This is a genomic window from Enterobacter cloacae complex sp. 394I7, from assembly GCF_057320345.1.
The window spans coordinates 57,672-104,679 of the sequence record NZ_JBXWCR010000011.1; the positions used below are offsets into that span (position 1 = coordinate 57,672).

At 55.0% G+C, this 47,008-nt stretch carries 45 protein-coding genes (1 of these 45 running past the window's edge); 24 read left to right on the forward strand and 21 right to left on the reverse strand.

Annotated elements, in window-relative coordinates:
• Both rhaD and rhaM read left to right on the forward strand, forming a co-directional pair.
• A protein-coding gene (rhaD, locus tag AC2FAP_RS22305) for a rhamnulose-1-phosphate aldolase (RefSeq protein WP_014172220.1) crosses the window boundary here: on the forward strand, positions 1-818 show its 3' portion. Its footprint begins 13 nt before the window's first position; the window shows 818 of its 831 coding nt (coding positions 14-831); the start codon falls outside the window, past its left edge; its stop codon occupies positions 816-818.
• Between the two features lie 27 nt (positions 819-845).
• Complete coding sequence (gene rhaM / locus AC2FAP_RS22310; RefSeq protein ID WP_032679248.1) at positions 846-1,160, forward strand: L-rhamnose mutarotase; 315 nt, start codon at positions 846-848, stop codon at positions 1,158-1,160.
• Positions 1,161-1,196: 36 nt separating this feature from the next.
• Here the strand turns inward: rhaM and AC2FAP_RS22315 are convergent, their stop codons facing one another.
• From AC2FAP_RS22315 to AC2FAP_RS22330, 4 genes are all read right to left on the reverse strand, one after another.
• On the reverse strand, positions 1,197-2,462 hold the full coding sequence (locus AC2FAP_RS22315) for an MFS transporter (protein ID WP_151887096.1): 1,266 nt from the start codon (positions 2,460-2,462) through the stop codon (positions 1,197-1,199).
• Positions 2,463-2,506: 44 nt separating this feature from the next.
• A complete protein-coding gene (locus tag AC2FAP_RS22320; RefSeq protein WP_449541866.1) occupies positions 2,507-4,630 on the reverse strand; it encodes an alpha-galactosidase in 2,124 nt (707 codons plus the stop codon).
• Between the two features lie 104 nt (positions 4,631-4,734).
• Positions 4,735-5,730 carry a substrate-binding domain-containing protein gene (locus tag AC2FAP_RS22325; RefSeq protein ID WP_183516918.1) on the reverse strand — a complete coding sequence of 332 codons (996 nt, stop codon included), beginning with the start codon at positions 5,728-5,730 and terminating at the stop codon, positions 4,735-4,737.
• A 17-nt stretch (positions 5,731-5,747) separates the two neighbouring features.
• On the reverse strand, positions 5,748-6,296 hold the full coding sequence (locus tag AC2FAP_RS22330; protein ID WP_449541867.1) for a helix-turn-helix domain-containing protein: 549 nt from the start codon (positions 6,294-6,296) through the stop codon (positions 5,748-5,750).
• A gap of 104 nt (positions 6,297-6,400) precedes the next feature.
• Here AC2FAP_RS22330 and AC2FAP_RS22335 point away from each other — a divergent pair, with 104 nt between their 5' ends.
• Together AC2FAP_RS22335 and AC2FAP_RS22340 are read left to right on the forward strand one after the other, a co-directional pair.
• Positions 6,401-7,060 carry an AzlC family ABC transporter permease gene (locus tag AC2FAP_RS22335; protein WP_449541868.1) on the forward strand — a complete coding sequence of 220 codons (660 nt, stop codon included), beginning with the start codon at positions 6,401-6,403 and terminating at the stop codon, positions 7,058-7,060.
• Positions 7,060-7,383, forward strand: coding sequence for an AzlD domain-containing protein (locus AC2FAP_RS22340; protein WP_032680064.1), 324 nt, complete (start codon positions 7,060-7,062; stop codon positions 7,381-7,383). The genes AC2FAP_RS22335 and AC2FAP_RS22340 overlap by 1 nt, the downstream gene beginning before the upstream one ends.
• Before the next feature lie 40 nt (positions 7,384-7,423).
• Here AC2FAP_RS22340 and AC2FAP_RS22345 read toward each other — a convergent pair whose 3' ends face one another.
• On the reverse strand, positions 7,424-7,636 hold the full coding sequence (locus tag AC2FAP_RS22345; RefSeq protein WP_020883972.1) for a YdgH/BhsA/McbA family protein: 213 nt from the start codon (positions 7,634-7,636) through the stop codon (positions 7,424-7,426).
• Positions 7,637-7,750: 114 nt separating this feature from the next.
• Positions 7,751-8,587 (reverse strand): formate dehydrogenase accessory sulfurtransferase FdhD, encoded by an 837-nt coding sequence (fdhD, locus tag AC2FAP_RS22350; protein ID WP_333180092.1) that lies wholly within the window; start codon positions 8,585-8,587, stop codon positions 7,751-7,753.
• A 383-nt stretch (positions 8,588-8,970) separates the two neighbouring features.
• Here fdhD and fdnG point away from each other — a divergent pair, with 383 nt between their 5' ends.
• From fdnG to AC2FAP_RS22375, 5 genes are all read left to right on the forward strand, one after another.
• Positions 8,971-12,021: a formate dehydrogenase-N subunit alpha gene (gene fdnG / locus AC2FAP_RS22355; protein ID WP_088202997.1), complete on the forward strand. Its 3,051-nt coding sequence runs from the start codon at positions 8,971-8,973 to the stop codon at positions 12,019-12,021.
• A 12-nt stretch (positions 12,022-12,033) separates the two neighbouring features.
• Positions 12,034-12,936, forward strand: coding sequence for a formate dehydrogenase subunit beta (gene fdxH, locus AC2FAP_RS22360; RefSeq protein WP_014172231.1), 903 nt, complete (start codon positions 12,034-12,036; stop codon positions 12,934-12,936).
• Positions 12,933-13,568, forward strand: coding sequence for a formate dehydrogenase cytochrome b556 subunit (fdoI, locus tag AC2FAP_RS22365; RefSeq protein WP_014172232.1), 636 nt, complete (start codon positions 12,933-12,935; stop codon positions 13,566-13,568). The genes fdxH and fdoI overlap by 4 nt, the downstream gene beginning before the upstream one ends.
• Positions 13,565-14,494 (forward strand): formate dehydrogenase accessory protein FdhE, encoded by a 930-nt coding sequence (gene fdhE / locus AC2FAP_RS22370; RefSeq protein ID WP_040018302.1) that lies wholly within the window; start codon positions 13,565-13,567, stop codon positions 14,492-14,494. The genes fdoI and fdhE overlap by 4 nt, the downstream gene beginning before the upstream one ends.
• Positions 14,495-14,759: 265 nt before the next feature.
• On the forward strand, positions 14,760-15,674 hold the full coding sequence (locus tag AC2FAP_RS22375; protein WP_047742331.1) for an alpha/beta hydrolase: 915 nt from the start codon (positions 14,760-14,762) through the stop codon (positions 15,672-15,674).
• 28 nt (positions 15,675-15,702) lie between these two features.
• On the opposite strand, the gene fabY is transcribed toward AC2FAP_RS22375, so the two are convergent.
• From fabY to AC2FAP_RS22405, 6 genes are all read right to left on the reverse strand, one after another.
• On the reverse strand, positions 15,703-16,644 hold the full coding sequence (fabY, locus tag AC2FAP_RS22380) for a fatty acid biosynthesis protein FabY (RefSeq protein ID WP_020883976.1): 942 nt from the start codon (positions 16,642-16,644) through the stop codon (positions 15,703-15,705).
• A gap of 44 nt (positions 16,645-16,688) precedes the next feature.
• A complete protein-coding gene (gene dtd / locus AC2FAP_RS22385) occupies positions 16,689-17,126 on the reverse strand; it encodes a D-aminoacyl-tRNA deacylase (RefSeq protein WP_020883977.1) in 438 nt (145 codons plus the stop codon).
• Entirely contained in the window at positions 17,123-18,004 is an 882-nt protein-coding gene (locus AC2FAP_RS22390; protein ID WP_014172237.1) for a virulence factor BrkB family protein, read from the reverse strand. The genes dtd and AC2FAP_RS22390 overlap by 4 nt, the downstream gene beginning before the upstream one ends.
• Positions 17,998-18,597 (reverse strand): glucose-1-phosphatase, encoded by a 600-nt coding sequence (yihX, locus tag AC2FAP_RS22395; RefSeq protein WP_014172238.1) that lies wholly within the window; start codon positions 18,595-18,597, stop codon positions 17,998-18,000. Before yihX ends, AC2FAP_RS22390 begins: the two co-directional genes overlap by 7 nt.
• 122 nt (positions 18,598-18,719) lie before the next feature.
• Complete coding sequence (locus AC2FAP_RS22400; RefSeq protein ID WP_032679260.1) at positions 18,720-19,520, reverse strand: DeoR/GlpR family DNA-binding transcription regulator; 801 nt, start codon at positions 19,518-19,520, stop codon at positions 18,720-18,722.
• Positions 19,521-19,554: 34 nt separating this feature from the next.
• The gene (locus AC2FAP_RS22405) at positions 19,555-20,451 is read right to left on the reverse strand and encodes a sugar kinase (protein WP_041162915.1); all 897 of its coding nucleotides are present in this window, start codon (positions 20,449-20,451) and stop codon (positions 19,555-19,557) included.
• A gap of 155 nt (positions 20,452-20,606) precedes the next feature.
• Here AC2FAP_RS22405 and yihU point away from each other — a divergent pair, with 155 nt between their 5' ends.
• The 7 genes from yihU (at position 20,607) to ompL (ending at position 29,344) form a co-directional block, all read left to right on the forward strand.
• Positions 20,607-21,497: a sulfolactaldehyde 3-reductase gene (gene yihU / locus AC2FAP_RS22410; protein ID WP_068795451.1), complete on the forward strand. Its 891-nt coding sequence runs from the start codon at positions 20,607-20,609 to the stop codon at positions 21,495-21,497.
• Positions 21,498-21,514: 17 nt separating this feature from the next.
• A complete protein-coding gene (yihT, locus tag AC2FAP_RS22415; RefSeq protein WP_214580922.1) occupies positions 21,515-22,390 on the forward strand; it encodes a sulfofructosephosphate aldolase in 876 nt (291 codons plus the stop codon).
• A gap of 14 nt (positions 22,391-22,404) precedes the next feature.
• Positions 22,405-23,646, forward strand: coding sequence for a sulfoquinovose isomerase (gene yihS, locus AC2FAP_RS22420; RefSeq protein WP_014172243.1), 1,242 nt, complete (start codon positions 22,405-22,407; stop codon positions 23,644-23,646).
• A gap of 16 nt (positions 23,647-23,662) precedes the next feature.
• The gene (locus AC2FAP_RS22425) at positions 23,663-25,687 is read left to right on the forward strand and encodes an alpha-glucosidase (protein ID WP_449541869.1); all 2,025 of its coding nucleotides are present in this window, start codon (positions 23,663-23,665) and stop codon (positions 25,685-25,687) included.
• A gap of 45 nt (positions 25,688-25,732) precedes the next feature.
• Positions 25,733-27,115: an MFS transporter gene (locus tag AC2FAP_RS22430; RefSeq protein ID WP_014172245.1), complete on the forward strand. Its 1,383-nt coding sequence runs from the start codon at positions 25,733-25,735 to the stop codon at positions 27,113-27,115.
• 43 nt (positions 27,116-27,158) lie between these two features.
• Positions 27,159-28,583 carry an MFS transporter gene (locus tag AC2FAP_RS22435; RefSeq protein WP_020883983.1) on the forward strand — a complete coding sequence of 475 codons (1,425 nt, stop codon included), beginning with the start codon at positions 27,159-27,161 and terminating at the stop codon, positions 28,581-28,583.
• A gap of 74 nt (positions 28,584-28,657) precedes the next feature.
• Complete coding sequence (ompL, locus tag AC2FAP_RS22440; protein WP_020883984.1) at positions 28,658-29,344, forward strand: porin OmpL; 687 nt, start codon at positions 28,658-28,660, stop codon at positions 29,342-29,344.
• 83 nt (positions 29,345-29,427) lie between these two features.
• Here ompL and typA read toward each other — a convergent pair whose 3' ends face one another.
• Complete coding sequence (gene typA, locus AC2FAP_RS22445; RefSeq protein WP_014172248.1) at positions 29,428-31,251, reverse strand: ribosome-dependent GTPase TypA; 1,824 nt, start codon at positions 31,249-31,251, stop codon at positions 29,428-29,430.
• 387 nt (positions 31,252-31,638) lie between these two features.
• Between typA and glnA the strand changes: the two genes are divergently transcribed.
• The 4 genes from glnA (at position 31,639) to AC2FAP_RS22465 (ending at position 35,928) form a co-directional block, all read left to right on the forward strand.
• Positions 31,639-33,048 (forward strand): glutamate--ammonia ligase, encoded by a 1,410-nt coding sequence (gene glnA, locus AC2FAP_RS22450; protein WP_014172249.1) that lies wholly within the window; start codon positions 31,639-31,641, stop codon positions 33,046-33,048.
• Positions 33,049-33,233: 185 nt separating this feature from the next.
• Positions 33,234-34,283 (forward strand): nitrogen regulation protein NR(II), encoded by a 1,050-nt coding sequence (gene glnL, locus AC2FAP_RS22455; RefSeq protein ID WP_014172250.1) that lies wholly within the window; start codon positions 33,234-33,236, stop codon positions 34,281-34,283.
• 11 nt (positions 34,284-34,294) lie between these two features.
• Complete coding sequence (gene glnG / locus AC2FAP_RS22460) at positions 34,295-35,707, forward strand: nitrogen regulation protein NR(I) (protein ID WP_020883985.1); 1,413 nt, start codon at positions 34,295-34,297, stop codon at positions 35,705-35,707.
• A gap of 110 nt (positions 35,708-35,817) precedes the next feature.
• Positions 35,818-35,928 carry a YshB family small membrane protein gene (locus tag AC2FAP_RS22465; protein ID WP_032670298.1) on the forward strand — a complete coding sequence of 37 codons (111 nt, stop codon included), beginning with the start codon at positions 35,818-35,820 and terminating at the stop codon, positions 35,926-35,928.
• 64 nt (positions 35,929-35,992) lie between these two features.
• Here the strand turns inward: AC2FAP_RS22465 and hemN are convergent, their stop codons facing one another.
• Together hemN and yihI are read right to left on the reverse strand one after the other, a co-directional pair.
• Positions 35,993-37,366: an oxygen-independent coproporphyrinogen III oxidase gene (gene hemN, locus AC2FAP_RS22470; protein WP_041162917.1), complete on the reverse strand. Its 1,374-nt coding sequence runs from the start codon at positions 37,364-37,366 to the stop codon at positions 35,993-35,995.
• Between the two features lie 188 nt (positions 37,367-37,554).
• On the reverse strand, positions 37,555-38,070 hold the full coding sequence (gene yihI, locus AC2FAP_RS22475; RefSeq protein ID WP_014172254.1) for a Der GTPase-activating protein YihI: 516 nt from the start codon (positions 38,068-38,070) through the stop codon (positions 37,555-37,557).
• Positions 38,071-38,648: 578 nt separating this feature from the next.
• Between yihI and yihA the strand changes: the two genes are divergently transcribed.
• Positions 38,649-39,278: a ribosome biogenesis GTP-binding protein YihA/YsxC gene (gene yihA / locus AC2FAP_RS22480; RefSeq protein WP_014172255.1), complete on the forward strand. Its 630-nt coding sequence runs from the start codon at positions 38,649-38,651 to the stop codon at positions 39,276-39,278.
• A gap of 98 nt (positions 39,279-39,376) precedes the next feature.
• Here the strand turns inward: yihA and spfP are convergent, their stop codons facing one another.
• The 3 genes from spfP to AC2FAP_RS22495 form a co-directional block, all read right to left on the reverse strand.
• Positions 39,377-39,424, reverse strand: coding sequence for a small protein SpfP (gene spfP / locus AC2FAP_RS22485; RefSeq protein ID WP_071892919.1), 48 nt, complete (start codon positions 39,422-39,424; stop codon positions 39,377-39,379).
• A 166-nt stretch (positions 39,425-39,590) separates the two neighbouring features.
• Positions 39,591-42,383 carry a DNA polymerase I gene (gene polA / locus AC2FAP_RS22490; protein WP_449541870.1) on the reverse strand — a complete coding sequence of 931 codons (2,793 nt, stop codon included), beginning with the start codon at positions 42,381-42,383 and terminating at the stop codon, positions 39,591-39,593.
• A gap of 322 nt (positions 42,384-42,705) precedes the next feature.
• Positions 42,706-42,984 (reverse strand): hypothetical protein, encoded by a 279-nt coding sequence (locus AC2FAP_RS22495; protein WP_226864116.1) that lies wholly within the window; start codon positions 42,982-42,984, stop codon positions 42,706-42,708.
• On the opposite strand from AC2FAP_RS22495, the gene AC2FAP_RS22500 reads away from it, so the two are divergent.
• Positions 42,881-43,732 (forward strand): acyltransferase, encoded by an 852-nt coding sequence (locus AC2FAP_RS22500; RefSeq protein ID WP_239457154.1) that lies wholly within the window; start codon positions 42,881-42,883, stop codon positions 43,730-43,732. The two genes, AC2FAP_RS22495 and AC2FAP_RS22500, sit on opposite strands and share 104 nt — an antisense overlap.
• Positions 43,733-43,756: 24 nt before the next feature.
• On the opposite strand, the gene dsbA is transcribed toward AC2FAP_RS22500, so the two are convergent.
• The 3 genes from dsbA to AC2FAP_RS22515 all read right to left on the reverse strand — a co-directional run bounded on the left by dsbA (position 43,757) and on the right by AC2FAP_RS22515 (position 45,739).
• Positions 43,757-44,380, reverse strand: a complete 624-nt coding sequence (gene dsbA, locus AC2FAP_RS22505) for a thiol:disulfide interchange protein DsbA (protein ID WP_020883990.1) — start codon at positions 44,378-44,380, stop codon at positions 43,757-43,759.
• A 27-nt stretch (positions 44,381-44,407) separates the two neighbouring features.
• Complete coding sequence (locus AC2FAP_RS22510) at positions 44,408-45,394, reverse strand: serine/threonine protein kinase (RefSeq protein WP_020883991.1); 987 nt, start codon at positions 45,392-45,394, stop codon at positions 44,408-44,410.
• A gap of 75 nt (positions 45,395-45,469) precedes the next feature.
• The gene (locus AC2FAP_RS22515) at positions 45,470-45,739 is read right to left on the reverse strand and encodes a YihD family protein (RefSeq protein ID WP_010436801.1); all 270 of its coding nucleotides are present in this window, start codon (positions 45,737-45,739) and stop codon (positions 45,470-45,472) included.
• A 68-nt stretch (positions 45,740-45,807) separates the two neighbouring features.
• Between AC2FAP_RS22515 and mobA the strand changes: the two genes are divergently transcribed.
• Positions 45,808-46,392 (forward strand): molybdenum cofactor guanylyltransferase MobA, encoded by a 585-nt coding sequence (gene mobA, locus AC2FAP_RS22520; protein ID WP_032679272.1) that lies wholly within the window; start codon positions 45,808-45,810, stop codon positions 46,390-46,392.
• The gene (gene mobB / locus AC2FAP_RS22525) at positions 46,389-46,892 is read left to right on the forward strand and encodes a molybdopterin-guanine dinucleotide biosynthesis protein MobB (protein ID WP_193163633.1); all 504 of its coding nucleotides are present in this window, start codon (positions 46,389-46,391) and stop codon (positions 46,890-46,892) included. Before mobA ends, mobB begins: the two co-directional genes overlap by 4 nt.
• The last annotated feature ends 116 nt before the right edge of the window (positions 46,893-47,008 follow it).

A 47,008-nucleotide genomic window follows, 5' to 3' on the forward strand; every position in this document is an offset into this window, starting at 1 on the left:
CTAACGCCTGGTTCGTCCAGGGCATGATTAAAGCCACCTCCGACGCCTGGCTAAAAGGCTGGGACGAGCGCAACGGCGGTAACCTGACGCTGCGCCTGGATGATGCCGACATTGAACCGTTCGCCGCCGAGTTCCATCAGAAGCCGCGCTATATCGCCCTGAGCCAGCCAATGCCGCAGCTCGCCAGTACGCCGTTTATCGTCACCGGTTCCGGTAAATTCTTCCGTAACGTTCAGCTCGACCCGCAGGCCAACCTTGGGGTGGTGAGAGTGGACAGTGACGGCGCAGGCTATCACATCCTCTGGGGGCTGACGGACGATGCAGTGCCCACGTCTGAACTCCCGGCGCACTTCCTCTCTCACTGTGAGCGTATCAAGGCAACCCACGGCAAAGACCGGGTGATCATGCACTGTCACGCCACTAACCTGATAGCCCTGACCTACGTGCTGGAAAACAGTAGCGATTACCTCACGCGGAAGCTGTGGGAAGGCAGCACCGAATGTCTGGTGGTCTTCCCCGACGGGGTCGGCATTCTGCCGTGGATGGTGCCGGGTACCGACGAAATCGGCCAGGCCACCGCCATCGAAATGCAGTCCCACTCCCTGGTGCTGTGGCCGTTCCACGGGGTATTCGGCAGCGGGCCGACGCTCGACGAAACGTTTGGTCTGATTGATACCGCCGAGAAGTCCGCCGAGGTGCTGGTGAAGGTCCTGTCGATGGGCGGCATGAAGCAGACCATCACCCGGGAAGAGCTGATAGCACTCGGTAAACGCTTTGGCGTCACGCCGATGCAGTCGGCACTGGATTTGTACCCATAGCGGCCCGCGAAAGCGGCTGGAGGCATGATGATCCGCAAAGCATTTGTGATGCAGGTGAACCCTGACGCGCACGACGAGTACGCGCGTCGCCATAACCCCATCTGGCCAGAGCTGGAGGCGGTACTAAAAGACCACGGTGCGCACCACTACGCTATCTATCTCGATGAGGCGCGTAACCTGCTGTTTGCGAGCGTTGAAATTGAATCGGAAGCGCGCTGGAACGCGGTGGCAAAGACCGACGTTTGTCAGCGCTGGTGGAAATACATGGGTGAGGTAATGCCCTCGAACCCCGACAACAGCCCGGTGAGTGCCGAACTAAAAGCGGTGTTTTACCTGCCCTAAGCGTTAACGCTGCCGCATCCGCGGCAGCGTCCTGCGTTAGTTTGCCTCCACCGCAGCGCGCCGCGCCGCAATCTCCTGCTTACTGCTCAGCGTAAAGGCCGAGATCACCGTAATTGCCAGTACAAAACAGCCCAGCATCAGGTAGGTCTCCTGGAAACCGATCCGGTCATACATATTCCCGGCGAAAGCAGAGAGGAAAATCGCCGCCGACTGTTTGGAAAACTGGAAGCCAATCAGATAGATAGTGGCCGACAGACGGGTATCGAACACGCCGGTGATGTATTTGAACGCCCCCACCAGCAGGAACGGAACCTCCAGCGCGTGCAGCATCTTCAGGGCAATGACCTCCACCGCGGTGGTGGCGAACGACGAGCCGATAATGCGCGTCGCCATAATCAGCCCGGCAATCAGCAGCGTATTCTTCGCGCCGATACGGTTGATGATCCACGGCGAGCAGAACATGATGATCGCGTTGCAAATTTCCCCCGCCGTGGTGGCAAAACCAAAGGCTCGCGTTCCCTCCTGCGGCGTTGCGAAGAAGGTTTTAAAGAAGGTGGCAAACTGCTGGTCAAAAACGTCATACACGCAGGCCACACCGATGACGTACAGAATGAACATCCACATTCTGCGCTGACGGAACAGGTTAAAGACCGTCCTGGCGGTGATCTGCGGCTGGTTGGCCCCCAGCGCATTCATCACCTGCGCAGTCTGGTTTGGCTTCGGTTTCGCAACCACCAGCAACAGCATCAGCAGCAGCGCAGCCGCTGATCCCATCCAGAAGACATACGACGGGTCGATGCCAAACAGAATACCGCCCGTTGAAGCGCACAGCCCCCAGCCGAGACAGCCGAACATGCGCGCCTTGCCGTATTCAAACACGCTGTTACGGCTCACGCGTTCGATGTAGGCCTCAATCGCGCCTGAACCTGCGGAGAAGACAAAACCGATGTACAGACCGCCGCTCAGCGCCCCCAGCCAGATACTGGTTTTCAGCAGTGGCGCAAAGACATACAGGAAGAACGGCGCGAACAGAAACAGCAGCACAGTGATAATCCACAGCAGGTGTTTTTTCAGCCCCAGCTTATCCGAAATGACCCCAAGCACGGGCTGGAAGGCGATGGCCGAAAGCGAGATACAGGAGAATACGATCCCGGTATGGGTTTTGTTCAGGCCAATGACATCCGACAGCCAGATCGGCAGAAACGGAAAGCAGGTGGCCATAATGAAGAAGTAGAGAAAGAAGAACAGCCCGAAGATCCAGAAGTTAGGGTTGTCTTTGTGGGTACAGGTTGTTGTGTTCATTATTTTTATCCTCAACGGAGGGCCAGTCTCCCGGCCCATCACCCTTACACGCGTTCAACGCCAATCAGAATGGCGGTTTCCGGGTCCAGAATCGGCAGTGCGATCCCCGCCTGCATCAGCCACTCACCGCTGGCCGTCTGGGACGTTTCCATCCACGCCGGTAGCTTGCGCATGGTGTGCCCGCCCTCACCGGTGAGTCGAATGTTGGGGTGGTCGAGCAGCGTGATGCGGTACTGCGCCTGCGCGTCGAGCCCCGGCATGCGCAGCGGCATCATGAGCGTGTAATCCGGCATGGCCAGTTGGCTGACCATAAACAACCCCTGCGTTTTGTCTTCGCTCACTATACCCTGTGCCAGCGTGCTGGCATCCGGCATATCCACGCGCCACTGGGTACCGTGATGGATGACTTCCCGCCACTGCTTGTGCAGCGCGGCGTAATGGCGATAGCCTTCACGCTCCTGAGCATCGACGGTGAGCGGATCAAGCTCCAGTCCCATGTGGCCAAACAGTGCCGTCAGGCCGCGGAAAGCAATGCTGTGCTGGCGGAAGGTGGCGTGACATTTATGATGACCGATATGCGCGCCCATCACTTCCGGCGGGAAGAAGTAGCTCATGCCACGCTGGATGGTATTGCGCTCCAGCGCGTCGTTGTTGTCAGAGGCCCAGAAGCGGTGACTGCGGGTCAGGACTTCATAATCGATTCGCCCGCCGCCCGAGGAGCAGGACTCAAATTCGATGTGCGGGAAACGCTCGCCCAGCACGTCTAACAGACGATAAAACTGCCGCGTCTGCGCATCCGCGGCGGCTTTGCCGTGGTGCCCGGGCTGTACCAGTTCGCGGTTCATATCCCACTTAACGTAGTCGATGGCATGTTCGCCCAGCAGCCAGCTCATGCGCTCGACCAGATAATCAAAAGCCTGCGGAATATTCAGATTGAGCACCAGTTGATGACGGCCCGTTGCCTGGGTGTAGCCCGGCAGCGCCAGCACCCAGTCGGGATGGGCACGATACAGATCCGAGTCCGGGTTAATCATCTCCGGCTCAATCCAGATACCAAATTCCATGCCGCGCTTTTTCACATGGTTAATCACCGGCGTCAGCCCGTCCGGGTATTTTTTCTCGTCCAGGTACCAGTCACCCAGCGCCGCGTGGTCATCGTTACGGCCTTTGAACCAGCCGTCGTCGATGATAAAACGCTCCACGCCCAGCGCCGCAGCCTCATCGGCCATGCGCATGATGTACGCCGGGTCATGGCTGAAGTAGATCCCCTCCCAGGTATTGAGATGTACCGGGCGCGGTTTGTTTTCAGGGAAGCGGATAACGTTGTCGCGCAGATACCGGTGGAACGACTGGCTCATGCCGTTCAGACCCCGTGCGGAGTAGCTCGCATACAGGCGTGGTGTCCAGAGCGTTTCCCCCTCTTCAATCGCCATTTCTCCCGGCAGGTAGAGGGCTTCGGCCTGCAGATAGCGGCGTCCGTCGGTTTTGACTTCCGCACGCAGGCGGTGGTTGCCGCTCCAGCCCAGATGCACGCCCCAGACGTCGCCGTGCATTTCGTTAAATGAGGACGTACCGGCGATCAGCGCCGGGAAGTGTTCGTGAGAGGTTCTGCCGCGGCGGTTTTCAATCACAACGCTGTCGTGTTCAAGCTTCACGCGATGCGGCTGGAACTCACGGATCCAGCGTCCGTGGAACGCCATCACGTCCTGCGCGCGTTCGGCGACCGGTAGCGTCACGGCGAAACGATCAACCTGCCACGCCTGCGCCCGCAGGTTAGTTAAACCATGACGCACCACCAGTACCCCGCTTGCATCCAGTACCAGCTCGCTGGTCAGACGTAACCCGGCATGTTCATCTTCCGCCGTTAACGTCAGGGTTTGCCCCTGGTGCTGCACATGGGTGGTTTTAAAGACAGGCGACCCGTCCAGCCCCTGGCGGTGCCCTTCAATACCGGGCGAACCAAACAGACCGTGTCCCAGCTCCGCCATCAGCGTCACCGGGGCGTCAACGTCGAGCCTGCCGTTCGCCACCGGACGAGCCAGACTTACCACATCTTGCGGTGAAAAGTGGTGAAGGTGCGGCCCCCAGTAGAGAATTTCGGCGAACGGGTGCGTGGCGATCACCAGGTCAACCGCCTTACTTTCGAGTCGAAAAATGGAATCGTGCATCAGACCTCTCCTGTCATCGGGATGATCTGAGTGTTGATCCGAAACGTTTCGGATACAAACCAAAACGTTTCGGATCTGTGATCGGCTTTGGAATTTTGCTGTGTTTAGGCCGTCTGGCCCGGGAAGAACTCTGGCTGCCAGAGCACCTGAAGCTGAGCGATATCGTCGCCGTTAATCAACTGACGCACCATGTCAGCGATCTGTTTCCCTACGCCCTGGCGGGTGGACTGAATAACCGCCGCCACTTCAACATCGACAATGCTGTCCTGCGGTAAGCCGTCGTAAACCACCAGCGAAACGGCGTTTTCACCGCAGAGAAGACCCCGCTGCGCCAGCGCCATGGCCGCGCCGTCGCCGTGAGTGTTGCAGTCGGTAATGATGGCCGTGGGGGGCTGCGGCAGGGAGAGAAGTTCATTCGTCGTGGCGTAACCCACGCGGCGCGAAGGCGGCATGGCGCGCAGCCATTCGCTGGATAACCCGGCTTCGCGTAGCGCATCCAGATAACCCTGGCGGCGCTGGGTGATGAAGGCCTGATTGTTGCTTTCACCCAGCAAGGCGATGCGGCGATGCCCCTTTTCAATCAGCCAGCGGGTGGCATTGTACGTGCCGGCATAGTTGTCGAAATCAAACCACGCATAGGGCTGCGGTAGCTGGCTGCGTCCGAGCGCGAGAAAGGGAAAACCGGCGGCCTGAAGCTGTTCCAGCCGCGGGTCATGATCCAGCGTGTGCGCCACAATCAGCGCATCCACGCGACGACTTTGCACCATACGCATATAGCTGTGCTTATCCGCCAGATCGTCATCGGCAATCAGCAGGAGATCGATTTCATGTCGCGCCAGTTCGTGGCTAATTTCGCCGACCATGTCCATAAAGACGCTGTTATTGAGCGGAACAGGATGCACCGGAAAAACCAGACCCACGGCGTCGATTTTGCCCATCTTCAGGCGACGCGCGAAGGTGTTTGGCCGGTAGCCACGGCGCTGAGCCTCCGCTTCGACGCGGGCGCGCGTCTCGCGGGAGACATCGTCATACCCGTTAAGGGCGCGGCTGACGGTGGTAACAGACAGCCCCAGTTCTTTGGCAATGGCTTTAAGCGACATGATTTTCCGTATCTGCGTTAATTTTGTTCAGCCACCAGAAGCGCGTGCGTATCCGGCTCCAGGGCCTTAAAGATATGCGGCTGGTCAGCGGGATAGCAAATGTAATCCCCCGGGCCAAGCTCTTCCGCCGCGTCGATCAGACCAACCAGCGCTCTACCCTGCGTCACAATAATATGCTCCACTGAGCCTGCCGGATGTGGCTGAGAAATGCGGTCGGCACCCGGCTGGGTGAGTAACAGGTAGATGTCACGACGCGCGCCCGGCGGGCACGCCGCCAGCAAAATGGCTTCATAGTTAGCCTGTCCGGCAACCACCTTCGTTCCTTCTCCACGGCGGATCACCTGAGTGATCGGCTGCTGCGGTTCGAGCAAACGGGCAAAAGGAATGTCCAGCGCCACACAGAGTGACCAGAGCGTCTCCAGGCTGGGATTCCCGTTGCCGGACTCCAGCTGCGACAGCGTGGATTTAGCGATCCCGGCACGGCGCGCGATTTCCGCCAGTGAAAGTCCGGTTCGCAGGCGTTCTCGCACCAGACTTTTAGCGATCACGCTGATTGGCTGCGTCATAAAAACGGCCCCTTTGTTCTATAAATCGAACGAATCGTTCGTCTTGAAAAACGGTTCTGATGCGTTCATTATAATGGAAATACGTTCGATATGGCTAAAATTGTATGAAGCATCATCTCTCCACCCTGAAAGGCGACACGATAAAAGCAATCATCCTGGTGTGTCTCGCGGTAGGCGTCGTCGGGATGTCCTATGGCTCGCTGGCAATGGCCTACGGTTTCCCGGTCTGGGTCCCGTTTTTACTCTCTATTACCGTGCTGGCGGGTGCCTCTGAATTTATGTTTATCGGCATTGTGGCAAGCGGCGGTAACCCTCTGGCGGCGGCGGCTGCCGGATTACTGGTTAATGCACGCCATGTACCGTTTGGGGTGACGGTGCGTGAACTGGTGGGTAAACGTGGCCTGAGTTTTCTGGGTTGCCACATTATGAACGACGAAAGCGTGGTGTTCGGGTTGTCGCAAAAAACGCCCGAACAGCGTAAGGCGGCTTACTGGTTATGCGGTTTAGGCGTGGCGATCGTCTGGCCGCTGGGTACATTGCTGGGCACCATGGTCGGCAAACTGTTGCCGAACCTTGAAACCATCGGGCTGGATGCGGTATTCCCGGCGATTTTACTGGCGTTAGTGGTGCCGGCTTTTAAAAATCGCACCACCCTGATCCGCGCCTGCAGCGGTGCTGCATTGTCACTGGCCGCCGTGCCGTTTGCCCCGGTGGGTTTACCGGTTCTGCTCTCTTTACTGGGTCTTGCTGCGAGGAAAAAATAATGGGGAATATGACGGTCTTTATTCTCGGTATCGCCGTGCTTTCCGTGGGAACCTATTTAATGCGTCTCGGTGGGGCAAAACTCGGCAACCGACTGGCGCTGTCAGACCGCTCTCAGGCTCTGCTTTCAGATGCGGCAACGGTTTTGCTGTTTTCCGTCGCGCTGGCGACCACCTTCTATGAAGGTGAGCATTTTGCCGGTATGGCGCGCGTACTGGGCGTGGCGTTTGCAGTGTTTCTGGCATGGCGAAAAATGCCGTTAATTGTGGTGATCGTGGCGGCAGCGGTCGTGACTGCATTGCTGCGTCTGGCGGGTATCCAATAAAAAAAGCGCCCCTGGGGCGCTCTTTCGACGGTGTGGCAGCTTATTTGTTCAGTTCAGCGGTCATGTGTACGCGGTTACCCGTAAACGCCTGGGTAATTTTGTAAGATGACGCGCCCGCTTCCTGAGCCTGTGCAGCAATTTTGGCTTCTGCGCCATCAATGGTAGTGGCGGTTGCGGTCACAGTCTGTGCAGCGAAAGAACCGAAAGATGTAGCCAGAGCGATTACTGCGACAAAAGTTTTGATGCTTTTCATGATATAAACCCTTTCAATTAGTTGTTTGTTTAAGGCACCGTGCCTTGATGAGATAAATAGTAGACCTCATCATGAACAACTAAAAGCGGAAGGATTTGCTATTCTTTTTCAAATTTACTGATTAACTATTAAGCGCTGCGGATGGGTATAAATCGTCGCCCTTCCCGGCTTACAGAACCCCACCAGCGTCAGATTACAGCGCTCCGCCACTTCCACCGCCAGCGTGGTCGCGGCCGATACGGCAAAAAGGATTTCAACGCCGCACATCGCCGATTTTTGCACCATCTCGTAGCTGGCGCGGCTGGAGACCAGTGCCGCCCCCTGCTGCCAGAGGCCGCTTTCACGCGCCCGGCGGCCCATCAGTTTATCCAGCGCCACATGGCGGCCGACATCCTCATGCCCCCCGGCAATATCGCCCGATGGCAGAACCCATGCCGCCGCATGCGTGCATCCGCTCAGCTGGCCGACAGGTTGCACGTCATTCAGATGTTCAAGGGCATGGTCGAGATGGGCCAGATTGAAGGTCTGGGTAAACGGTAGAGGTGCGACAGGCTTACCGATATCATTGAGCTGCTCTACCCCGCAAACCCCGCATCCGGTACGCCCGGCCAGCGCGCGTCGCCGCTCTTTGAGCCCCATAAAACGGCGGCTTGAGAGTTCGATTTGCACTTCAAGGCCGTTGCAGACCTTCACCACATCCATGCCGTAAATTTCTTGCGGGTGCTCAATGATGCCTTCCGAGAGGGAAAAACCAATCGCGAACAGCTCCAGATCTTTCGGCGAGGCCATCATCACCACATGGGAAATACCGTTGTAAACCAGAGCAACGGGCACTTCCTCCGCCAGAAAATCAGGCGTGGTGTGGGTAATGTGGGGCGGTCTGTGTACCGACAGTTCCACGATACCGGCAGGCAGTGGCGACGAGTGGGTAACACGGTTTTGTTTAGACACAGCGGTATTCCTGAACAACCACGGAGGTGAGCCTGCTATTGCATCACAAACCGCAGGCCATACGCATAGTATGGATCAACTTTTCAGCACCCATCCTCATCAAGTTTACCTACTCATTTGGGAGAGGCGCAACCGAGGCGGTGATACAGCCCTTTAACATGCCGGGGCAATAATGTGACTCGTGTCACACTTTATAATCAACACAGTGATAATACGTTCACTTTGTATTAACGCCATTGGAACAGGCGTACCGACATTGTGGTATTCTGATGATATCCCTCGTAGAACTGAGGGATTAACGCAAATTTTTCTCCTTTGCGGTCACCGTTCAACCGCGAAGTCAAAACTACATATGTAAGCAATGTCGAAACAAGGAGTGACCCATGCAGGTCAGCAGAAGGCAGTTCTTTAAGATCTGCGCTGGCGGTATGGCAGGCACCACGGCGGCGGCACTGGGTTTTGCACCCGGTGTAGCGCTGGCGGAGACGCGGCAATATAAACTGCTGCGCACCCGTGAAACCCGTAATACCTGTACGTACTGCTCTGTCGGTTGCGGGCTGTTGATGTATAGCCTCGGCGACGGTGCTAAAAACGCCAAAGCGTCTATCTTCCATATCGAAGGTGACCCGGACCATCCGGTCAACCGCGGCGCGCTGTGCCCGAAAGGTGCCGGCCTGGTTGACTTTATCCACTCCGAAAGCCGCCTCAAATTCCCTGAATATCGTGCGCCAGGTTCCGATAAATGGCAGCAAATCAGCTGGGAAGACGCATTTGACCGTATCGCTAAACTGATTAAAGAAGACCGCGATGCCAACTTTATTGCGAAGAACGCTGAAGGCGTCACCGTCAACCGCTGGCTTTCCACCGGGATGCTGTGTGCCTCTGCTTCCAGTAACGAAACCGGCTATTTAACCCAGAAATTTACGCGTGCACTCGGTATGCTCGCGGTCGACAACCAGGCGCGTGTCTGACACGGACCAACGGTAGCAAGTCTTGCTCCAACATTTGGTCGCGGTGCGATGACCAACCACTGGGTCGACATCAAGAACGCCAACCTTATCGTGGTGATGGGCGGTAACGCCGCTGAAGCGCACCCTGTCGGGTTCCGCTGGGCGATGGAAGCCAAAATCCACAACGGTGCGAAACTGATTGTGATCGATCCCCGCTTTACGCGTACTGCGTCAGTGGCGGATTTCTACACCCCTATTCGTTCAGGTACTGACATCACTTTCCTGTCAGGCGTATTGCTGTACCTGATGACCAACGAAAAATATAACCGCGAATACACCGAAGCCTATACCAACGCCAGCCTGATCGTGCGTGAGGATTACCACTTCGAAGATGGACTGTTCAGCGGTTATGACGCCGAAAAACGCAAATACGACAAGACCAGCTGGAACTATGAGCTGGACGAGAAAGGCTTTGCGAAGCGTGATACGACGCTGCAGCATCCGCGCTGCGTGTGGAACCTGCTGAAAGAGCACGTTTCCCGCTACACGCCGGACGTTGTCGAAAACATCTGTGGTACGCCGAAGGAAGACTTCCTGAAGGTGTGCGAGCTTATCGCCGAAACCAGCGCGAAAGACAAAACGGCGTCGTTCCTCTACGCACTCGGCTGGACCCAACACTCTGTCGGCGCGCAGAACATCCGTACCATGGCGATGGTTCAGCTGCTGCTCGGCAACATGGGGATGGCAGGCGGCGGCGTGAACGCCCTGCGTGGTCACTCCAACATTCAGGGTCTGACCGACCTTGGTCTGCTGTCTCAAAGCCTGCCAGGTTACATGAACCTGCCAAGCGAAAAACAGACCGACCTGCAAACCTACCTCACAGCCAGTACGCCTAAACCGCTGCTCGAAGGTCAGGTGAACTACTGGGGCAACTATCCGAAGTTCTTCGTCTCGATGATGAAAGCCTTCTTCGGTGACAAAGCGACAGCGGAAAACAGCTGGGGCTTTGACTGGCTGCCGAAGTGGGACAAAGGTTACGACGTTCTGCAGTACTTCGAGATGATGCATCAGGGCAAGGTGAATGGCTATCTGTGCCAGGGCTTTAACCCGGTCGCCTCATTCCCGAACAAGAACAAGGTGGTTGAATCGCTGTCGAAACTGAAGTTCCTGGTGACGATTGACCCACTCAACACCGAGACGTCGACCTTCTGGCAGAACCACGGTGAGTCGAATGACGTTGACCCATCGAAGATTCAGACTGAAGTGTTCCGTCTGCCTTCTACCTGCTTCGCGGAAGAGAACGGTTCCATCGTGAACTCTGGCCGCTGGCTGCAGTGGCACTGGAAAGGTGCGGACGCCCCGGGCATCGCCATGAACGACGGCGAGATCCTGGCCGGTATCTTCTTACGCCTGCGTAAGATGTATGCGGCAGAAGGCGGTGCGAACCCGGAACCGGTGCTGAACATGACCTGGAACTACTCGACGCCGGAAAACCCAGCGCCGGAAGAAGTGGCGATGGAGAGCAACGGTAAAGCGCTGGCAGATGTTATCGACCCGGCCACCGGAACGGTGCTGGCGAAGAAAGGCGATCAGCTCAGTACCTTCGCGCACCTGCGTGATGACGGCACGACCGCCAGTGGCTGCTGGATCTTTGCCGGTAGCTGGACGCCGAAAGGTAACCAGATGGCCAACCGCGATAATGCTGACCCGTCAGGACTCGGCAATACGCTGGGCTGGGCCTGGGCATGGCCGCTGAACCGCCGCATTCTCTACAACCGTGCTTCCGCTGACCCGCAGGGTAATCCGTGGGATCCGAAGCGTCAGTTGCTGAAATGGGACGGCGCGAAATGGGGCGGTGTGGATATTCCGGACTACAGTACTGCCCCTCCAGGTAGCGATGTCGGGCCGTTTATCATGCAGCCTGAAGGGATGGGACGCCTGTTTGCTATCGATAAGATGGCGGAGGGGCCATTCCCGGAACACTACGAGCCGTTTGAGACGCCGCTGGGCACCAACCCGCTGCACCCGAACGTGGTCTCTAACCCGGCAGCCCGCATCTTTAAGGGCGATTTCGACGCGCTGGGTAAAAAAGACAAGTTCCCGTATGTGGGCACCACTTACCGTCTGACCGAACACTTCCACTACTGGACCAAGCACGCGCTGCTTAACGCTATCGCGCAGCCGGAACAGTTTGTGGAGATCGGCGAGAAGCTGGCGAACAAGCTCGGCATTGCCCATGGCGATACCGTGAAGGTCTCTTCTAACCGTGGCTACATCAAGGCCAAGGCGGTGGTGACCAAGCGTATTCGCACGCTGAACGTTCACGGTCAGCAGGTGGATACCATCGGTATTCCGATTCACTGGGGTTATGAGGGCGTGGCGAAGAAAGGGTTCATTGCGAACACCCTGACGCCGTTCGTCGGTGATGCGAACACGCAGACGCCGGAGTTTAAGGCCTTCCTCGTGAACGTGGAAAAGGTGTAACGGAGACGACTTATGGCTTATCAATCTCAAGACATTATCCGTCGTTCCGCGACTAACGGTTTCACGCCCGCGCCTCAGGCGCGGGACCACCAGCAGGAAGTGGCGAAGCTTATCGACGTGACCACCTGTATCGGCTGTAAAGCCTGCCAGGTGGCCTGTTCTGAGTGGAACGACCTCCGTGATGAAGTGGGTCACAACGTCGGGGTGTACGACAACCCGGCTGACCTGACCGCCAAGTCCTGGACGGTGATGCGTTTCTCGGAAGTGGAACAGAACGACAAACTGGAATGGCTTATCCGCAAAGATGGCTGTATGCACTGTGCGGATCCGGGCTGCCTGAAGGCATGTCCGTCAGAAGGGGCTATCATTCAGTATGCTAACGGTATCGTCGACTTCCAGTCCGAGCAGTGCATTGGCTGCGGCTACTGCATAGCGGGCTGCCCGTTCGATGTCCCTCGCATGAACCCGGAAGACAACCGCGTCTACAAATGCACGCTGTGCGTAGACCGCGTAAACGTCGGCCAGGAGCCTGCGTGCGTGAAAACCTGTCCGACGGGCGCTATCCACTTTGGTTCCAAAGAGGATATGAAAACGCTGGCGGCTGAACGCGTGGGCGAACTGAAAACCCGTGGCTACGACAACGCAGGCCTGTACGATCCGGCCGGCGTGGGCGGCACGCACGTGATGTATGTGCTGCACCACGCAGACAAGCCGAATCTGTATCACGGCCTGCCGGAGAACCCGGAAATCAGCGCGACCGTGAAGTTCTGGAAAGGCATCTGGAAACCGCTGGCAGCGGTGGGTTTTGCTGCCACCTTCGCAGCGAGCATCTTCCACTATGTCGGTGTCGGTCCGAACCGCGCGGAAGAGGAAGACGACAACCTGCATGAAGAGAAAGACGAGGTGCGCAAATGAAAAAACGTGACACCATCGTGCGCTATACCGCGCCGGAACGCATCAACCACTGGGTCACCGCCTTCTGCTTCATGCTGGCGGCGATAAGCGGGCTGGGGTTCTTCTTCCCCTCCTTCAACTGGCTGATGCAGATCATGGGGACACCACAGCTGGCGCGTATACTGCACCCGTTTGTTGGCGTCATCATGTTCGCGTCGTTCATCATCATGTTTTTCCGATACTGGCACCATAACCTAATCAATCGGGATGATATCTTTTGGGCGAAGAATATTCGTAAGATCGTCGTCAACGAGGAAGTGGGTGATACCGGGCGTTATAACTTCGGCCAGAAGTGCGTATTCTGGGCGGCGATTATCTTCCTGGTCCTGTTGCTGGTGAGCGGCGTGATCATCTGGCGTCCGTATTTTGCGCCTGCTTTCTCAATCCCGGTGATCCGATTCGCGCTGATGCTGCATTCATTTGCCGCAGTGGCGTTAATTGTGGTTATCATGGTGCATATTTACGCCGCCCTTTGGGTGAAAGGCACCATTACCGCGATGGTGGAAGGCTGGGTAACCAGTACGTGGGCGAAGAAACATCACCCGCGCTGGTACCGAGAGGTCCGCCAGAAACAGGAAAAGTCATCTGAATGAGTATTCGCATAATCCCGCAAGATGAGCTGGGTTCGAGCGAGAAACGCACGGCGGAATATATTCCGCCGTTGTTATTCCCCAGACTCAAGAACCTCTATAACCGCCGCGCAGAGCGTCTGCGCGAGCTGGCAGAGAACAACCCACTGGGCGATTTTCTGCGTTTTGCCGCGCTGGTTGCCCATGCGCAGGAAGTGGTGCTGTACGACCACCCGCTGCAAATTGACCTGACCGCGCGCATCAAAGAGGCCAGCGAGCAGGGTAAGCCTCCGCTGGATATCCACGTTCTGCCGCGCGATAAGCACTGGCATACGCTGCTGCACTCCCTGATTGCCGAGCTGAAACCCGAGATGAGCGGTACCGCGCTGGCGGTCATTGAGAATCTGGAAAAAGCCTCCGATCAGGAGCTGGAAGAGATGGCGAGCGCGCTGTTTGCGTCCGATTTCTCCCTGGTCAGCAGCGATAAAGCGCCGTTCATCTGGGCGGCGTTGTCGCTTTACTGGGCGCAAATGGCCAGCCTGATCCCGGGTAAAGCCCGCGCCGAATACGGCGAAGCGCGTCAATTCTGCCCGGTATGCGGCTCAATGCCGGTGTCCAGCATGGTGCAGATCGGTACCACTCAGGGGTTGCGTTATCTGCACTGCAACCTGTGTGAAACCGAGTGGCACGTGGTGCGTATTAAATGCAGCAACTGCGAGCAGACGCGCGATCTCAACTACTGGTCGCTGGAAAATGAAGACGCGGCGGTCAAAGCTGAAAGCTGCGGCGACTGCGGTACCTACCTGAAGATCCTTTATCAGGAAAAAGACCCGAAAGTCGAAGCCGTCGCCGACGATCTCGCCTCGCTGATTCTGGACGCCAAAATGGAGCAAGAGGGCTTTGCTCGCAGCTCTATTAACCCGTTCCTGTTCCCGGGTGAAGGGGAGTAATCCCCACTCACAGTGCCGGGCAACGTTGGTTTGCCCGGCCTGTATCTGGTTGACTGAAACATCCTCGCCTTCCTCTCGCATATCTTCCAGCATCACTGTGCAGGCAAACTACACGTGCATTATTCAGGACTAAAGCCAAATTTAATATCCATGTTTACTTTTGCGAGCCGCTTTCCAGAATCGTTTTCAGCCTCATTTTCCCTGTTTCACTCGACAACAAACTGAGTTATAACACTGTATATTCATACAGATTAAAGGGACCCACATGGCACTCGAAAAAGGGATTGATACGCTGGTTCAGGCGTTCATCGCAGCAGGACGCCCTTCTGCGCGTAGCCAAAGTATTGATGACCGGAGAGCAGGCTATATTGCCAGCACGGCGCTTGCCGGTGAGACAGAAACGCGCGTTGACGTAGAAACGCTGAACCTCGAAGGCATCACATATCGCGTCTTCTCTCCGCCAGATGCTGGTGAAAAGCTGCCGACCGTTATCTACTACCACGGGGGATGCTTTATCAGCGGCGGCTTCGATACTCACGATAATCAACTGCGCCAGTTAGCGTTTTATGGCAACTGCCGCGTCATTGCGATCCAGTACAGACTTGCTCCTGAACATACCTACCCTGCCGCTCATGATGATGCAGAAAGAGGCGCACATCTGATCTGGCAATACGCGGATATGTTTGGCGTGGATAAAAACCGTATCACCCTGTGCGGGGACAGCGCGGGAGGTCATCTGGCACTGGTGACTGCCCTGCGGCTCACGTCTTCCGGACTCTGGCAGCCGGCGCAGCTCATTCTTATCTACCCAATGCTGGATGCCACGGCCTCTTTTGAAAGTTATACCCGTAACGGCGCGGATTACGTCATCACCCGCGATACGCTGCTGAGCGGATATGAGCTCTATCTGGCCAACACGGAACGCCAGCATCCTGAAGCGAGCCCGCTCTGGCGAAAGGATTTTAGCGGCCTGCCTCCCGTGCACATCATTACTGCCGAGTTTGATCCGCTTTGCGACGAAGGTGAAGCGCTATATCAGCGCCTGACTGAGCAAGGCGTCACGTGTACGGCTCAGCGGTGGCTGGGGGTTATCCATGGATTTTTCCAGCTTGGCGGGGTCAGCCCGTCTGCGCGCGATCTTCTGAGGGATATTGCCAGACGGATCGGCGCGGGGAATTAGCCCGGCAATCATGCCGGGACGCCGGAGCCTACTCTTCTTCGTTTCCACCCTCTTCAAACGCGCCAAACGGCTTCGCAGGAAGAACGATGTAGGTACCTTCAAAGACGGCACCCGGCGTTTCATCGCCGAACAGCTCAACGCGCATCTGTACGCGCGCTTTACGCCCGCGCGCCAGGCGGTCGAGATCGCCACCAAGTGCGCCAAGATCGGCAACGGCGCTCGGCTTACCACTGATCGGCGCGCTGTAACGAATATGGGCATCGGCCAGAATAATGGTGCCGCCAAGATGGCGTTCGCGGAGCATCAGCCAGATAAGCCCCCAGCCGGTCAGCGTGGCGAGCGAAAACAGGCTGCCGGCAAACAGGGTGTGATGGGGGTTCTGATTGCCGATTTCCGGCATGGTGGTAATGAATTTTTGCCCGGTGTACTGCTGAATACGCACGCCCATTTTTTCACTCAGGGGGATGTGCTGATACCAGGCCTGCTGGAGCTGTCCACACCAGTCGGCGCGATGGAGAATATCATCCAGCGTAGCGATGGGTTTGATCATCAAAAAGTGACGAATCGGCGTGGTTTGCGGGGCGGTGATTTCACCCTGGTTAACAAAACCGAGTTTGGCGAAGAATTCGACGGCGTCTTCGCGGGCGCTACAGGTGACGCGTTTAACCCCTTCCTGACGGGCGACGGACTCAAGGGTCATCGCCATCAAGGTGCCGAGGCCTTTATCCTGCACGGAAGGATGAACCGCCATAAAGCGGATTGAAGCTTCGTTATCGGCATTGATGTACAAACGCCCGACGGCGACGAGGTTACCCTCTTCGTCCATCACCATCTGGTGATGAGCCATCGCATCCCAGGCGTCGCGCTCAGACCCTTTTGGCTGATGTAATGGCTTGCGTAACATTTCCCAGCGGAACTGGTAATAGGCTTCTAACTCTTCTTCCGTTTGCGGTACTCGAAGGTGATACATAGCTGTACTCTCTCTTGTTACCCGCGGCCACGCCGCCAGTTGGCTCATACCTGGAGCCAGAATGTGACGGGGCCATCGTTCACCAGCGATACCTGCATATCTGCAGCGAATCGTCCGGTTTGCGTATTCATGTCCTGTTGACGACAACGCGCCACAAAGTACTCGTAAAGGGCTTCTGCACGATCCGGTGCGGCACCTTTAGAGAAACCCGGGCGCATGCCGCGCTCGGTATCGGCCGCCAGCGTAAACTGGGAGACCACCAGCACGCTGCCACCCGCCTGCTGAACGTTCAGGTTCATCTTACCTTCCGCATCGCTGAAAATGCGGTAGCCCAGCACGCGCTCGCACAAGCGGTTGGCTTTCTGTTCGTCATCATCCTTTTCGACACCTAACAACACTAAAAGTCCTGGGCCAATTTCACCCGTCACCTCTCCCTCCACGGTGACGCTGGCACGGGTTACGCGCTGTATCAATGCAATCATGGTTGGTCTGCTTCTTGTTGTTTTTCAGCTTCTGCTGCTTTTTTAAGTTCGCGGTATACGCCGAGAGTGACAGTTATTTCGGCACCAAGCAAGACGATACACCAGGTCCAGTAGACCCAGACAAATAAAATGGGGATCACCGCCAGCACGCCGTAAATCAGCTGATAAGACGGGAACATGGTGATGTAAAGGGCAAACCCTTTTTTGCCCAGTTCAAAGAGCAATGCCGCGACCAGCGCGCCCACGACCGCATCGCGGTTAGGCACGCGCGTGGTCGGTACCACGCTGTAAAGCAGCCAGAAAGAGAGCCACGATAAAATCAGCGGGAAGATACGCAACAGGTTATCGATAACGCCGTTGAGATCGCTGGCCCAGCGCAGCGAAAGCAGATACGAACTGATAGCCAGACTCGCTCCGGCCAGCAAGGGCCCCAGCGTTAAGATCATCCAGTACACCGCAAAGGAATAAACCTTGGGCCGCGCCTTTTTACTCCGCCAGATGGCATTCAGCGCGTTATCTATGGCGTACATCAATAACAGCGCCGTGACGATCAGGCCACACGCCCCGACCGCCGTCATTTTGCTGGAGTTAGCGACAAACTGTTCAATGTAGTTCTGTATGACGTCCCCGGTGGCGGGAATAAAATTCGCAAAGACAAAGTGGCGAAGCTGCAGGCTGACATCTGCAAACATTGGAAAAGCGGAAAATAGCGCAAAAATGACGGCCACCAGCGGCACAAGCGAGAGCAGTGACACGTAGGCGAGGTTACCCGCCAGCGTGGTCATGTTGTCCTCATCAATGCGATGCCAGAGCAGTTTCAGCCACGCCCTGAGCGGACGAGTATGATGCGTGGCTTTTTGATGAACGGTTTTTAGCATAACTGCTTCGCAAAATAGTTTGGTATCGTCTCCTTTCCGGTCACCAGAATTGACGTGATACCCAACTGGTTAGCTCCCTCTATATTATCGGCATTGTCGTCGAAAAAGACCGCATCGGCCGCGGTGAATCCTTCCGCCTGCAGAACCGCCTGATAGATACGCGCTTCGGGTTTACGCATCCCCATCTCCTGGGAGAGGTAGATTTTATCGGCCGCCGCCTGCACCTCAGGATACTCGTCAGGCCAGAACGTGGTATGCAGACGGTTAGTATTCGACAGCACCACAACCCGATGCCCCTGCTCGCGGAGTTTATGCATAATGGCGATCACGTCCGGGCGGATCGCGACGAATACTGCCTGCCAGCCATGGGAAAACTGCTCGTAACTTAACGGCACATCCATTTCATGACACAGACGTTCAGCAAATTCTTCATCGCTAATTTCGCCGCGCTCGTGCTGATGGAAGGTCTCGCCCATGGCGAAACTCTGCTTTAACGTCGCCAGCGGGACACGGCTAAAGTCGCTCCATGCGCCCAGCACCCGATTAAAATCGATATCGACGATTACATTTCCTAAGTCAAAGATATAAAGCATTTTTTATCTCCTGCTCGCCGTGGAAAAGTAACTGTAGCGGGAAAGATAAGGTTTGGCTATGCGCCAGATTCAGCTTACAGAAATGAAAGGCCCGAGCCTGAATATCGGGCCATTAAGAAGGGTTAGCCTGCCTGCTGTTCGTCGCCTGAATTCACCTCAACGACTTCTACCTTGCTGGATTTGAGATGATTGTGCAGCGCAGATCCCGGTAGCTCATCGGTGAAGAGCGCGGTTGCCTGCGACACGTTACCAATTTCAACGGCAGCAGAGGCGTGGTATTTCGTATGATCGGCCGCCAGTAAAATATGTCGCGCGTGGGCCATCATGGTTTTCACCACGCTGGCTTCATTAACGTCAAACTCCATCATCGCGCCGTCGTGTTCAATTGCTCCGACGCTGGTCACCAGGTAATCGGCACGGAAGCCTGACACGAACGCCGTCGCTGCAGGCCCGATAATGCCTCCGTTATGCGGACGCAGCGTACCGCCAGGCACCATCACTTCAAAGCGCGGGTTCTTATACAGAATATGCGCCACCCGCAGGCTGTTGGTGATGATGCGCAGATGATTATGGTTGAGCAGTGCCCGGGCAACGTGTTCCACCGTCGTCCCGATAGTAATGAAGATGGTTGAACCATCGGGAATGTAGTCGGCAATCGCTTCGGCAATGGCCCGCTTCTCTTCGGTCAAGGAGACTTCACGTTGCTCAAACGCGGTGTTCACCACGCTGGATGCCCTGCCCGCGCCGCCATGATGACGCGTGATCAGCCCCTGCTCACTCAGCTTGCGGATATCCCGGCGCACGGTTTGCGTTGAGACGTCCAGCAGTTGCGCCAGTTCATCAATGTTCATATAGCCGCGGTCAGCAATCAACGTAAGCAGTTGATCGTGCCGCGGGTTGCCGGTCAGTTCGGTAAGGCTCATGGGCTGTCCTCTGAAAACCATCACGCCCCGCATTTTATACAAAAAGTGACAAAAAAGAGCGGGTTTGATCACAGTCAGGTATACCCGCCCGTCCGCCGGGCCGGGTACATTTCAGTGCCGCAACCGCGCTCGCGAAACGTACCGCGTCTGGTGACGCCCCCTGCTGCGCCAGACTCACCGCCAGCGCGCCGTGAAAGACATCCCCTGCACCTGTGGTATCCACCACGTCGACCGCAAATCCCGGCTGATGACACAGCGCGCCCTGCTCCAGCCAGTAACACCCTTCACGCCCTTGCGTGACGTAGACATGTCCATTTGTGAGCGTTTGTGCTTTTCTCAGCGCGCTTTCCGTGTCGTCCAGCTGGCTTAAACGCCGCAAACCCGGCGCGGAGAAGGCCGCGTGATCGCTTAAGGCGACCAGCTCAGCAATGTCCTGCGGGGTGACATCGGCATCAAGCAGCGTGCTGACGCCCTGCTGGCGGGCAAGGGTGAACGCCTGTTTAGCCCCTTCGTGCCAGCGCACGTCGGCTAATACGATATCCCATTGCGAAAAGTCGATATCCTGCAGCCATGCCGCCGTAGCCGGGAGATCGGGGCTGGGGTAGTTAGCAATGACACGCTCCCCGTGACCATCCACCAGCACGGCCGATTGCGATGAACGGGCTCCTTTCACCATCCGCGTATAGCGCGTGTTTACCCCCAGGGACTCCAGCTCCGCGAGCAGTCTTCTGCCGGTATCGTCATCACCCACCCGGCCAATAAAGTCCACCTCAGCCCCCAGTTTCGCTGCCGCCACCGCCGCAGTCGCCGCAGGACCGCCGCCCACCTCCGTATAGTCTTTTGCGACATATTTGCCACCTTCTTTCGGTAAATCATCGAGATACCAGATGCGATCCAGCACGGTAATGCCGACACAAACGATGCGAGTCATGGTGATTCCTTCTGCGTTTTCTGATGCTCTCATTTTAATTTCACGAAATGTTTAAAAAGTGACCCCTGTCAATTTTTTGACTATAAATTACAAATACGATCAAAAACAGACAACACAAACGCTCAATAATTGACACGATGTGACAGGAGAGAAGCATGTCAGCAATTGCCTTTATCGGGTTAGGACAGATGGGTGCGCCTATGGCAACGAATCTGCTTAAACAGGGCCACCAGCTTCACGTTTTTGATGTAAACCCGCAGGCGATACAGGCTCTGGTGGCGCGTGGAGCCCGGGCTGCAGCCACGCCTGCACAGGCAGTAAAGGAGGCCGAATTTGTCATCACCATGCTGCCAAACGGAGACCTGGTTCGCACAGTATTGTTTGGTGAGCAGGGCGTCTGCGAAGGGTTATCCCGCGAAGCGCTGGTCATTGATATGTCCACCATTCACCCGCTACAGACCGATGCCCTGATCCACGACATGGCTGAACGTGGTTTCAGCATGATGGATGTGCCTGTCGGACGCACATCGGACCATGCCGTCGCCGGAACATTACTCCTTCTGGCTGGCGGCACCGCGCAGCAGGTTGAACGAGCCACGCCGGTGTTGATGGCGATGGGCAATGAACTGATAAACGCAGGTGGGCCAGGCATGGGCATCCGCGTGAAGCTTATTAACAACTACATGAGCATTGCCCTGAACGCGCTGTCCGCTGAAGCCGCCGTGCTGTGTGAAGCCCTCGGCCTCTCTTTCGATGTGGCGCTCAGCGTTATGAGCGGTACGCCAGCAGGCAAAGGCCACTTCACCACCTCATGGCCTAACAAGGTACTCAAAGGCGATCTTACACCGGCCTTTATGATCGACCTCGCGCATAAAGATCTGGGGATCGCGCTGGACGTGGCAAACCAGCTCCACGTCCCGATGCCGCTGGGCGCCGCCTCCCGTGAAGTCTACAACCAGGCGCGGGCCGCCGGACGCGGGCGCGAAGACTGGACAGCCATTCTTGAACAGGTTCGCGCATCCGCCGGGCTGAAAAAAACACACTGATACGAAAGGACTGAGGAATGACGATGTACACCTTGAAAGATATCACCCGACCTTCCGGCGGTTTTGCAATGCTGGCCGTCGACCAGCGCGAAGCGATGCGCCTGATGTTTGCTGCGGCGGGCGCTCCGGTGCCGGTCACCGATCGGCATCTCACCGACTTTAAGGTCAACGCGGCCAAAATTCTGTCGCCGTATGCCTCCGCCATTCTTGTCGATCAGCAGTTTTGCTACCAGCAGATCGTTGAGCAACAGGCCGTTGCCAAAAGCTGCGCGATGATTGTGGCAGCAGACGAATTTATTCCGGGGAACGGGATCCCCGTTGACAGCGTCGTCATCGATAAAAACGTTGATGCCCAGGCGGTCAGGCGCGATGGCGGTAAAGCGCTGAAGCTACTGGTGCTGTGGCGTAGCGACGAAGATCCGCAGCAGCGTCTGGAGATGGTGAAGGCGTTCAATCAGCTGTGCCATAACAATGGACTGCTCAGCATTATTGAGCCGGTAGTCCGCCCGCCGCGTCGCGGCGCGACGTTTAATCGTGAACAGGCCATTATCGACGCGGCAAAAGAGCTGGGAGACAGCGGAGCTGACCTTTACAAAGTGGAGATGCCCCTGTTCGGCAAAGGCTCTCAGCAGGAATTGCTGACTGCCTCGCAAAAACTGAACGAGAACATCGCCATGCCGTGGGTGATCCTCTCATCCGGCGTGGACGATAAGTTGTTCCCAAGGGCGGTGCGTGTTGCGATGCAGGCGGGTGCATCCGGCTTTTTAGCCGGCCGCGCCGTCTGGTCATCAGTGATTGGCCTGCCGGACACGGAACTGATGCTCCGTGATATTTCTGTGCCGAAACTGCAGCGTTTGGGTGAGATCGTCGACGAAATGATGGCTCGCCGTTAAGAAAGGACCCGAACATGAAATGGTTTAACACCCTGAGCCATAACCGCTGGCTTGAACAAGAGACTGACCGCATTCTCGATTTCGGTAAAAACGCCGCCGTGCCGACCGGCTTTGGCTGGCTGGGCAATAACGGTCAGGTGCGCAGCGATATGGGCACGCATCTGTGGATCACCGCCCGTATGCTGCACGTTTATGCCGTGGCGGCAAACATGGGGCGTCCCGGCGCATATGCCCTGGTGGAGCATGGCATCAACGCCCTGAATGGCCCGCTGCGTGACCCGCAATATGGCGGCTGGTACGCCTGTATTAACGATGAAGGCGTTATGGATGCCTCCAAGCAGGGCTATCAGCACTTCTTTGTTTTGCTGGGCGCGGCCAGCGCCGTCACCACCGGCCATCCGCAGGCTCGCAAGTTACTGGACGATGCCATCGAGGTGATTGAGCGTTATTTCTGGAGCGAACAGGAGCAGATGTGCCTGGAATCCTGGGATGAGGCCTTCAGCAAAACCGAAGAGTACCGTGGCGGCAACGCCAATATGCACGCTGTCGAAGCCTTCCTGATTGTGTATGACGTGACGCATGACCGTAAATGGCTCGACCGCGCCCTGCGCATTGCCTCGGTGATCATTCACGACGTGGCACGCAAGGGCGAGTACCGGGTTAATGAGCATTTCGATACGCAATGGAACCCCATCCGCGATTACAACATTGATAACCCCGCTCACCGTTTTCGCGCCTACGGCGGTACGCCAGGCCACTGGATCGAGTGGGGCCGCCTGATGCTGCACCTGCGCGCTGCGCTGGAAGCGCGTTTTGAAACACCCCCCGCATGGCTGCTGGAAGATGCAAAAGGCTTATTCCACGCCACAATCCGCGACGCCTGGGCACCCGATGGTGCCGACGGTTTTGTCTATTCCGTTGGCTGGGATGGTAAGCCCATCGTTCGCGAGCGCGTGCGCTGGCCGATTGTCGAAGCGATGGGAACGGCCTATGCGCTCTATACCGTCACCGGCGAGGCGCAGTACGAAGCCTGGTATCAGAAATGGTGGGATTACTGCATCAAATACCTGATCGACTACGAGAACGGTTCATGGTGGCAGGAGCTGGATATCCATAACGAAGTGACCACCAAAGTCTGGGACGGCAAGCAGGATATTTATCATCTGCTGCATTGCCTGGTGATCCCTCGCTTACCGCTGGCGCCAGGGTTAGCCCCAGCCGTTGCCGCCGGACTACTGGATAGCCAGGCCAAATAATAAAAACGGAGATCTTATGCGTACCCTACACAATATTATTCTTAAAAGCAGTGAACATGGTTTCACCCTGAGCTGGCAGGATCGTCTGATTCTGTCCCACACCGCCGACACCCCTTGCCTGTGGATCGGCGCAGGTGAAGCCGATATCGAGATGTTTCGCGGCAACTTCAGCATCAAAGACAAACTCAACGAAAAAATTGCCCTGACCGAGGCCACCGTCGCGCCGCAAAATGCGGGCTGGGCGATTCGCTTTACCCGGGGTGACGCCGTCAGCGCCACGCTACTCGTGGGTGTGGATGCCGAAGGACGCCTGGAGCTGAAACTCAAAAATGATGCCACCTGCCATAACCGCATCTGGCTGCGGCTGGCAGCCCAGCCCGAGGATCATATCTATGGTTGCGGAGAGCAGTTCTCCTACTTCGACCTGCGCGGCAAGCCGTTCCCGTTGTGGACCAGCGAGCAGGGCGTGGGCCGTAATAAGCAGACCTACGTCACCTGGCAGGCAGACTGCAAAGAGAACGCGGGCGGCGATTACTACTGGACCTTCTTCCCGCAACCCACCTTTGTGAGTACCCAGAAGTACTACTGCCACGTGGATAACAGCTGTTATATGAATTTCGACTTCAGCGCGCCGGCGTTCCATGAGCTGGCCTTCTGGGAAGATAACGCCACGCTGCGCTTCGAATGTGCCCAAACGTATGTCGATCTGCTGGAAAAACTGACCGGGTTACTGGGCCGCCAGCCCGAACTGCCGGACTGGGTTTACGACGGGGTAACGCTGGGCGTTCAGGGCGGCACCGACGTGTGTCAGCAAAAGCTCGACATCATGCGCAACGGCGGTGTGAAGGTGAACGGTATCTGGGCGCAGGACTGGTCCGGCATCCGGATGACCTCCTTTGGCAAACGCGTGATGTGGAACTGGAAGTGGAACAGCGAGCTGTATCCGCAGCTGGATACACGTATCCCGCAGTGGAAGCAGGAGGGCGTGCAGTTCCTCTCCTATATCAACCCTTACGTGGCCAGCGACAGAGACCTCTGTGAAGAGGCGGCGAAACGCGGCTATCTGACCAAAAACGCCGACGGTCAGGACTATCACGTCGAGTTCGGCGAGTTCTATGCGGGCGTTATCGACCTGACGAATCCGGAAGCCTACGACTGGTACAAAGAGGTCATCAAAAAGAACCTGATAGCGCTGGGCTGTGGCGGCTGGATGGCTGATTTTGGTGAATATTTGCCGACTGATACCTTCCTGCACAACGGCGTGAGCGCGGAAATCATGCATAACGCCTGGCCTGCGCTATGGGCGAAATGTAACTACGAGGCGCTGGAAGAGACCGGCAAGCTCGGCGAGATCCTGTTCTTTATGCGCGCGGGTTATACCGGCAGCCAGAAACACTCGGTGATGATGTGGGCCGGCGATCAGAACGTCGACTGGAGCCTGGACGACGGTCTGGCGTCAGTGGTTCCTGCGGCACTCTCACTGGCAATGACCGGGCACGGGCTGCATCACAGCGACATCGGCGGTTATACCACGCTGTTTGAGATGAAACGCAGCAAAGAGCTGCTGCTGCGCTGGTGCGACTTCAGCGCCTTCACACCGATGATGCGTACCCACGAGGGCAACCGCCCTGGCGATAACTGGCAGTTTGATGGCGACGGCGAAACCATCGCCCACTTTGCGCGTATGACGACCGTCTTCACTACCCTGAAGCCCTACATCAAAGCCGCCGTTGCGCAGAATGCGAAAAGCGGCCTGCCGGTGATGCGCCCACTGTTCCTGCATTACGAAAACGATGCGCGCAGCTACACGCTGAAATACCAGTATCTGTTTGGCCGCGATCTGCTGGTGGCACCGGTCCATGAAGAAGGCCATCGTGACTGGACGCTCTATTTGCCTGAGGACACCTGGGTGAATGCCTGGACGGGTGAAACGCATGAGGGCGGTGACATCACCGTTGACGCTCCGCTCGGCAAACCGCCGGTGTTTTATCGCCAGCAAAGCGAATGGGCAGACCTGTTTAGCACCTTACGTCATATCTGATAAGGCTCGCCCGCAGGGAAACCTGCGGGCAGATGGAGAACAATAATGCGTCAACACGCTTCCGATCCGGCAACGCTACGCCTGCCGTTTAAAGAGAAACTCGCCTACGGGATGGGCGATCTCGGCTCTAACATCCTTCTGGATATCGGCACGTTGTATCTGCTGAAGTTCTACACCGACGTTCTTGGCCTGCCTGGTACCTACGGCGGGATCATCTTCCTGATTGCCAAGTTCTTCACCGCCTTCACCGATATGGGCACGGGTATCATGCTCGATTCCCGACGCAAGATCGGTCCTAAGGGCAAATTCCGCCCGTTCGTGCTGTATGCGGCGTTCCCGGTGACGTTACTGGCCATCGCAAACTTTGTCGGCACGCCGTTTGAAATCACCGGCAAAACAGTGATGGCGACCGTGCTGTTCATGCTTTACGGCCTGTTCTTCAGCATGATGAACTGCTCCTACGGTGCGATGGTGCCGGCCATTACCAAAAACCCGGACGAGCGCGCTTCGCTGGCCGCCTGGCGTCAGGGTGGCGCCACGCTTGGCCTGCTGCTCTGTACCGTCGGGTTTGTGCCGGTAATGAACCTGATTGAAGGCAATGACCAGCTTGGGTATATCTTTGCCGCGACCCTCTTCTCGCTGTTCGGACTGTTCTTCATGTGGTGGTGCTATAAAGGCGTGACCGAGCGTTACGTTGAGATGCAGCCCGCCAATCCAGCCCAGAAGCCCGGCCTGCTGCAGTCGTTTCGCGCCATCGCCGGTAACCGACCGTTGTTTATTCTCTGCATCGCCAACCTGTGCACGCTGGGGGCCTTTAACGTCAAGCTCGCCATTCAGGTTTATTACACGCAGTACGTGCTGAACGACCCTATTCTGTTGTCCTACATGGGCTTTTTCAGCATGGGCTGCATTTTTATCGGCGTCTTTATGATGCCCGGCGCGGTGCGTCGCTTCGGCAAGAAAAAGGTCTATATCAGCGGGCTGCTGATTTGGGTGGCAGGCGACCTGCTCAACTACTTCTTTGGCGGTGGTTCGGTGAGCTTTGTGGCGTTCTCCTGTCTGGCCTTCTTCGGCTCAGCCTTCGTGAACAGCCTCAACTGGGCGCTGGTGTCCGATACCGTGGAGTACGGCGAGTGGCGTACCGGCGTGCGATCCGAAGGGACGGTCTATACCGGCTTTACCTTCTTCCGGAAGGTCTCACAGGCGCTGGCCGGCTTCTTCCCCGGCATCATGCTCACGCAAATCGGCTATGTGCCAAACGTGGTGCAATCCGCCGGAACGGTTGAAGGGCTGCGGCAGCTGATATTTATCTACCCCAGTCTGCTGGCCATCATCACCATCGTGGCGATGGGCTGTTTCTACAACCTCAACGAGAAGATGTATGTGCGCATCGTGGAAGAAATTGAACTGCGCAAACGTACAGCATAACTGACTTGAGAGAGCGCCCTGCGGGGCGCTGTGAGGATCGACCATGACACACAAGAGTGATCCGTTAACCCTGAAGCTGAGCCTGCGCGAAAAGTGCGCCTACGGGATGGGCGATTTTGGCTCTAACCTGATGCTCTGTATTGGCACGCTGTATCTGCTGAAGTTTTATACTGATGAACTGGGCATGCCCGCTTTTTATGGCGGCATTATTTTCCTGGTGGCGAAGTTCTTTACCGCATTCACCGACATGCTGACCGGGGTGTTGCTGGATTCGCGGCGTAACATCGGTGCCAGAGGCAAATTCAGGCCGTTTATTCTTTATGCCTCGGTGCCGGTTGCCCTGGTGGCCACGGCGCAGTTTGTGGCCACCGATTTTAGCCTGACGGTGAAAACCGCTATCGCCACCCTGCTCTTCATGATGTTTGGCCTCTGTTATAGCCTGATGAACTGCTCTTACGGCGCGATGGTTCCCGCCATCACTAAAAATCCGAACGAGCGGGCGCAGCTTGCGGCCTGGCGCCAGGGCGGCGCAACGGTTGGGTTATTGCTCTGCACCGTAGGGTTTATGCCAATCCAGGCGCTGTTTGTCAGCCAGCCCTCCCTCGGCTATCTGGTGGCCGCACTGGTGTTCGTCACCGGCGGTCTGTTCTGCATGTGGTGGTGCTACAGCGGTGTGAAAGAGCGCTATGTGGAGGTCACGCCCGATCATCATAAGCCTGGCATCCTGAAATCCTTCTGTGCCATTTTCCGCAACCCGCCGTTGCTGGTGTTGTGTATCGCCAACCTCTGCACCCTCGCCGCGTTTAATATCAAACTGGCGATTCAGGTCTACTACACCCAGTACGTGCTAAACGATCTGCATCTGCTGTCGTGGATGGGTTTTTTCAGTATGGGCTGCATTCTGGTTGGCGTGTTTCTGGTGCCTGGCGCGGTTAAGCGCTTCGGCAAGAAGCCGGTCTACCTTGGCGGGCTGACGCTGTGGGCCGTGGGCGACGTGATGAACTTCCTCTGGGGAACCAGCTCCCTGCTCTTTGTGCTCTTTTCCTGCATGGCCTTTTTCGGTACGGCATTCGTAAACAGCCTCAACTGGGCGCTGGTGCCCGATACCGTGGATTATGGCGAGTGGAAAACAGGCATTCGCGCCGAAGGATCGGTTTATACCGGTTATACCTTCTCGCGCAAAATCTCCGCCGCCCTCGCCGGTTTCCTGCCGGGCATTATGTTGACGCAGATTGGCTACATTCCACACGCCGTGCAGAGTGCGGGCACGCTACTGGGGCTCCGTCAGCTAATTTTTCTCTGGCCGTGCGGCCTGGCGATCGTTGCCGCGATAACCATGGGACTCTTTTATAAACTCAACGAAGCACGCTTCGCCTTTATTATTGAGGAGATTGGAAAACGGAAAAAACAACCCGCAAAACCCCCTGAGTTAACCACCAACAATAAAGCGTCAGCAGTCACTTTATAACAATAAATCCGGCCCTGATTCCCTTCCTGTGTAACAGGAGGGGGGCCTTTCTGTACCTCATACATGGACTGATTATGAAAAGAATCGTTACTGCACTGGTTGTGTCGTCTGTGTCCTGCTCGGCAGTTGCCGGCGCCTATGTCGAAACGCGCGAAGCCTATAATACGGCCTCTGAACTGCACGAAGTGATCCTGCGTGCTGGCTATAACTTCGATAAGGGCGCGGGGCTGATGTTCACTAACGCCTATAACGTGGGCAAATGGGACGAGCTTAAGCACAGCTATAACGAAATTGAAGGGTGGTATCCGCTTTTTAAACCGACCGATAAACTCACCTTTCAGCCTGGCGGTTTACTGAATGACAGCAGCGCCGGGTCCGGAGGCGCTATCTATCTGGATACCAATTATAAATTTCTCGACTGGTTTAATCTGACCTTCCGCTATCGCTATAACCACAACAATTACGATACGCCGGACTACAACGGCCAGATGGATAAAAACGACACTCACGAATTCGCTAACTACTGGAATTTCAAGGTCACGGATGCGTTTTTCTATACCTTTGAACCGCATTTTTTCCAGCGCGTGAACGATTACCACAGCAAAAATGGCAAAGACCATCACTGGGAAATCACCCACAAATTTAGCTATAAAATCGATAAAAACTGGCTGCCCTATCTCGAGCTTCAGTGGCTGGACAGATGGAATGATTACAACCGCGAGCAGTACCGTATCCGCCTGGGGTTAAGGTATTCGTTCTGATAATAAAAAAAGCCGCTGATCGCTCAGCGGCTTTTTACGTGCCGGGTGGCGCATGCGCTTACCCGGCCTACGGATTGACCGTATTACTCTTCTTTCGCACCGCGCATTGCACGTTTACGATCGTTCTCGGTCAGGTGACGTTTACGGATACGGATAGACAGTGGGGTCACTTCTACCAGTTCGTCGTCATCGATGAACTCCAGAGCTTGCTCCAGGGTCATCTTGATCGGTGGAACCAGAACCGTTGCTTCGTCAGTACCGGACGCACGCATGTTGGTCAGTTTCTTACCGGTCAGGCAGTTTACAGTCAGGTCGTTAGAACGACTGTGAATACCGATGATCTGGCCTTCATAAACTTCAGCACCGTGACCCAGGAACAGCTTACCGCGATCCTGCAGACCGAACAGCGCAAACGCAACCGCTTTACCCTGACCGTTGGAGATCAGAACGCCGTTGTTACGCTGACCAACTTCACCTGGACGAACGTCGTCGTAGTGGCTGAAGGTGGAGTACAGCAGACCGGTACCGGACGTCATGGTCATGAACTCTGAACGGAAACCGATCAGACCACGGCTTGGGATCACGTAGTCGAGACGTACGCGGCCTTTGCCATCTGGATTCATGTTTTTCAGGTCGCCTTTACGCTCACCCAGAGCCTGCATAACAGAACCCTGATGCTGCTCTTCAACGTCCAGCGTTACGTTCTCGAACGGCTCTTGTTTACGGCCGTCGATTTCGCGGAAGATAACTTTCGGACGGGAAACCGCCATTTCGAAACCTTCACGACGCATGTTTTCGATCAGAACTGACAGGTGCAGCTCACCACGACCAGAAACGCGGAATGCGTCAGCATCCTGAGTTTCTTCAACGCGCAGCGCAACGTTGTGCACCAGCTCTTTGTTCAGGCGGTCAAGGATCTGACGAGAGGTAACGAATTTACCTTCTTTGCCACAGAACGGAGAGGTGTTGACGTTGAAGAACATGGTTACCGTTGGTTCATCAACAGACAGGGCTGGCAGCGCTTCCACATTCTGCGGGTCGCAGATGGTGTCAGAGATGTTCAGCTCGCCCAGACCGGTAATCGCGATGATGTCGCCCGCTTCAGCCAGTTCGCTGTCGATACGCTCCAGACCCAGGTGAGTCAGCACTTTGCCCACTTTACCGTTACGGGTTTTGCCTTCGCTATCGATGATAGTAACCTGCTGGTTCGGCTTCACTTTACCGCGTTTGATGCGGCCGATACCGATAACGCCAACGTAGTTGTTGTAGTCCAGCTGGGAGATCTGCATCTGCAGCGGACCATCAAGATCAACATCCGGAGCCGGTACGTGATCGACAATCGCCTGATACAGCGGAGTCATGTCTTCCGCCATATTTTCGTGATCCAGACCCGCGATACCATTCAGCGCCGAAGCGTAAATGATAGGGAAGTCCAGCTGCTCGTCGGTCGCGTCGAGGTTAACGAACAGGTCGAACACCTGATCAACAACCCAGTCAGGACGCGCGCCCGGACGGTCAACCTTGTTGATAACAACAATAGGTTTCAGGCCATGGGCAAATGCTTTTTTGGTCACGAAGCGCGTTTGCGGCATTGGGCCGTCAAATGCGTCAACCACCAGCAGCACGGAATCCACCATGGACATCACGCGCTCAACTTCACCACCGAAGTCGGCGTGCCCTGGGGTATCAACGATGTTGATACGGTAGTCATTCCATTTGATAGCGGTGTTTTTCGCGAGGATAGTAATCCCACGCTCTTTCTCCAAATCGTTGGAGTCCATCACACGCTCTTGAGTTTCGGCACGAGCATCAAACGTACCGGACTGCTGCAGCAGCTTATCAACCAGGGTGGTTTTACCATGGTCGACGTGCGCGATGATGGCGATGTTACGCAAATTTTCGATCACAACTTTGCCTCAGGCATTAGAAATAGCGCGTTATTGTACACGGATTAATCGCACTACAAAACAGGATCACAAACATCCCCCGCAAACAAGTATTGCAGAGATGCTTTGTGATCGCTTTCACGGAGCGTAAAAAGGGCACTTTAACGAAAATTGCACCAATATGGTGCTCAGTGTTCACACTGAAGCACTATACTGGTGCAACATAACCATTGTGGTGCAGCACTTTTGCACTATGGTGCGCATGATAACGCCTTTTTGGGGTGTTTTAAAAGTTGGCACAGATTTCGCTTTATAAAAATACGGCAAAAAAATGGCACACAGCCAGCCCAAGACAGAAATTGAAGACCTCGTTACCACGACGACAATGACCAATCTGGAGAGTTAAGTATGTCCGCTGAACACGTTTTGACGATGCTGAACGAACATGAAGTGAAGTTTGTTGATCTGCGCTTCACCGATACCAAAGGTAAAGAACAGCACGTCACTATTCCTGCTCATCAGGTAAACGCCGAATTCTTTGAAGAAGGCAAAATGTTTGACGGCTCCTCCATTGGCGGCTGGAAAGGTATCAACGAATCTGACATGGTTCTGATGCCTGACGCTTCCACTGCGGTCATTGATCCGTTCTTCGAAGAACCAACCCTGATCATCCGTTGCGACATCCTCGAGCCAGGCACACTGCAGGGCTACGACCGCGACCCACGCTCCATCGCGAAACGCGCTGAAGAGTACCTGCGTTCAACCGGTATCGCAGACACCGTACTGTTCGGGCCAGAGCCAGAATTCTTCCTGTTTGATGACATCCGTTTCGGTGCCTCTATTTCTGGCTCCCACGTTGCCATCGACGATATCGAAGGTGCATGGAACTCCTCCACCAAATACGAAGGTGGTAACAAAGGTCACCGTCCTGGCGTTAAAGGCGGTTACTTCCCGGTTCCTCCGGTCGACTCCGCTCAGGACATCCGTTCCACCATGTGTCTGGTGATGGAAGAGATGGGCCTGGTGGTTGAAGCTCACCACCACGAAGTGGCGACTGCGGGTCAGAACGAAGTGGCAACCCGCTTCAACACCATGACCAAAAAAGCAGACGAAATTCAGATCTACAAATACGTTGTGCACAACGTTGCGCACCGTTTCGGTAAAACCGCGACCTTTATGCCAAAACCAATGTTCGGTGATAACGGTTCCGGTATGCACTGCCACATGTCTCTGTCCAAGAACGGAACCAACCTGTTCTCTGGTGACAAATATGCCGGTCTGTCTGAGCAGGCTCTGTATTACATTGGCGGCGTAATCAAACACGCTAAAGCGATCAACGCCCTGGCGAACCCAACCACTAACTCCTACAAGCGTCTGGTCCCAGGCTACGAAGCACCGGTAATGCTGGCGTACTCTGCCCGTAACCGTTCTGCTTCTATCCGTATCCCGGTGGTGGCGTCTCCTAAAGCGCGTCGTATCGAAGTTCGCTTCCCGGATCCAGCTGCTAACCCATACCTGTGCTTCGCAGCGCTGCTGATGGCGGGTCTGGACGGTATCAAGAACAAGATCCACCCAGGCGAAGCTATGGACAAAAACCTGTACGACCTGCCGCCAGAAGAAGCGAAAGAGATCCCACAGGTTGCAGGCTCTCTGGAAGAAGCCCTGCAGGCGCTGGACGCAGACCGCGAGTTCCTGACTGCGGGTGGCGTGTTCACTGACGACGCTATCGATGCTTACATCGCCCTGCGTACTGAAGAGAACGACCGTGTGCGTATGACGCCACACCCGGTTGAGTTCGAACTGTACTACAGCGTTTAAGTTTCAATGAGTTTCGCGCGCCCTTTTACGCGCGATCTCACAAGCTTTTATTTGTTGCCGTGGAAACTTTCAGCCCATCTCCGGATGGGCTTTTTTCTCCACCAACAAACTGATCTCACGCGCTTTTTACGACGAAAAAGCTATACTGCACTAAATTAGTGCAACCAACTCCAGGAGACTGCTGAATGGCAACTGGCACGCTGCCCGATGCTGGGCAGATCCTCAATTCTTTGATTAACAGTATTTTGCTGGTCGACGACGAGCTGGCCGTACATTACGCCAACCCGGCGGCGCAGCAGCTGCTCGCCCAGAGTTCACGCAAACTGTTTGGCACCCCGCTTCCGGAATTATTGAGTTATTTCTCGCTGAATATTGGCCTGATGCAGGAAAGTCTGCAGGCCGGTCAGGGCTTTACCGATAACGAAGTCACGCTGGTGATCGACGGGCGCTCACATATTTTATCGCTTACCGCACAACGGCTTCCTGAAGGACTGATCCTGCTTGAAATGGCGCCGATGGATAATCAGCGCCGCCTGAGCCAGGAACAACTTCAGCATGCTCAGCAAATTGCCGCCCGTGACCTGGTGCGAGGCCTGGCGCATGAAATCAAGAACCCGCTGGGTGGCTTACGCGGTGCGGCACAACTCCTGACCAAAGCGCTACCCGATCCTGCGCTGGCGGAGTACACCAACGTCATCATTGAGCAGGCAGACCGCCTGCGTAACCTGGTTGACCGTCTGCTCGGGCCGCAACAGCCCGGCATGCATGTCTCAGAAAGTATTCATAAAGTGGCTGAGCGGGTTGTGAAACTCGTCTCGATGGAGCTGCCGGAGAACGTCACGCTGGTCCGTGACTACGACCCAAGCCTGCCGGAACTGGCGCACGATCCGGACCAGATTGAGCAGGTCTTGCTGAATATTGTGCGTAATGCCCTGCAGGCGCTGGGGCCGGAAGGGGGCGAAATTATTTTGCGCACCCGCACCGCGTTCCAGCTCACACTGCACGGCGTGCGCTATCGTCTGGCTGCCCGCATCGACGTTGAGGACAACGGGCCGGGTATTCCGTCGCATCTTCAGGACACCCTGTTCTACCCGATGGTCAGCGGTCGCGAAGGCGGTACCGGCCTGGGGTTATCCATTGCCCGTAGTTTGATCGATCAACACTCTGGAAAAATTGAATTTACCAGTTGGCCGGGACATACCGAGTTTTCGGTTTTCCTGCCGATTAAAAAATAAAGGTGACGTTTATGCAACGAGGGATAGTCTGGGTAGTCGATGACGATAGCTCCATCCGTTGGGTGCTTGAACGCGCGCTCACAGGGGCAGGATTAAGCTGCACGACGTTTGAGAGCGGCAGCGAAGTGCTCGACGCACTCACCACCAAAACGCCGGATGTGCTGCTTTCGGATATTCGCATGCCGGGAATGGACGGGCTGGCGCTTTTAAAGCAGATCAAACAACGCCATCCTATGCTTCCGGTCATCATAATGACGGCGCATTCCGACCTGGACGCCGCGGTGAGCGCCTATCAGCAAGGGGCGTTCGATTACCTGCCCAAACCGTTTGATATTGACGAAGCGGTCGCCCTGGTTGAGCGCGCGATCAGCCACTACCAGGAGCAGCAGCAGCCTCGTCACACGCCTGACTTCGGGCCCACGACGGACATCATTGGCGAAGCGCCGGCCATGCAGGATGTGTTTCGTATCATTGGCCGTCTGTCACGCTCGTCCATCAGCGTACTGATTAATGGCGAATCGGGAACCGGTAAAGAGCTGGTAGCGCATGCCTTACATCGCCACAGCCCGCGGGCAAAAGCACCGTTTATCGCCCTGAATATGGCCGCCATCCCAAAGGATTTAATTGAATCCGAACTGTTTGGCCATGAGAAAGGGGCTTTTACCGGCGCGAATACCATTCGCCAGGGTCGCTTCGAGCAGGCGGACGGTGGAACACTCTTCCTGGATGAAATCGGCGATATGCCGCTGGATGTCCAGACCCGTTTGTTGCGTGTGTTGGCCGACGGACAGTTTTATCGCGTAGGTGGCTATGCGCCGGTGAAGGTCGATGTACGCATTATTGCCGCGACGCACCAGAATCTGGAGCAGCGCGTCCAGGAAGGTAAATTCCGTGAGGATTTATTCCATCGCCTGAACGTGATCCGCGTTCATTTGCCACCGCTACGTGAACGCCGTGAAGATATTCCCCGCCTGGCGCGTCATTTTCTGCAGGTCGCTGCCCGTGAGCTGGGCGTGGAAGCCAAGCAGCTGCACCCGGAAACCGATGCCGCCCTCACCCGTCTGGCGTGGCCGGGCAACGTGCGTCAGCTGGAAAACACCTGTCGCTGGTTGACCGTAATGGCCGCCGGACAGGAAGTCCTGATTCAGGATTTACCGGCTGAACTGTTTGAAGCGACTGCGCCAGAAAGCAGCACCGGACATGCATTGCCGGACAGCTGGGCGACGCTGCTGGCACAGTGGGCCGATCGCGCGCTGCGTTCCGGTCATCAAAACTTGCTGTCTGAGGCCCAGCCCGAGATGGAGCGCACGCTGTTGACCACCGCACTCCGCCATACACAGGGCCATAAGCAGGAAGCGGCACGCCTGCTGGGATGGGGACGTAATACCCTGACGCGTAAGCTGAAAGAGCTGGGCATGGAGTGATCTTTACCCTTGTGTAAAGGTTATTAATTGAGCGCAAATTGCTGATATTTTGCGCTTTACTGTATCAATGATTTTTGTATGATCGTGCCCGGAAAGTGAGGGTGATCATCATGCTGGAAACATTAGTGAATATGCTCTCAAGTGGAGCAGCCGAAAGCCACACGCCACAAACAGCCGTTGCTGCTGTGCTGTGCGCGGCGCTGGTTGGGCTGTTTAGCTAGAGAGTCGCTAACAAAAAAGCCGGGTAGCGGCTTCGCCTTACCCGGCCAAATATGTTGGCACGTCTTAAATGACGCGTGAGAACTGCTGCAGACGCGCTTTCTGACGCAGATAGGCGTCGAAGCACATGCAGATATTACGAATCAACAGGCGCCCTTTGGGTGTCACGTCAATTGCACGTTCTGAAACATCCACCAGCCCATCTTTTGCCAGAGGCGCTAACAGCTTCAGGTCATCAGCAAAGTAATCGCTGAAATGCAGATCCCACTGCGTTTCCACCTCGCTGAAATCAAGACGGAAGTTACAGATGAGCGCCTTAATCACATCACGACGGATGCAGTCATCGCGCGTTAATGCGATACCGCGCCACAGAGCGTTGCCCGCGTCATCTACCTGCTGGTAGTAAAGCTTCAGCTCTTTCTGGTTCTGCGCGTAGCAGTCCCCGATCATGCTGATGGCGGAGACGCCCATCCCCAGCAAATCGGTGTCGCCCTGGGTGGTGTAGCCCTGGAAATTTCGGTGCAGTACGCCTTCGCGCTGGGCAATAGCCAGCTCGTCATCCGGACGAGCAAAGTGATCCATGCCGATGAACTGATAACCGGCTTCGGTCAGCGAGGCGATGGTTTCCTGCAAAATATCCAGCTTCTGTTGGGCAGAAGGCAGGTCGGCATCTTTGATTTTGCGCTGAGCGGCAAACAGCGTCGGCAGATGCGCATAGTTAAAGACGCTCAGGCGGTCCGGGTTGAGTTCGGCCACGCGTTTCAGCGTGAAGGCGAAGCTCTCCGGCGTTTGCTTAGGCAGGCCGTAAATCAGGTCGATATTGGTCGACGTAAAGCCGATATCGCGGGCGTGGTTGAGTAAGGCAAAGATAAACTCTTCATCCTGCTCACGGTTCACCAGCCGCTGCACCTCTTTGTTGAAGTCCTGCACGCCCATGCTCAGGCGATTGAAACCTTCAGCGCGTAAGTGATCCAGTACATCCAGCTCAATTTCGCGCGGATCGACCTCGATCGAGATTTCAGCATCGTCGTTAAAACGGAAGTTATTGCGCAGGAGCGTCATTAAACGGCTGATCTGCGCTTTATTCAGATACGTTGGCGTCCCCCCACCCCAGTGAAGCTGGCTGACGTGACGGCCGGCAAACAGTGGGGCACGGTGCAGAATTTCCTGCTCCAGCGCATCCAGATACTGATCGGCTTTATGTTGCTGACGGGTAACGATTTTATTGCAGCCGCAGAAGTAGCAGAGCTTGTGGCAGAACGGAATATGGACATAGAGCGACAGCGGACGCTCAGGGTAGCGTGCGACAGCCTGCTGAAACGCCGCTTCGCCGAAACTATCGGAGAACTCCAGCGCGGTGGGGTATGACGTATAACGCGGCCCGGAATAGTTATATTTCTGGATTAGGGCCAAATCCCAGTCGATAGTTGGTACAGACATGCTCACTCCTTCCGTTGGTGTCGCGTTCGCATACGGCGGCCCGTTCTGGCCCCATCGCGGGCCATCACTCGGGTGCGCAGCCACTTCTGTCGCCGCGACAACCGCCGTAGTTTAACGAATAACCACACCAGATAACATATAACCGGAAGGGTTATTAGCAGGACTATCGTCCCTGCCGGATGCAAATGTTAGTTTCCACCCTTCAGAAGACGCATCATATCTTCCTGCTTTTCGTCTTCTTCTTCGTCTTCGTCATCGTCGTAAGACAGACCCAGCTTTTGCATCAGCTCATCAATGCGGTCCAGTTTGGCATCAACCCATGACTGCTCTTCGGCGGTCAGGGTTTCACCCTCTTCAAGACGTTCCAGCAGCGCGTCCAGGCGCTCATCGTTCTCCAGCAAATCCAGCTCAGCCTGCGGTGAAAGCATAGGTTTCTCGCTCTTTGGTTTGTGCTGCTTAGTGACCGGGGTGTCTGTCACGCCCAGTGGAACAGGTGTTTTACTGCCAATACGTGGGTCTTTCTGCTGCTTGTTTTTCGCAGAAGCGCCAGAAGCATCACCACCGTTTGCACGGCTACCCGCAGCATGACCGCGATGTTTTTTATCGCGTTTGCGATCGCGCGATTCCTGGTTCAGTTCTTCGCGCGTTTTGCGGTGTGCTTTTGCAGGGCGTTTAGCGCCCGCAGCGGAGGTCGGTTTTTTCATGATGTTTTATCTTTAAGTCGTTTTCTTCAGTATAGAATTGCGGCGAAATCTAGCAGAAAGCAAGCAAAGAAAAAAGGCGACAGAGCAATCTGTCGCCTTTTTTCCTGACTCACAACCCTTAACGGGTCAGACATTCCGTGTTTGCCAACAACAAACCCTGTTTATCCCTTGGCTAATACCATCCGTGATACGGTTCCGTTTCCTGTTAAAACGCCTCCAGGCGTTGGTCATCCTGACAATCCTGCGTCTTCGCCTCCTGGCGCTCCTGACCCTAATCCTTAAGTCTGTTCCCTGTTGGCTTCCTCGCCCTGACGCACACTTTACCCTGTTCAGTTAAACTGACAAGCAACGAAACGGCACAAAAACGGATTTTCAGATAATTACCCGAGAATAAACTTATGATTTAAAACAATTTGGCTTTTTTAACGCCTGCGAATTCTCTGAAATCTCCCATAGTATTCATAGCCGATCTCTCACAACCGCCAGGGTTTTAACCTACAGGCACTGTGCAATCAAAAAAGTCTTTTGCCGGCATTCAGGTATAATCCCCCTCAGATTACGATTTTGGAGACGACCACGTGACTACCTGGAACTACCAACAGACGCATTTTGTCACCAGTGCGCCCGATATCCGCCACCTTCCTTCTGATACTGGCATTGAAGTGGCTTTTGCTGGCCGCTCTAACGCGGGGAAATCCAGCGCCCTGAATACGCTGACCAATCAGAAGAGCCTGGCGCGTACCTCAAAAACACCTGGCCGTACTCAGCTGATTAACCTGTTTGAAGTGGCAGAAGGCAAACGCCTGGTCGACTTACCGGGATATGGTTACGCGCAAGTACCGGAAGAGATGAAGATCAAATGGCAGCGTGCGCTGGGTGAATACCTGGAAAAACGCCAGTGCCTGAAAGGTCTGGTGGTGCTGATGGATATCCGCCATCCCCTGAAAGATCTCGATCAGCAGATGATCGACTGGGCTGTCTCAAGTGAGATAGCCGTGCTGGTACTGCTGACTAAAGCGGATAAGCTGGCGAGCGGCGCGCGTAAAGCGCAGGTGAATATGGTTCGCGAAGCGGTGCTGGCTTTTAACGGCGACGTACAGGTAGAGCCGTTCTCCTCGCTGAAAAAGCAGGGTGTCGACAAGCTGCGTCAGAAGCTCGATAGCTGGTTCAACGAGCTGGAACCCGCGACGGAAGCGGAAGAAGAGTAATACCGAGCGCGGCGATGTCCGCGCTTTTTTTTGCCTGGATTTTTCTTTGCCGCAATAAAAAACGCCCCAGTCATTACTGACTGGGGCGGCTAAAATATTCAGCCAAATCCGATTACGTGAAGTAAAAGGTCTGAAAGATAGAACATCTTACCTCTGTACCCTACGCGAATAACTCTACCCCTTTTTTTGCTGTAGAAAAAGCACTTTTTGTAGTTTTTTTTCATTCTTTACATAGGGAATTCTAATGATCGTCACAAAACGCACTTTGTTATGTTGCTAACTTACATAAAAAGCGCGTTATTGGCAGAACCCTTAGTGAGCTTGATCCCAGTTTTCACCGCTGCCCACTTCCACCAGCAACGGCACGTCAAGCGTCATGCTGCTTTCCATCAGTTCGTGGATCTTCTTCGACACGGTGTCCAGATCATCTTTGTGGACTTCGAATACCAGTTCATCGTGTACCTGCATGATCATCTTCACGCGTGGCTTCTCTTTTTCCAGCCAGGCATCAACCGCAATCATCGCGCGCTTAATAATGTCTGCCGCCGTCCCCTGCATCGGGGCGTTGATGGCAGCACGTTCTGCACCGGCACGACGCGCGGCGTTGCTTGATTTGATGTCCGGCAGATAAAGGCGACGACCATCCAGGGTTTCGACGTAGCCTTTCTCCTTCGCCTGCGCACGGGTGCGCTCCATATATTCCAGCACGCCCGGATAACGCTCGAAGTAGAGATCCATATACTTCTGCGACTCTTTACGCGGAATGTTGAGCTGGCGCGAAAGGCCAAAGGCGCTCATGCCGTAGATCAGACCGAAGTTGATCGCCTTCGCACTGCGACGTTGCTCGTGAGTCACGCTGTCCAGCGGCAGCCCAAAGACTTCAGCCGCCGTTGCACGGTGGATATCCTTTCCTTCCGCAAAGGCCGTCAGCAGCCCCTTGTCGCGTGACAGGTGCGCCATAATACGCAGCTCAATTTGCGAGTAGTCGGCCGAGACGATCAGGTAGTCGTCTGGCGCGATAAACGCCTGACGGATACGACGGCCTTCTTCATTACGTACCGGAATGTTCTGCAGGTTTGGATCGGTCGAGGAGAGACGACCGGTCGCCGCCACAGCCTGATGATACGAGGTATGCACGCGGCCCGTTTTAGGGTTGATCATCAGCGGAAGTTTATCGGTATAGGTAGACTTCAGCTTCGCCAGACCACGGTACTGGAGAATCACTTTTGGCAGCGGGTAATCCAGCGCCAGTTCCTCAAGCACTTCTTCAGACGTTGATGGCGCGCCGCCAGGGGTTTTCTTCAGCGGCTTAATTCCCTGTTTTTCAAACAGGATGGTCTGAAGCTGTTTCGGAGACGAAAGGTTAAACGGTTCGCCGGCAAGCTCATGCGCCTTCTGCTCAAGCTCGGTCAACCGCTGCGCCAGTTCTCCGGAGTGGTTATGCAGCACCGTCGGATCAATTTTTACGCCGTTGCGCTCAATGCGCGAGAGCACAGGTACCAGCGGCATCTCAATGTGCTGGAACACGTTCAGCGGACCTTCGTGCTTCTGCAGTTTTGGCCACATCTTCAGGTGCAGTTGCAGCGTGACATCGGCGTCTTCGGCCGCGTAGCGACCCGCTTCTTCCAGGGCAATCTGATTGAAGGTGAGCTGGTTTTTACCTTTTCCGGCAATCTCTTCAAAGGTAATGGTCTTATGCTTGAGCCAACGGTCGGATAAGGAGTCCATATCGTGACGACCCGCCACGCTGTCGAGAATGTAAGATTCCAGCATGGTATCGAACGCAATGCCGCGCAGCTCAATGCCATAGTTTTGCAGAATGCCGCGATCATATTTGAGGTTTTGCCCGACCTTAAGCGCCTTGTCATCTTCCAGAATCGGCTTCAGCAGCTCCAGCACACGCTCACGCTGGATCTGATCAGGCGCATCGAGGTAATCATGTGCAACGGGCACATAGGCCGCCATTCCCGGCTCCGTCGCAAATGACAGGCCGACCATATTGGCCGAGATGTTATCGAGGCTGTCGGTTTCCGTGTCGAAGGCAAAGAACGGCGCTTTTTTGAGTTTCTCAATCCACGCCACCAGCTGTGACTCTTCAAGGAGGGTTTCGTAGTTGTCGAAAGAGAGCGCGATGGCCTCTTCTTCTGCCAGCTCTTCGGCATCAACGACAATCGTCTCCTTTGGCTTAGCGGCCGGTTTGGCCCCTTTTGCCTGCAGCCATTTACCGGCTTCCACGTCCGTGGTCCAGCGCTTGAATTCGTATTTCTTAAACAGGCTTAGCAGTTCGTCTGCGGAAGGCTGCTGCACTTCAAGCTGCTCACAACCCAGTTCCAGTTCAACATCGGTTTTAATGGTTGCCAGCTTATAGGAGAGATAAGCCACCTCTTTGTTCTCTTCCAGCTTTCCGGCCATGGTTTTTGCACCACGGAAGGAGAGGCCGGCGATTTTTTCCGGCTCCGCGTACAGTGTATCCAGCCCGCCCAATCCCTGAAGCAGCGCCTGGGCGGTCTTTTCACCCACGCCAGGGACACCTGGGATGTTATCCGAGGAGTCGCCCATCAGCGCGAGGAAGTCGATAATCAGCTCTGGCGGCACGCCATATTTTGTAACCACCTCTTCAGGCCCAAGGATGGTGTTGGTCATGGTGTTAATCAGGGTGATACCTGGCGTTACCAGCTGCGCCATATCTTTATCCCCTGTACTGATCAGTACCGGACGACCCATTTTTTCTGCTTCACGTGCCAGCGTGCCTATTACGTCATCGGCTTCGACCCCAGAGACGGCCAGCAGCGGCAAGCCCATCGCTTTTACCATCGCGTGCAGCGGTTCAATCTGCGCACGCAGATCGTCAGGCATTGGCGGACGGTGAGATTTGTAATGCTCAAAAAGCTCGTCGCGGAAGGTTTTACCTTTCGCATCAAACACCACTGCCGCATGGGTTGGCTGGTACTGAAGGATCAGGCTGCGCAGCATGTTTAGCACGCCGTACATTGCGCCGGTAGGTTCCCCTGCGCTATTGGTCAGAGGAGGAAACGCATGGTACGCCCGATACAGGTAAGAAGAGCCGTCGACGAGAATAAGAGGGTTTTCTGGGATCTGAACCATAATGTCCGTGCCTTTAATCAATTTATGCGTAAAGGATGCCACAGAAGGATGAAAACATCAGTTATTAGCGCCAGATACAGGAAAAGATTTTGCGATCGTGAGGATCGCTCGCAAAAATAAATCTGTGGATAAGTTTGTGCATACTTTTACGTCACAGGAATAACAGACGCTAAAAGTACATACCTCATAATAAATAGATGCTATATATCATAGAGTTATTATGTTTCATTTGATCTTTATGGCCAATTGATGACAATTTAGTCTATGTGGATATAAGCCCAGGGCCGCATGCCGTTATAGCGAAATCTTCTGCTCCCGGGCGTTATCCCGCAACGCCTGGCATGAAAGCACCCTTATTTTGTCTGATTTCTGATAAAATCAGCGCCCTGCACCGGATAGCCGGCCGCTCACTTACAGCTAACCATCTGAAAAAGCTCATCATGTCGAGATTGCTCGCAGCAATAACATTACCTTTAAGCATCATTTTAACTATTCTGGTGACTGTCGCCTGTTCTGTGCCGATCATTGTTGCCGGCATCATTAAGTTGCTGCTGCCCGTGCCCGTGGTATGGCGAGCCGTATCCGCATTTTGTAATTTCATGATGTACTGCTGGTGTGAAGGACTGGCGTTCCTGTTGTACCTGAACCCACACCTGAAGTGGGATGTTGAAGGGCTTGAAGGCCTCAACAAAAAGAACTGGTACCTGCTTATCTGCAACCACCACAGCTGGGCAGACATCGTGGTGTTATGCGTGCTTTTCCGCAAACATATCCCGATGAACAAATACTTCCTGAAACAGCAGCTCGCCTGGGTGCCTTTTATCGGTCTGGCCTGCTGGGCGCTTGATATGCCGTTTATGAAACGCTATTCGCGCAGCTATTTGCTTCGTCATCCGGAGCGTCGTGGTAAAGATGTAGAAACCACACGCCGCTCCTGCGAAAAATTTCGCGCGCATCCGACAACCATTGTGAACTTCGTGGAAGGCTCGCGCTTTACGGAAGAGAAGCGTCAACAAACTCGCTCTCCTTATCAGCACCTGCTGCCGCCCAAGGCTGCGGGCATTGCGATGGCGCTTAACGTGTTGGGCGCGCAGTTCGATAAATTACTCAACGTCACGCTCTGCTATCCGGAAAACGACAGGACACCCTTCTTCGATATGCTCAGCGGCAAGCTGACGCGGATCGTTGTACGCATCGAGCTGGTGCCGGTTGGTGACGGGTTGCACGGGGATTACGTTAACGATAAGAATTTCAAACGTCTTTTCCAGCGTTGGCTGAATACGCTCTGGAATGAGAAAGATGAACAGATAGAAAAGATTAAATCTTCATACAAAAACGCCGGTCAGTGACCGGCGTTTTTTTCTTTATTGATCTTACTTCTTCTCGACCAGATATTTCACGGTATCCGCGTACTGCTGTACGAAGATATCCATGCTGCTGGTGTCCATGCCCTGCGTGTTCAGCTGATATTTGCCGTTAACATACATCGCCGGAACGCCCTGCAGCTGAAGGTCTGCGGCGGCTTTTTCCTGCTGGGCTACCAGAGATTTCACCACAAAGCTGTTCCATGCCGCGTCGTATTCTTCACCTTTCACACCGGCATCCACGAAGACTTTACGGATATCTGCAGTCGTCTGAACTGTCTGGGTTTTCTGGACTGCTTCAAACATTGGTGCAGTGATCTTATCTTCCACGCCCAGCGCGATAGCTACCGCCCACGCCTGAGTCAGGTCTTTACCCAATGGGCCTAGGAACTCAACGTGATACTTGGTCATTTTGGTGCCTTCTGGCAGCTTTTTCTTCACGTTATCGGAAACATGCAGCACCTGCTCGAACTGATAGCAATGTGGGCAATAGAACGAGAAGAACTCCAGAACCTGTGGCTCGCCAGCGACTGGCTTTTCCAGCGTCGTATACTGTTTGCCGTCGGTAAACTGCGCAGCAGAAGCGCTAAATGCCAGAATCATACCTGCCAGCGCCAGCCAAATTTTTTTCATGATTAACTCTCTCCTGGGTGTGTCCAATTAATACATCGGCGTTAATTGCAGAGGGGGCTCCTTAAGAACCTTAACCTGCTCAGTAAATGTGGATATCTGGCTGCGCCAGTAATCCTCTCCGGTAAGCCACGGGAAATTACGGGGAAATGCAGGATCGTCCCAACGCCTGATTAACCATGCGAGATAATAAACAAAACGCATCGCGCGTAAAGGTTCAATCAGGACAATTTCGTCTGAATTAAAAGGGCTAAACTCTTCATAGGCCTCAATAATCGTTTCAAGCTGCATCCGTTGCTCAGCTTTATCGCCATTGAGCAGCATCCACAGGTCCTGAACCGCTGGCCCCATACGTGCATCATCGAGATCGACGAACAGCGGGCCATCACGCCAGAGAATATTACCAGCGTGACAATCGCCGTGCAGACGCAGAACGGAAATATCATCGCGCCAGCAGGTTTTCACCGCATCAATAAGTTTATCGGTCGCGTTGAGGAAATTATCCTTAAGCGCTTTGGGGATTAGCGCCGAGGTTTCAAATACCTGACGAGGTTCAAGCAGGTATTCCTGAATACCGATTGTCGGACGGGCAATAAAGTCTTCTTTGCGTCCCGTCTGGTGAATGCGTCCCAGATATCGGGCAACCCACTCCATCTGATCGATATTATCCGCTTCAAACTGGCGGCCCCCCAGGCTTGGGAATACGGCATAGTAAAACCCTTCGTGGGTGAGCAGCGTTTGGTTATTAAATTTAAGCGGCGCGGCAACGGGAACATCATCATCCAGCAGATCGTGAGCAAACTGGTGCTCTTCCTGAATTTGTTCTGCGGACCAACGTTGAGGGCGATAGAACTTTACGACGAAGCGCTGACGATCCTCGTCCTGAAACTGATAGACGCGGTTTTCGTAGCTATTTAAGGGAGTTAACCCGGAATCCACCCGAATACCCTGTTCAAACAGCGCATCCATAATGGTATCCGGGTGTAATGTCTGGAAAGTAAAAGCCTGGTCGTTCATCCGATCATCCGGAAATTATACGAATGATTCAGGATATCATCTTGTGGCGATTTCGGTGCCGCCGCTTACAAGCTTTTACTCTTTAATTACGCCACGTGCGCGCAGCAACGCGGTTTTAAAATCTTCCTCATAATCTTTCTGAATACCAGGAATAACAGCATCTTTGGCAGAGTCGCGCATTTTGAGATGGTAGATCAGGATATCGTCAGAAAGGTCTGTCAGTTCGCCGTCAAAACCTGACTCTTTCGCCAGTTTCTGTAAAAATTGCATCAGATTAAGCTCTGGCTCTTTTTGCCAGGCCGGCTGGAGGAGTTCAATGACTTCATTCAGACGTTTACATTTCATGGTGGTGCTCCTTTCATTGAGAGTGACACGTTAGCAGGGTCAATCCCACAATAAAAGAGGCGATATTCATGAATCATGGCCAGCAAATAATCGGCGTTGTTCTGGCGGGTGGCAAGGCAACCCGAATGGGGGGGAAAGATAAAGGTCTTCAGCTCCTTAACGGTAAGCCACTCTGGCAGCATGTCGCTGATACGCTTGCGGACCAGGTCATGACAATGGCCATCAGCGCTAACAGGCATAGAGATGTTTATCAGCGTAGCGGGTATCCCGTTTACGAGGATACGCAGGAGAATTACCCCGGGCCGCTGGCCGGTATGCTTTCGGTTATGCAGCAGTCGCACGGGGAGTGGTTTATCTTCTGTCCGTGTGATACCCCGTTTATTCCGTCTTGTCTTGTCGAACGCATGGTACGGCTTCGTGGTAGCGCACCCGTTGTCTGGGCCCATGACGGTGAGCGTGACCACCCTGCTGTTGCGTTGATCCACCGTTCGTTAGTTCCGGCGTTACAGGAGTACCTGACGGCAGGAGAGCGCAGGGTGATGGCTTTTATGCGCCAGTCAGGCGGCCATCCCGTCGATTTTAGCGATCTGAAATCGGCGTTTATGAACGTCAATACCACAGAAGATTTGCAGATGATGCAGGAGAAAAAATGATACCTGTTTTGGCCATTTCAGCCTGGAGTGGTACCGGGAAAACGACGCTGCTGAAAAAACTGATCCCTGCGCTTTGTGCTAAAGGTGTTCGCCCCGGATTAATTAAGCATACGCATCACAATATGGATGTCGATAAGCCGGGAAAAGACAGCTATGAGCTGCGTAAGGCAGGTGCAGCCCAAACGATGGTGGCGAGTGATCAGCGCTGGGCATTGATGACTGAAACACCGGATGAAGCGCCGCTGGATCTCATGTATCTGGTTAGCCGGATGGATCACTCTACTCTGGATCTGGTGCTGGTTGAGGGGTTTAAGCATGACGCGGTGGCAAAGATCCTGCTGTTCAGAAGCCATGCCGGGCATGATGTTAACGAGCTGACGCTCGATGAGCATGTGATTGCAGTCGCCAGTGACGTAGCCCTGGATCTGGAGGTACCGGTACTGGATTTGAATAACGTTGAGGAGATCGCCGCGTTTATTTTGAATTGGTGTGCTGTCTGATGTTCTCTCTGATGACGGGAAAAACCCAAAGCAAAAAACCCCGCACCATACGGTACGGGGTTCTTTTAATTGATGCCTGGCAGTTCCCTACTCTCGCATGGGGAGACCCCACACTA

Bases quoted from the DNA above. Each gene is read 5' to 3' on its own strand.
- AC2FAP_RS22435 (WP_020883983.1), top strand. From the start codon at position 27,159: ATGACACACAAGAGTGATCCGTTAACCCTGAAGCTGAGCCTGCGCGAA.
- glnG (WP_020883985.1), top strand. From the start codon at position 34,295: ATGCAACGAGGGATAGTCTGGGTAGTCGATGACGATAGCTCCATCCGT.
- AC2FAP_RS22375 (WP_047742331.1), top strand. From the start codon at position 14,760: ATGGCACTCGAAAAAGGGATTGATACGCTGGTTCAGGCGTTCATCGCA.
- AC2FAP_RS22425 (WP_449541869.1), top strand. From the start codon at position 23,663: ATGCGTACCCTACACAATATTATTCTTAAAAGCAGTGAACATGGTTTC.
- hemN (WP_041162917.1), bottom strand. From the start codon at position 37,366: ATGTCTGTACCAACTATCGACTGGGATTTGGCCCTAATCCAGAAATAT.
- yihS (WP_014172243.1), top strand. From the start codon at position 22,405: ATGAAATGGTTTAACACCCTGAGCCATAACCGCTGGCTTGAACAAGAG.
- AC2FAP_RS22315 (WP_151887096.1), bottom strand. From the start codon at position 2,462: ATGAACACAACAACCTGTACCCACAAAGACAACCCTAACTTCTGGATC.
- mobA (WP_032679272.1), top strand. From the start codon at position 45,808: ATGAATCATGGCCAGCAAATAATCGGCGTTGTTCTGGCGGGTGGCAAG.
- AC2FAP_RS22405 (WP_041162915.1), bottom strand. From the start codon at position 20,451: ATGACTCGCATCGTTTGTGTCGGCATTACCGTGCTGGATCGCATCTGG.
- ompL (WP_020883984.1), top strand. From the start codon at position 28,658: ATGAAAAGAATCGTTACTGCACTGGTTGTGTCGTCTGTGTCCTGCTCG.
- AC2FAP_RS22320 (WP_449541866.1), bottom strand. From the start codon at position 4,630: ATGCACGATTCCATTTTTCGACTCGAAAGTAAGGCGGTTGACCTGGTG.
- fabY (WP_020883976.1), bottom strand. From the start codon at position 16,644: ATGTATCACCTTCGAGTACCGCAAACGGAAGAAGAGTTAGAAGCCTAT.
- yihU (WP_068795451.1), top strand. From the start codon at position 20,607: ATGTCAGCAATTGCCTTTATCGGGTTAGGACAGATGGGTGCGCCTATG.
- AC2FAP_RS22325 (WP_183516918.1), bottom strand. From the start codon at position 5,730: ATGTCGCTTAAAGCCATTGCCAAAGAACTGGGGCTGTCTGTTACCACC.
- glnA (WP_014172249.1), top strand. From the start codon at position 31,639: ATGTCCGCTGAACACGTTTTGACGATGCTGAACGAACATGAAGTGAAG.
- AC2FAP_RS22335 (WP_449541868.1), top strand. From the start codon at position 6,401: ATGAAGCATCATCTCTCCACCCTGAAAGGCGACACGATAAAAGCAATC.
- AC2FAP_RS22340 (WP_032680064.1), top strand. From the start codon at position 7,060: ATGGGGAATATGACGGTCTTTATTCTCGGTATCGCCGTGCTTTCCGTG.
- AC2FAP_RS22430 (WP_014172245.1), top strand. From the start codon at position 25,733: ATGCGTCAACACGCTTCCGATCCGGCAACGCTACGCCTGCCGTTTAAA.
- AC2FAP_RS22400 (WP_032679260.1), bottom strand. From the start codon at position 19,520: ATGAGCCTTACCGAACTGACCGGCAACCCGCGGCACGATCAACTGCTT.
- fdxH (WP_014172231.1), top strand. From the start codon at position 12,034: ATGGCTTATCAATCTCAAGACATTATCCGTCGTTCCGCGACTAACGGT.
- AC2FAP_RS22515 (WP_010436801.1), bottom strand. From the start codon at position 45,739: ATGAAATGTAAACGTCTGAATGAAGTCATTGAACTCCTCCAGCCGGCC.
- yihX (WP_014172238.1), bottom strand. From the start codon at position 18,597: ATGCTTTATATCTTTGACTTAGGAAATGTAATCGTCGATATCGATTTT.
- fdhE (WP_040018302.1), top strand. From the start codon at position 13,565: ATGAGTATTCGCATAATCCCGCAAGATGAGCTGGGTTCGAGCGAGAAA.
- yihT (WP_214580922.1), top strand. From the start codon at position 21,515: ATGACGATGTACACCTTGAAAGATATCACCCGACCTTCCGGCGGTTTT.
- mobB (WP_193163633.1), top strand. From the start codon at position 46,389: ATGATACCTGTTTTGGCCATTTCAGCCTGGAGTGGTACCGGGAAAACG.
- dtd (WP_020883977.1), bottom strand. From the start codon at position 17,126: ATGATTGCATTGATACAGCGCGTAACCCGTGCCAGCGTCACCGTGGAG.
- yihI (WP_014172254.1), bottom strand. From the start codon at position 38,070: ATGAAAAAACCGACCTCCGCTGCGGGCGCTAAACGCCCTGCAAAAGCA.
- AC2FAP_RS22390 (WP_014172237.1), bottom strand. From the start codon at position 18,004: ATGCTAAAAACCGTTCATCAAAAAGCCACGCATCATACTCGTCCGCTC.
- AC2FAP_RS22330 (WP_449541867.1), bottom strand. From the start codon at position 6,296: ATGACGCAGCCAATCAGCGTGATCGCTAAAAGTCTGGTGCGAGAACGC.
- dsbA (WP_020883990.1), bottom strand. From the start codon at position 44,380: ATGAAAAAAATTTGGCTGGCGCTGGCAGGTATGATTCTGGCATTTAGC.
- polA (WP_449541870.1), bottom strand. From the start codon at position 42,383: ATGGTTCAGATCCCAGAAAACCCTCTTATTCTCGTCGACGGCTCTTCT.
- AC2FAP_RS22495 (WP_226864116.1), bottom strand. From the start codon at position 42,984: ATGAAATTACAAAATGCGGATACGGCTCGCCATACCACGGGCACGGGC.
- AC2FAP_RS22465 (WP_032670298.1), top strand. From the start codon at position 35,818: ATGCTGGAAACATTAGTGAATATGCTCTCAAGTGGAGCAGCCGAAAGC.
- AC2FAP_RS22510 (WP_020883991.1), bottom strand. From the start codon at position 45,394: ATGAACGACCAGGCTTTTACTTTCCAGACATTACACCCGGATACCATT.
- rhaM (WP_032679248.1), top strand. From the start codon at position 846: ATGATCCGCAAAGCATTTGTGATGCAGGTGAACCCTGACGCGCACGAC.
- glnL (WP_014172250.1), top strand. From the start codon at position 33,234: ATGGCAACTGGCACGCTGCCCGATGCTGGGCAGATCCTCAATTCTTTG.
- AC2FAP_RS22345 (WP_020883972.1), bottom strand. From the start codon at position 7,636: ATGAAAAGCATCAAAACTTTTGTCGCAGTAATCGCTCTGGCTACATCT.
- fdoI (WP_014172232.1), top strand. From the start codon at position 12,933: ATGAAAAAACGTGACACCATCGTGCGCTATACCGCGCCGGAACGCATC.